The 57,468-nt window shown below is 70.2% G+C and carries 52 protein-coding genes and 1 tRNA gene (2 of these 53 running past the window's edge); 24 read left to right on the top strand and 29 right to left on the bottom strand.

Annotation, left to right across the window (positions count from 1 at the left end):
• The 3 genes from AB0B28_RS07215 to AB0B28_RS07225 form a co-directional block, all read right to left on the bottom strand.
• Positions 1–542 carry the 5' portion of a glutaminyl-peptide cyclotransferase gene (locus tag AB0B28_RS07215; RefSeq protein ID WP_360117943.1) on the bottom strand. Its footprint begins 325 nt before the window's first position, so only the first 542 of its 867 coding nucleotides appear in the window; the start codon lies at positions 540–542; its stop codon lies beyond the left edge, outside the window.
• A gap of 145 nt (positions 543–687) precedes the next feature.
• On the bottom strand, positions 688–1,545 hold the full coding sequence (locus AB0B28_RS07220) for a putative RNA methyltransferase (protein WP_360117946.1): 858 nt from the start codon (positions 1,543–1,545) through the stop codon (positions 688–690).
• Positions 1,542–2,144, bottom strand: a complete 603-nt coding sequence (locus tag AB0B28_RS07225) for a TetR/AcrR family transcriptional regulator (protein ID WP_360117949.1) — start codon at positions 2,142–2,144, stop codon at positions 1,542–1,544. Before AB0B28_RS07225 ends, AB0B28_RS07220 begins: the two co-directional genes overlap by 4 nt.
• A gap of 119 nt (positions 2,145–2,263) precedes the next feature.
• Here AB0B28_RS07225 and AB0B28_RS07230 point away from each other — a divergent pair, with 119 nt between their 5' ends.
• Entirely contained in the window at positions 2,264–4,795 is a 2,532-nt protein-coding gene (locus AB0B28_RS07230) for a glycoside hydrolase family 3 C-terminal domain-containing protein (protein ID WP_360117952.1), read from the top strand.
• 120 nt (positions 4,796–4,915) lie between these two features.
• Here the strand turns inward: AB0B28_RS07230 and AB0B28_RS07235 are convergent, their stop codons facing one another.
• Positions 4,916–5,248 (bottom strand): hypothetical protein, encoded by a 333-nt coding sequence (locus tag AB0B28_RS07235; RefSeq protein ID WP_360117955.1) that lies wholly within the window; start codon positions 5,246–5,248, stop codon positions 4,916–4,918.
• Between the two features lie 250 nt (positions 5,249–5,498).
• Here AB0B28_RS07235 and AB0B28_RS07240 point away from each other — a divergent pair.
• A tRNA-Asn gene (locus AB0B28_RS07240) sits at positions 5,499–5,574 on the top strand.
• A gap of 72 nt (positions 5,575–5,646) precedes the next feature.
• Entirely contained in the window at positions 5,647–6,555 is a 909-nt protein-coding gene (locus tag AB0B28_RS07245; protein ID WP_360117958.1) for an oxidoreductase, read from the top strand.
• 250 nt (positions 6,556–6,805) lie between these two features.
• Here AB0B28_RS07245 and AB0B28_RS07250 read toward each other — a convergent pair whose 3' ends face one another.
• The 4 genes from AB0B28_RS07250 to AB0B28_RS07265 form a co-directional block, all read right to left on the bottom strand.
• Positions 6,806–8,155: a hypothetical protein gene (locus AB0B28_RS07250; protein WP_360117961.1), complete on the bottom strand. Its 1,350-nt coding sequence runs from the start codon at positions 8,153–8,155 to the stop codon at positions 6,806–6,808.
• Between the two features lie 68 nt (positions 8,156–8,223).
• Positions 8,224–9,210 (bottom strand): DUF2332 domain-containing protein, encoded by a 987-nt coding sequence (locus tag AB0B28_RS07255; protein ID WP_360117964.1) that lies wholly within the window; start codon positions 9,208–9,210, stop codon positions 8,224–8,226.
• A 150-nt stretch (positions 9,211–9,360) separates the two neighbouring features.
• Entirely contained in the window at positions 9,361–9,543 is a 183-nt protein-coding gene (locus AB0B28_RS07260) for a YbdD/YjiX family protein (protein WP_360117967.1), read from the bottom strand.
• On the bottom strand, positions 9,540–11,678 hold the full coding sequence (locus AB0B28_RS07265) for a carbon starvation CstA family protein (protein ID WP_360117970.1): 2,139 nt from the start codon (positions 11,676–11,678) through the stop codon (positions 9,540–9,542). The genes AB0B28_RS07260 and AB0B28_RS07265 overlap by 4 nt, the downstream gene beginning before the upstream one ends.
• 188 nt (positions 11,679–11,866) lie before the next feature.
• Here AB0B28_RS07265 and AB0B28_RS07270 point away from each other — a divergent pair, with 188 nt between their 5' ends.
• From AB0B28_RS07270 to AB0B28_RS07280, 3 genes are all read left to right on the top strand, one after another.
• A complete protein-coding gene (locus tag AB0B28_RS07270) occupies positions 11,867–13,444 on the top strand; it encodes an NAD(P)/FAD-dependent oxidoreductase (RefSeq protein WP_360117973.1) in 1,578 nt (525 codons plus the stop codon).
• Positions 13,445–13,514: 70 nt separating this feature from the next.
• Complete coding sequence (locus AB0B28_RS07275; protein WP_360117976.1) at positions 13,515–13,988, top strand: hypothetical protein; 474 nt, start codon at positions 13,515–13,517, stop codon at positions 13,986–13,988.
• Between the two features lie 72 nt (positions 13,989–14,060).
• Positions 14,061–14,315 (top strand): hypothetical protein, encoded by a 255-nt coding sequence (locus AB0B28_RS07280; protein WP_360117978.1) that lies wholly within the window; start codon positions 14,061–14,063, stop codon positions 14,313–14,315.
• A gap of 19 nt (positions 14,316–14,334) precedes the next feature.
• Here the strand turns inward: AB0B28_RS07280 and AB0B28_RS07285 are convergent, their stop codons facing one another.
• Positions 14,335–15,690, bottom strand: a complete 1,356-nt coding sequence (locus AB0B28_RS07285) for an NAD(P)/FAD-dependent oxidoreductase (protein WP_360117981.1) — start codon at positions 15,688–15,690, stop codon at positions 14,335–14,337.
• Positions 15,691–15,919: 229 nt separating this feature from the next.
• Between AB0B28_RS07285 and AB0B28_RS07290 the strand changes: the two genes are divergently transcribed.
• Genes AB0B28_RS07290 through AB0B28_RS07305 form a run of 4 tightly spaced genes read left to right on the top strand, consistent with a single transcriptional unit; the run spans position 15,920 to position 19,070 of the window.
• A complete protein-coding gene (locus AB0B28_RS07290) occupies positions 15,920–16,741 on the top strand; it encodes an ATP-binding cassette domain-containing protein (protein ID WP_360117984.1) in 822 nt (273 codons plus the stop codon).
• A 1-nt stretch (position 16,742) separates the two neighbouring features.
• Positions 16,743–17,420 (top strand): ABC transporter permease, encoded by a 678-nt coding sequence (locus AB0B28_RS07295; protein ID WP_360117987.1) that lies wholly within the window; start codon positions 16,743–16,745, stop codon positions 17,418–17,420.
• Positions 17,417–18,133, top strand: a complete 717-nt coding sequence (locus tag AB0B28_RS07300; protein WP_360117990.1) for an ABC transporter permease subunit — start codon at positions 17,417–17,419, stop codon at positions 18,131–18,133. The genes AB0B28_RS07295 and AB0B28_RS07300 overlap by 4 nt, the downstream gene beginning before the upstream one ends.
• Before the next feature lie 25 nt (positions 18,134–18,158).
• Positions 18,159–19,070 (top strand): ABC transporter substrate-binding protein, encoded by a 912-nt coding sequence (locus tag AB0B28_RS07305; RefSeq protein ID WP_360117993.1) that lies wholly within the window; start codon positions 18,159–18,161, stop codon positions 19,068–19,070.
• A gap of 44 nt (positions 19,071–19,114) precedes the next feature.
• On the opposite strand, the gene AB0B28_RS07310 is transcribed toward AB0B28_RS07305, so the two are convergent.
• On the bottom strand, positions 19,115–19,669 hold the full coding sequence (locus tag AB0B28_RS07310; protein WP_360117996.1) for an NADAR family protein: 555 nt from the start codon (positions 19,667–19,669) through the stop codon (positions 19,115–19,117).
• Between the two features lie 111 nt (positions 19,670–19,780).
• Between AB0B28_RS07310 and AB0B28_RS07315 the strand changes: the two genes are divergently transcribed.
• The 8 genes from AB0B28_RS07315 to htpX all read left to right on the top strand — a co-directional run bounded on the left by AB0B28_RS07315 (position 19,781) and on the right by htpX (position 29,461).
• Complete coding sequence (locus tag AB0B28_RS07315) at positions 19,781–21,457, top strand: DUF885 domain-containing protein (protein WP_360117999.1); 1,677 nt, start codon at positions 19,781–19,783, stop codon at positions 21,455–21,457.
• A 500-nt stretch (positions 21,458–21,957) separates the two neighbouring features.
• Positions 21,958–23,391, top strand: coding sequence for an aspartate aminotransferase family protein (locus tag AB0B28_RS07320; protein WP_360118315.1), 1,434 nt, complete (start codon positions 21,958–21,960; stop codon positions 23,389–23,391).
• On the top strand, positions 23,388–24,680 hold the full coding sequence (locus AB0B28_RS07325; RefSeq protein ID WP_360118002.1) for a SidA/IucD/PvdA family monooxygenase: 1,293 nt from the start codon (positions 23,388–23,390) through the stop codon (positions 24,678–24,680). Before AB0B28_RS07320 ends, AB0B28_RS07325 begins: the two co-directional genes overlap by 4 nt.
• Positions 24,677–25,270: a GNAT family N-acetyltransferase gene (locus AB0B28_RS07330; RefSeq protein ID WP_360118005.1), complete on the top strand. Its 594-nt coding sequence runs from the start codon at positions 24,677–24,679 to the stop codon at positions 25,268–25,270. The genes AB0B28_RS07325 and AB0B28_RS07330 overlap by 4 nt, the downstream gene beginning before the upstream one ends.
• Entirely contained in the window at positions 25,267–27,027 is a 1,761-nt protein-coding gene (locus AB0B28_RS07335; RefSeq protein ID WP_360118008.1) for an IucA/IucC family siderophore biosynthesis protein, read from the top strand. The genes AB0B28_RS07330 and AB0B28_RS07335 overlap by 4 nt, the downstream gene beginning before the upstream one ends.
• Positions 27,028–27,148: 121 nt before the next feature.
• Positions 27,149–27,916: an SDR family oxidoreductase gene (locus tag AB0B28_RS07340; RefSeq protein WP_360118011.1), complete on the top strand. Its 768-nt coding sequence runs from the start codon at positions 27,149–27,151 to the stop codon at positions 27,914–27,916.
• A gap of 23 nt (positions 27,917–27,939) precedes the next feature.
• Positions 27,940–28,488, top strand: coding sequence for a proton-conducting transporter membrane subunit (locus AB0B28_RS07345; RefSeq protein WP_360118318.1), 549 nt, complete (start codon positions 27,940–27,942; stop codon positions 28,486–28,488).
• A 67-nt stretch (positions 28,489–28,555) separates the two neighbouring features.
• Positions 28,556–29,461, top strand: a complete 906-nt coding sequence (gene htpX / locus AB0B28_RS07350) for a zinc metalloprotease HtpX (protein WP_360118014.1) — start codon at positions 28,556–28,558, stop codon at positions 29,459–29,461.
• 14 nt (positions 29,462–29,475) lie between these two features.
• Here htpX and AB0B28_RS07355 read toward each other — a convergent pair whose 3' ends face one another.
• From AB0B28_RS07355 to AB0B28_RS07410, 12 genes are all read right to left on the bottom strand, one after another.
• The gene (locus AB0B28_RS07355) at positions 29,476–29,790 is read right to left on the bottom strand and encodes a DUF2516 family protein (RefSeq protein WP_360118017.1); all 315 of its coding nucleotides are present in this window, start codon (positions 29,788–29,790) and stop codon (positions 29,476–29,478) included.
• A gap of 44 nt (positions 29,791–29,834) precedes the next feature.
• A complete protein-coding gene (locus AB0B28_RS07360; protein ID WP_081687713.1) occupies positions 29,835–29,936 on the bottom strand; it encodes an AURKAIP1/COX24 domain-containing protein in 102 nt (33 codons plus the stop codon).
• A gap of 143 nt (positions 29,937–30,079) precedes the next feature.
• Positions 30,080–30,283: a helix-turn-helix domain-containing protein gene (locus AB0B28_RS07365; RefSeq protein WP_360118020.1), complete on the bottom strand. Its 204-nt coding sequence runs from the start codon at positions 30,281–30,283 to the stop codon at positions 30,080–30,082.
• 198 nt (positions 30,284–30,481) lie between these two features.
• Complete coding sequence (locus AB0B28_RS07370; RefSeq protein ID WP_360118023.1) at positions 30,482–32,173, bottom strand: hypothetical protein; 1,692 nt, start codon at positions 32,171–32,173, stop codon at positions 30,482–30,484.
• A gap of 160 nt (positions 32,174–32,333) precedes the next feature.
• The gene (locus tag AB0B28_RS07375; protein ID WP_360118026.1) at positions 32,334–33,254 is read right to left on the bottom strand and encodes a proline dehydrogenase family protein; all 921 of its coding nucleotides are present in this window, start codon (positions 33,252–33,254) and stop codon (positions 32,334–32,336) included.
• A 180-nt stretch (positions 33,255–33,434) separates the two neighbouring features.
• A complete protein-coding gene (locus tag AB0B28_RS07380) occupies positions 33,435–34,055 on the bottom strand; it encodes a hypothetical protein (protein WP_360118029.1) in 621 nt (206 codons plus the stop codon).
• Complete coding sequence (locus tag AB0B28_RS07385; protein WP_360118032.1) at positions 34,052–35,374, bottom strand: glycosyltransferase; 1,323 nt, start codon at positions 35,372–35,374, stop codon at positions 34,052–34,054. Before AB0B28_RS07385 ends, AB0B28_RS07380 begins: the two co-directional genes overlap by 4 nt.
• The gene (locus tag AB0B28_RS07390; RefSeq protein ID WP_360118035.1) at positions 35,371–35,883 is read right to left on the bottom strand and encodes a hypothetical protein; all 513 of its coding nucleotides are present in this window, start codon (positions 35,881–35,883) and stop codon (positions 35,371–35,373) included. Before AB0B28_RS07390 ends, AB0B28_RS07385 begins: the two co-directional genes overlap by 4 nt.
• The gene (locus AB0B28_RS07395) at positions 35,880–37,073 is read right to left on the bottom strand and encodes a glycosyltransferase family 4 protein (RefSeq protein WP_360118038.1); all 1,194 of its coding nucleotides are present in this window, start codon (positions 37,071–37,073) and stop codon (positions 35,880–35,882) included. Before AB0B28_RS07395 ends, AB0B28_RS07390 begins: the two co-directional genes overlap by 4 nt.
• Entirely contained in the window at positions 37,070–38,590 is a 1,521-nt protein-coding gene (locus AB0B28_RS07400) for a glycosyltransferase (protein ID WP_360118041.1), read from the bottom strand. The genes AB0B28_RS07395 and AB0B28_RS07400 overlap by 4 nt, the downstream gene beginning before the upstream one ends.
• Positions 38,591–38,805: 215 nt before the next feature.
• Positions 38,806–39,330 (bottom strand): hypothetical protein, encoded by a 525-nt coding sequence (locus AB0B28_RS07405; RefSeq protein ID WP_360118044.1) that lies wholly within the window; start codon positions 39,328–39,330, stop codon positions 38,806–38,808.
• Positions 39,327–40,541 (bottom strand): glycosyltransferase, encoded by a 1,215-nt coding sequence (locus AB0B28_RS07410; protein WP_360118047.1) that lies wholly within the window; start codon positions 40,539–40,541, stop codon positions 39,327–39,329. Before AB0B28_RS07410 ends, AB0B28_RS07405 begins: the two co-directional genes overlap by 4 nt.
• Positions 40,542–40,781: 240 nt before the next feature.
• Between AB0B28_RS07410 and AB0B28_RS07415 the strand changes: the two genes are divergently transcribed.
• The 5 genes from AB0B28_RS07415 to AB0B28_RS07435 all read left to right on the top strand — a co-directional run bounded on the left by AB0B28_RS07415 (position 40,782) and on the right by AB0B28_RS07435 (position 47,807).
• Positions 40,782–42,362, top strand: a complete 1,581-nt coding sequence (locus tag AB0B28_RS07415) for a glycosyltransferase family 4 protein (RefSeq protein WP_360118050.1) — start codon at positions 40,782–40,784, stop codon at positions 42,360–42,362.
• A gap of 100 nt (positions 42,363–42,462) precedes the next feature.
• Entirely contained in the window at positions 42,463–43,077 is a 615-nt protein-coding gene (locus AB0B28_RS07420; protein ID WP_360118053.1) for an acyltransferase, read from the top strand.
• Entirely contained in the window at positions 43,074–44,162 is a 1,089-nt protein-coding gene (gene wecB / locus AB0B28_RS07425) for a UDP-N-acetylglucosamine 2-epimerase (non-hydrolyzing) (protein ID WP_360118056.1), read from the top strand. The genes AB0B28_RS07420 and wecB overlap by 4 nt, the downstream gene beginning before the upstream one ends.
• 217 nt (positions 44,163–44,379) lie before the next feature.
• Positions 44,380–45,696 carry a glycosyltransferase gene (locus tag AB0B28_RS07430; RefSeq protein ID WP_360118321.1) on the top strand — a complete coding sequence of 439 codons (1,317 nt, stop codon included), beginning with the start codon at positions 44,380–44,382 and terminating at the stop codon, positions 45,694–45,696.
• Complete coding sequence (locus AB0B28_RS07435; protein WP_360118059.1) at positions 45,693–47,807, top strand: glycosyltransferase family 1 protein; 2,115 nt, start codon at positions 45,693–45,695, stop codon at positions 47,805–47,807. The genes AB0B28_RS07430 and AB0B28_RS07435 overlap by 4 nt, the downstream gene beginning before the upstream one ends.
• A 59-nt stretch (positions 47,808–47,866) precedes the next feature.
• On the opposite strand, the gene AB0B28_RS07440 is transcribed toward AB0B28_RS07435, so the two are convergent.
• From AB0B28_RS07440 to AB0B28_RS07470, 7 genes are all read right to left on the bottom strand, one after another.
• Positions 47,867–49,384: a glycosyltransferase family 4 protein gene (locus AB0B28_RS07440; RefSeq protein WP_360118062.1), complete on the bottom strand. Its 1,518-nt coding sequence runs from the start codon at positions 49,382–49,384 to the stop codon at positions 47,867–47,869.
• Between the two features lie 22 nt (positions 49,385–49,406).
• Entirely contained in the window at positions 49,407–50,690 is a 1,284-nt protein-coding gene (locus AB0B28_RS07445; RefSeq protein WP_360118065.1) for a nucleotide sugar dehydrogenase, read from the bottom strand.
• 8 nt (positions 50,691–50,698) lie between these two features.
• Complete coding sequence (locus AB0B28_RS07450; RefSeq protein ID WP_360118068.1) at positions 50,699–51,649, bottom strand: hypothetical protein; 951 nt, start codon at positions 51,647–51,649, stop codon at positions 50,699–50,701.
• Positions 51,649–52,656 (bottom strand): Gfo/Idh/MocA family oxidoreductase, encoded by a 1,008-nt coding sequence (locus AB0B28_RS07455; RefSeq protein ID WP_360118071.1) that lies wholly within the window; start codon positions 52,654–52,656, stop codon positions 51,649–51,651. Before AB0B28_RS07455 ends, AB0B28_RS07450 begins: the two co-directional genes overlap by 1 nt.
• 1 nt (position 52,657) lies before the next feature.
• Entirely contained in the window at positions 52,658–53,746 is a 1,089-nt protein-coding gene (locus tag AB0B28_RS07460) for a DegT/DnrJ/EryC1/StrS family aminotransferase (protein ID WP_360118074.1), read from the bottom strand.
• A 153-nt stretch (positions 53,747–53,899) separates the two neighbouring features.
• Positions 53,900–55,633 (bottom strand): stealth family protein, encoded by a 1,734-nt coding sequence (locus tag AB0B28_RS07465; protein ID WP_360118077.1) that lies wholly within the window; start codon positions 55,631–55,633, stop codon positions 53,900–53,902.
• A 169-nt stretch (positions 55,634–55,802) separates the two neighbouring features.
• Positions 55,803–56,603 carry a sugar phosphate isomerase/epimerase gene (locus AB0B28_RS07470; protein WP_360118080.1) on the bottom strand — a complete coding sequence of 267 codons (801 nt, stop codon included), beginning with the start codon at positions 56,601–56,603 and terminating at the stop codon, positions 55,803–55,805.
• Between the two features lie 131 nt (positions 56,604–56,734).
• Between AB0B28_RS07470 and AB0B28_RS07475 the strand changes: the two genes are divergently transcribed.
• Positions 56,735–57,468, top strand: the 5' portion of a protein-coding gene (locus AB0B28_RS07475; RefSeq protein ID WP_360118083.1) for a hypothetical protein. It continues 109 nt past the right edge of the window; 734 of the gene's 843 nt are visible here — the first part of the coding sequence; it begins with the start codon at positions 56,735–56,737; its stop codon lies beyond the right edge, outside the window.

A 57,468-nucleotide genomic window follows, 5' to 3' on the forward strand; every position in this document is an offset into this window, starting at 1 on the left:
GTGGACGAGCCGTCGCTCATGATCAATTGGGTGCCAGCCTCGGCGACCTTGGGAGCCGTAAATTGGTCCAGCGAGCAGATGCCCCAGCCTTCGCCTTCGTAGGCGACGGTCTCGACCACGTCGAGGGTGACCGGGTCCCTTCGCAGGGCCGCGCCCTCCTGCCAGGTGATCTGCCACAGGTCGGTGTCGGTGAGGGTGAGGCCCTCGGCGAACAGGTCCGCGGGGAGGTCCTGGGACGCGAGCACTTCGCCGGTGCCGGGGTCGACGATGCGCGCGTCCGATTCGCCGTAGAGTCCGGCGCTCTCGTAGAACACGGTGCCGAACTCGGGGTGCTCGGCGACTTCGAGGCCTTGGGTGAAGGAGCCCGGGTCATGGTCGAAGGTGTCGAGGACCTCGACGCGGAGCTGTTCGACCTCGGCGTCTTCGGGGACGGTCACGCGCTCTTCGGCCGCGGCGTCGCCGGTGCCGCACGCGCTCAGCGCGAACAGCCCGGCCGCGCCGAAGGCGAGGCCGCGGCGCGTCGCGCGCTTCTCATCGAACACTGATCTCATCTCCAGCCGGTTCAGGGGTGATTCCTCGTACCGTACTGGTCATGACAAAGGAGGACAAGTGCTCGAAGAAAGGCACTCGTCGCCCCGGAGCACCAGGCCGTAAAGGCGTCGCGGAGCGTCGGTCCGCAGGCCGCTCTCAGCGTTTCGCGCGCCAGCGGGTCACGGTGGCCGCCACGGTCACTCGGACGGTCTCCGGGAGCGCCGCCACGGCCGCGTCCAGGGCGGCGCCGTCGTGGTGGCGGGCGCTGGGGCCCATGCCGACGAGCAGGCGCACCTGCTCGTGGCCCAGTTCGACGGCATAACCGATCTCGTCGGCCGGCTCGGCTTCGAACACCGAACCGAGCTGGTCGGCGGTCCGCTGCGATTTCTCGGGGTCGACGCTCAGCAAGTCCAAGGCGTCGACGAGTTCGCGCAGGTGGTCCTGGCGGGGGGTCAGGACCACCAGCACGCCTTCGGGGTGAAGGATGCGCGCGATCTCGTCGGCGTTGCGGGGAGCGAAGACGTTGAGGACCGCGGCGGCGGCGCCTGCGCGTACCGGCATCCGGTTCCACGCGTCGGCGAGCACCGCGGCGAGTCCCCCTTGAGTTCCGGGGGCTCGCCGCGGTCCCGTCTCGCGCTTGGCGCAGCGGCGCAGCGCGTACTTCGAGGTGTCGAGGCCGATGCCTTCACGGCCGTCTGCCAGAGCGGCGGCGAGGTAATGGCCGGTGCCGCAACCGGGTTCGACCACGACGCCGGGCGCGTCGGTCCGGGCGGCCGCGGCCACGGCGTCGATGAGCGGGTCGTAGACGCCCGAGGACAGGAAGTCCTCGCGGGCGGCGACCTGGTCGGCGGTGTCGCCGGTGGTGGCGTTCGAGCCGGGGGCCAGCAGCGGCGCGTAGCCCTGCTTGGCGAGGTCGAACGAATGCCCTTCGGGGCAGGAGAGGCGGCGGTCGGCCTGGTCGAGGGCCTGGCCGCAGTTGGGGCAGGCGAGCGCGGCGAGCGCGGGGAGGGTCATCGGCCCGTCTCGGCTTCGGGGTCGAGGAGGCGCACGAAGGCGCGGAAGGCGGCGGGCATGTCGAAGTTCTCCGGTTCGTGGAGCCATTGGAATTGGAGCCCGTCCATGATCGCGACCAAGAGCGGCGCGACCTCCTCCGGGGTGAGCCCGGACGGGAGGCGGTCACCCCATTCGTGGCGCAGCGTCGCGGCGATCGCCTCCCGCACGCGGCGGTAGCGCTGTTTGAAGTAGTCCGAGGCGGGGTGGTCCTCGGTGACCGATTCGCCCAGGAGCGCCGAGAAGGTGCGGACGATGGCCTCGCGGTGGGCATTGGCCTCGACCACGCCCGCGGTGGCCGACATCGTCATCGGCTCGGCGATGATGTCCCGTCCGCCGGTGTCCCAGCGTTCGCGCAGTTGCAGCACCCCGATGAGCAGGTCTTCCTTGCGGGGGAAGTAGTGCAGGAGGCCCTGCTGGGTCAGGCCGGCCTTCTCGGCGACGACGGCGAGGCTCGCGCCGCGGTAGCCGCGCTCGCCGATGACCTCGATGGCGGCACGCACGATCTCCTCGCGGCGGGCCTGACCTCGGGCGTTGTGCCGGGTCCCGGGCTGGGTGGACATGGGCCGCCTCTCGGTCGCGGGTCGGTGCCTCAGCATAGAGAATCACGATTCGGTATCAGGGCCTACCGCTTACTCGGGAATGGTGCTTGACTCCCTTCACGAGAGAACGGAGCGAGCCTGTGAGCGAATGGACCGTCCCGGCCGACCGGCCGGAGTACGCGGCGGCCGTGGAGGCCGCCTTGGGGCGACTCGACCTTGACGCGAAGGCCGAACTGCTGGCCGGCAGGGACATGTGGCGCACCGTCGCGGTCCCTGAGGCGGGACTGCGGTCGATGACCGTGTCGGACGGGCCGATCGGGGTGCGGGGGCGCTTCTGGAGTGCCGCCGACCCGTCCCTGGCCCTGCCGAGCCCGACCGCGCAGGCCGCGTCGTGGGACCCGGACCTGGTGCGCCGCATCGGGAACCTGCTGGCGGCCGAGTGCCGCCGCAAGGACGTGGACGTGCTGCTGGCGCCCACGATCAACCTGCACCGCTCGCCGCTGGGCGGGCGGCACTTCGAGGCGTTCAGCGAGGACCCGTACCTGACCGGGCGCATCGGGCAGGCGTACGTGGCCGGGGTGCAGGAGTGCGGCGTGGGCACCACGATGAAGCACTACGTGGCGAACGACGCCGAGACCGACCGGTTCACCGTCGACAACGTCATCGACGAGCGCACGCTGCGCGAGATGTACCTGCGGCCCTTCGAGATGATCACCGAAGCGGTGCGGCCGTGGGGGGTCATGACCGCGTACAACTCGGTCAACGGGACCACGATGACCGCGCACCGGGGCCTCATGTCGGTCCTGCGCGACGAGTTCGGGTTCGAGGGGTTCAACATCTCCGACTGGGGCGCGGCGCGGCACACGGTCGAGGACGTCGAGGCCGGGCTCGACCTGGCGATGCCGGGGCCGCTGACGGTCTACGGCGAGGCGCTGGCGACCGCGGTGCGCGAGGGGCGGGCCTCGGAGGCGGACGTGGACGCGGCGGTGCGCAGGCTGCTCCTGCTCGCGGCCCGGGTCGGGGCGCTGGAAGGCGTGGAGCCGGTGGTCGTTGCGGCGCAAGGGGACGAGGACCCACGGGCGCTGCTGCGGGAGATCGCGCGCCGCTCGTTCGTGCTCGCCAAGAACGACGCGCCCGCCGCTTCGGAGGAGGTACCGCTCGCGGTCAACGCGCTCTCCGGCGTCCCGGTCCTGCCGTTGCAGGCCGACGGGATCGCCCGGCTCGCGCCCGCCGGGACGCCGGTCCTGCCGCTGCGCCCCGACGCGAAGGTCGCGCTCATCGGCCCGGCCGCGGCCGAGGCCCGGGTGCTCGGCGGCGGGTCGGCCACGGTGTTCCCCGAGCACGTGGTCTCGCCGCTCGAAGGGCTGCGCGAGGCGCTCGGCGAGGGGGTCGTGTACGCGCAGGGGGTGGACCTGTTCGAGCGGATCCTCGCGGCCCGGGGCGGCTTCGACCTGACCGTCCGGCCCGTACACGTCGACGGCACCGAGCTCGCGCCCGAGCCGCTCGCCGGGGGCGACGTCAAGTGGATGGGGTACGTGCCGGGGATCGAGGACACCGCCGACTTCGACCGCGCGATCCTGGAGGGCGAGTTCACGGTCACCGAGACCGGGGAGCACGTGTTCGGGACCAGGGGCAACGGCAGCCACCGGCTCGTGATCGGCGGCGAAGTGGTCTTCGAGGGCGACCAGCCGTACTCGGGCGAGGACCCGTTCGAGGCGTTCTTCGGGGCCGGGGTCGAGCAGGCCACGCTGTTCCTCGAAGCGGGGCAGGTGATCCCGGTGCGGCTGGAATTCACGCCGTTCGCGTTCCCGCCCGGGTTCCCGCCCTCGGTCCTGTTCGGGCTCATGCACACCGGGCCGCGCCCCGACGAGGACCGGCTCATCGCCGAAGCGGTCGAGGCCGCCCGCGACGCCGAAGTGGCGGTCGTGGTGGTCTCCACGACCGACCTCACCGAGTCGGAAGGCTTCGACCGGCCCGACCTGCGGCTTCCCGGCCGCCAGGACGAACTGGTCGCGGCCGTCGCGGCGGCGAATCCGAACACGGTCGTGGTGGTCAACACCGGTTCCCCGGTCGAGATGCCGTGGGCCGACGAGGTCGCCGCGATCCTGCTCACGTGGTTCCCGGGGCAAGAGGGCGGCGGCGCTCTCGCGGAGGTGCTCCTCGGGGCCGAACCGGGCGGGCGGCTCACCACGACCTGGCCGAAGACCCTGGAAGACGCCCCGGTGAGCGACGTCGTCCCGGACGCGGACGGGAAACTGCACTACGACGAGGGGATCTTCATCGGCTACCGGGCCTGGGAGCGGCGCGGCACGGTCGAGCCGGCGTTCTGGTTCGGGCACGGGCTCTCGTACACCGAGTGGTCGTACGAGTCGATCGAGGCCGAGGCGGGCGCGGTCCGCGTCAGGGTCCGCAACACCGGGGAGCGGGCGGGGCGCGAGGTGGTCCAGGTGTACTTGGCCGCCGATGCGGACGGTGTCGAGAAGCACCGCCTGGCGGGCTTCGCGGCGATCGGCGCCGAGCCCGGTGAGACGGTCGAGGTGCTGGTGCCGCTGGAGGAGCGCTCGTTCCAGGTCTGGGCCGACGGGTGGCAGACGGTCAAGGGCACATGGACGGCGAAAGCGGGCCGGAACGTGGGCGACCTGCCGCTGAGCGCGGAACTCGACCGGTCGTAGCGGCGCGGCTCGACCGACGTCAGGGAGGCGCTCGGAGCTCGACTGGCCTAATGGAGTCGCGCGCAAGCCGCTGGACACGCCGACGGCGGACCGGTCTTCCGGCCCGCCGTCGGCGTCTGCTCAGAACCCGGGGGCGTCCTCGCGGATCGCACGGTCGCTGCGCGCGGGGGTGGTGACCCCGGCGGAGTCCCAAGGCTCGGCCTTGGGGGGCTCGTCGGCACTCGTGGTGAAGTTCTCGATGATGTCGCCGAACTTGGTGCCCTTGATCTTGTCCTGCGCCGCGTTCGCGGCCTTGCCCGCCTGTGAGCGAACTGACGACGCCACCGACTGCACGGTGTCGTTGCCGGTCACCCGGCGGGTGTAGTCGACGATCTGGTCGTACCGCTCCCGGCCGGCCTTCGCTCCCAGGATGTACCCGACCGCGAACCCGGCTACGAGATACCACTTCCGCATACTTGCCTCCCCCGGCCGACCCGCGGGCCGAATGCCTCGGTTGTCACTGTGCTCTCAAGATCACTGTGCGTTGCCGCACACAGCGGCCATTCTGCCTCATGAACGGATGCCCCGCTGCACCAAGACGCAAACCCGCCGCACCCGCCTCTCCTCCGCGCTCCACCTCACCCCCACCCCGCTGGCGCCCCCACCCGCCAGTCCTGTACTGTCATACCCGGTTCGCACGGCGAAACGCCAGCCCCGAACCCCTTCCCCAATAGCTCAATTGGCAGAGCAGCCGACTGTTAATCGGCAGGTTCTTGGTTCGAGTCCAAGTTGGGGAGCCACACCAGAAAGGCCGGTCCGGGACCGGCCTTTCTGCGTTTCCGCGACCAGGCGAGAACAGGAGCGCTTCGGCTGTGACTACGGGTTTCGATCATGCCGCTTCGGCCGGGACTTGGACACTCGGGGATCGGGTCGTCAACCGGATCGGATTCGGGGCGATGCGGTTGCCGCAGACCGGGGAGGCGTTCGCTGCCGGGGCCCGGCCACGGGGTCGGGAACAGGCCGTCGCCGTGTTGCGGCGCGCGGTCGCGTTGGGGGTCAACCACATCGACACCGCCGCGTTCTACTTCTCCAGTACGCGATCGGCGAACGAGCTCATCAACCACGCGTTGCAGCCCTACCCCGAAGACCTGGTGATCGCGACCAAGGTGGGGCCCGCGCGCGACACGTCCGGCGCGTGGATGCCGATGGCCGAGCCGGGGCAGCTGCGCGGGCAGGTCGAGGAGAACCTGCGCCAACTCGGGCTCGACCAGCTCGACCTGGTGAACCTGCGGGTCGGCGGGCCGGGGTCGATCGCCGAGCACTTCGGGGCGCTGGCCGAGCTGCGCGACGCGGGTCTGATCCGCAACCTCGGGCTCTCGAACGTGCGACCCGAGCACTTCGACGAGGCCGCGGCCATCGCACCGGTCGTATGCGTGCAGAACTCGTACGGGCTGGGCTACCGCGCCAAGCAGGACGAGTTCGTGGCCTCATGCCGGGATCGGGGCATCGCGTTCGTCCCGTTCTTCGCCATCGCCGGCGCCGGCCGCGAAGCAGGGGCGAGCGGCGCCCAGCCCGACGCGGTCACCGCGATCGCCCACGCACACGGCGTGAGCACCGCCCAAGTCCGCCTCGCCTGGGCCCTGCAACGCTGGCCCCACCTCCTGGCAATCCCCGGCACCGGCGACCCCGACCACCTAGTCGACAACATCAGCGCCGGAACCCTCCACCTCAGCCCCGAGGAAATGCAAACCCTCAACAACCTCCACCAGACCTCGCCCTAGTCAACTGGCAAGACGAAGAGGCAGGGAGTAGACACAGAAAAGCCGATCGTTGCCGACCGGCTTCTTGTCGTACGGCGTTGCTGGTTTCCGAGCGGTATACACCCCGAGCGCGGCGATCCCTGGCGAGACGAGTTCAGCACCGCAGAGGTGTCGCTCCTCCCTGTAGCCCAGCTGCTCACACGCAATGTGCCGGGCTTGCCGTTCCACGACCGCTTCGACCTTCTCCAGGTCCTATGGCGCCCGTACACGGCTAGCGGCCAGCGATACCGTGAGACTGGAGCAGGTCGGTCACCTGTCTCCTGGAGTCAAGGCCGATGGGCATCAGCGCGAGCGCGGCCATGCCGAGGAGCAGGAATCGAACCGAGTTGAGCTGGCCTTCTTCCAGCGGCAGGAGCGGGAAGTAGGGTAGCGCCAGAGCCAGGGCCACGTACGACAGCGGGCCAGCCAAACGGCCCAGAAGTCCACGGATCTTCGATGAGGCGGAGACGGGGGCGGGTTTCGGAAGTTCTTCCCAGCGTTCTTCGCTGACAGCGACCATGGTGTGTCCGAGGTCCCGCACCAGCTCGTTGAAATCGTTGCGATCACGCATGTCCGCGATGCGCTGGACGGAATTCTTCATGTATTCGGCGGCGGACCTGTAGCGATTTGCCGTGACAACGCGATCGATCCGCCGCAGCTGCACCGGCCCATACGCGCGCCTCGCTCGGCGAAGGAGCAGCGCATGCGTCCTAGAAGCAGTCCGGAGCAGGCGCATTCGAGCCGATCGCTGCGTGCAGGAGTTGCGTACGTACCAGCAGGTTGCGAGCATCCAATACAAGTCCCAGATGATGATGTCTGACGCAGGTTTCACCGACAGCAGCCGCCCGTTGGGCGGAAGGTCGAGTACGAACTCGAACACGTACATAACCACCGCGATCAGCAAGATCATCCCGATCATAATGGCCGCTGCAACCAATGACGCTTGTATTATATCCCCGCGATAAGATGAGTCCCCGAACGACATAACAATAGACATGAAGAAAATATAGAAAACTGACACAAGGATCAATTGTCGCAACGCAACAGAATCGAATGGCCTGAGCATAAATGGTATTGTGGCAGCGGTCATGAATCCGAACTGACCGAAGAATACCGCCAGAAGATCATGCCCAGAAAGATACTCGAATCGTGAAATAAAATTCGAGACGATATAAATAGGGGCAATTAGAATAAGGAGGAATATGGCAATCCCCAAACCTCGACCAATGAAGGTAAGCCACCTCTTCTCAGTAACAGCGATCCAAATGGCACACTGCCGAACGACCGGCTCCAGTTTCTTGCGGTTCGATGCAGTCAAGGTCCACTCGGCCACTGCATTGAAGGAATATGGGACACGCTCAGACTTGGCACCGGCGTCCTCTGATTTCCCCTCGGCGGATCCCGCCTTAGCAGGAATTTTCCACTCCGCCCGTGCATATTGCAGTTTCCGACGAACCCACCGGTCAGCCGCAGCCCGCTTCGGATTGAAGTCGCCTCTGTCGGCAGGACCGAAGACGAAGTCCGTGATTCGTCTGAGCGCAGTGACTACCGTGCGCTTGATCTGGGGAAGGTTGAGGGGCATCCCTCAGTTATAGCGAGCGGCCGCTCTTCCCTTGGAGGGGTGTCGGTTACAGAGCAGGAGTGGATGGGTCAGGTTGGATTTCGGAGCGCCGTGTAGGTGCGGCCGTGGGGGTGGGTTTGGGCTTTTGGGGTGCCGTTCACGGTGAGGGTGAAGGAGCCGGCTTCGGTTTGGTGCGGCGCTGTGGTTTCGGGGAAGACGCCGGGGCTTTCGTTGCTGATCCAGGTGCAGTCGAGGGAGGTGACGGTGTCGCGGAACTGGGTGCGGGCGTCCTTCGGGAGGTAGGCGAGGACTGCCGAGTGGAAGACCACGAGGTGGGCGTCCGGTGGGGCCGAGGCGGCGAGGGTTGGGAGGGCTTCGTTCAGGTCGGCGGTCACCAGGTGCGGTGGATCTTCGGCGGCGATCGCGGCGGCCTCGGCGATTCGGGTGCGGCGGTCGTGGTGTTCGGGCCAGACGAGGGTTTCGAGCCACGAGCGCGTGTCGGGGTCGGTGGCGTCGAGGGGGTTGCGGTCGATGCCGGCGCGCCACACCACGTTCGGGAGGCTGGTCGGGGCGGGCGAGCCGCGCAGTTCGCATTCGAGAAGCACCGGGCTTGGGCCGGTCTCCGGGTCGAGGGTGACGGTGCCCGAAGGGGTCTGGTAGGCGTAGCTGTAGCGGTCCGGGTAGAGGCACAGGCCCGCCGAGGCGCCGACCTCCAGGAGCGCGATCGGGCCTTCGATCTCGGCCAGCGCCGGGAGCAGCGTCGCGCAGCGGGCCGCTTCGTTCGTCTGCGTGAACCGTTCCATCGCAACGGGAACCACGCTGTCCCAGTGCGCGAGGATCCACTCGCGCCACTGCCCGTAGTCGTCGACGGGGGCGCCGAGGTGGCGGGACGCGGCGAAGACGAGGTTCGGTTGGCGTTTCTGGTCGGGCAGTCCGGCGATGTGGTCGCAGACCTCGCCGTCCTCGGACACGCCGGACGCCAGGGCCTCGTACAGCGGCGAGACGCCGCGTGCCTCGACCGCGGCGAACCGGGCGTAGAGCTCGGCGACCGGGGCGGTTCGGTATTCGTGAAGCATGCGCGCGATCCTAGTCCGGGCCGGGCCCCGGGCCGGAGAACCGGCCCGGGGCTCGCATTCGTGAATGCCGCGCTCCCGGGCCGGGGGTCCGGCTCGAGGACACTTTCGTCAAGCCCGCGCGCTCCCGGGCCGGGGTTCCGGCCCGGGATTTCAGCAGCAGCGTGAGGTCGGGTGGGTGTCGGCCCTGTCGGTTCGGCGGTGTTCGAAGTCGCGGCGGGACAGGGGATCTGCGCCCGGGTGGGTTCGGGCGTGGCGGGCGAGGTAGCGGTCGTACGCGGATTCGCCGGTGAGTTCCCGCAGGTACCAGCGAATCCGCGCATAGAGTCGGGTCATTCGCGGTCCGCCTCGGTGTCGGGGCCGCCCGAGCGGCGGCCGGTGGTGACCAGGAGGCGCGACTCGACGTAGGGGGCCTCGGTCGAGGGCAGCGGTTCGGGAGCGCGGATGGCGCGCCAGCAGACCAAGGCCGCGTTGAGGATCACGATCACGACCAGGAGCGCGAAGAACGCCGCGAGCACACCGTCCACCGTGGAGTTGACCACCACGGTCTGCATCTGGTCGAGGTCCTTCGCCGGGGCGATGACCTCGCCCCGGTCGAGCGCTTCGGCGTAGCGTTCGCGCTGCGCGAAGAAGCCGATGCGCGGGTCCTCGGAGAAGACCTTCTGCCAGCTCGCGGTCAGCGTCACGACCGCGGTCCACGCGAGCGGGACGGCGGTGACCCAGGCCCATTTCAGGCGCCCGCTCTTGACCAGCACCGTGGTGGCCACGGTCAGCGCGATCGCGGCGAGCAGCTGGTTCGCGATGCCGAAGAGCGGGAACAGCTGGTTGATCCCGCCGAGCGGGTCGTTCACGCCCGCGTAGAGGAAGTAGCCCCACGCGGCGACCACGATCGCGCTGGTGGCCCAGATGCCGGGCTTCCAGCCGACGCGGCCGAGCGGCTTCCACACGTTGCCGAGGGTGTCCTGGAGCATGAAGCGGCCCACGCGAGTGCCCGCGTCCACTGTGGTCAGGATGAACAGGGCCTCGAACATGATCGCGAAGTGGTACCAGAAGGCCTTGAGCGCATCGCCTCCGAAGACCGAGGACAAGATTTCGGACATGCCCACCGCGAGCGTCGGCGCGCCGCCGGTGCGGGCCACCAGGGACTCCTCGCCGACCGCGTCGGCCGCGGCTTGCAGGTCCTGCGGACTGATCGTGAACCCGAGGTTCGCGACCGCGCTCGACGCGGACTCCACTGTGGTGCCCAGGACGCCCGCCGGGGCGTTCATCGCGTAGTAGAGGCCGGGGTCGAGGATGCACGCGGCGATCAGGGCCATGATGGCCACGAACGACTCCATCAGCATGGCGCCGTATCCGATCATGCGGACCTGCGACTCCTTCTGGATCATCTTCGGAGTGGTGCCCGAGGCGATGAGCGCGTGGAATCCCGACAGGGCGCCGCACGCGATCGTGATGAACACGAACGGGAACAGCTTCCCGGAGAAGACCGGTCCCAGGCCGCTGGAGGCGAAGTCGGTGATCGCCTCGGTCTGGAGCGTGGGCGAGACGATGATGACCCCGATCGCGAGCAGCGCGATCGTCCCGATCTTCATGAACGTGGAGAGGTAGTCCCGCGGCGCGAGCAGCATCCACACCGGCAGCACCGCGGCCACGAAACCGTAGATCACCAGGCAGAACACGAGCGTCTGGGGGCTGAGCGTGAACGTGTCGGCCCACGAGGAGGCCTGGACCCAGCCGCCGGCCACGATCGCGAACAGCAGCAGCGCGACCCCGATGAGGCTCGTCTCGATCACTCGGCCGGGCCGCAGTGTCCGCAGGTAGAAGCCCATGAACAGCGCGATCGGGATGGTCATCGCGATCGAGAACGTGCCCCAGGGCGATTCGGCCAGCGCGTTGACCACCACGAGCGCGAGCACCGCGAGCAGGATGATCATGATGGTGAAGACGCCGATGAGCGCGGCCGCGCCGCCGACCGGGCCGATCTCGTCGCGGGCGAGTTGGCCCAGGCTCCTTCCGTTGCGGCGCATGGAGATGAACAGCACGACCATGTCCTGGACGGCCCCGGCGAAGATGACGCCGATGATGATCCACATCGTGCCGGGCAGGTAGCCCATCTGTGCCGCGAGCACGGGGCCGACCAGCGGTCCGGCGCCTGCGATGGCCGCGAAGTGGTGGCCCAAGAGGACGCGGCGGTCGGTGGGCTGGAAGTCCACGCCGTCGTCGAGGCGTTCGGCGGGCGTGGCCCGCGTGTCGTCGACTTTGAGGACTTTGCGGGCGATGAACTGGGCGTAGAAGCGGTAGCCGATGGCGTAGGAGCCGAGGGCGGCGACGACGAGCCAGATCGCGGAGATCTCCTCGCCGCGCGCGAGGGCCACGATGCCCCAGGCCACGGCGCCTGCGATGGAGATCGCGGTCCAGACGAGGATCGAGCGCCAGCTGTGTTTGGGCCGGGCGAGGTCGGGGGTGGTCATGCGCTCCTCCGGGGCGGGTGAAGGGACCTCTTCACGCGGTCGGGGGGCCGCGTTGTAGGTAGGTAGATATGGCAATGTCTGGGTCGGTAATGGTTTACCAGTATTTGATCCGAATATCCAGTGCCTGCGTGAGGTTTCGCGGGCCGCGCCGAGGTTCCGCTGCTCGGGGGCTCGTGTTAGGAAGGGGCATGTCTGAGCACAGTTCCCGAGACGTCGTCATCGTCGGCGGCGGTCACAACGGTCTGGTCGCGGCGGCGTACCTCGCGCGCGCCGGGAAGCGCGTCCTGGTCCTTGAGCGGTTGGGGCGCACCGGAGGCGCGGCGATCTCGGCCCCGGCGTTCCCGGGGATGGACGCGCGGCTGTCGCGGTATTCGTACCTGGTGAGCCTGTTGCCGCGCAAGATCATCGAGGACCTGGGGCTGCGGTTCCGGGTGGCCAAGCGCAGCGTTTCCTCATACACGCCGACCGAGCGCGGGGGCCGGGCCACCGGGCTCCTGGTCACCAGAGACCAAGGGAGGACGCGGGAGTCGTTCGCGCACCTCACCGGGTCGGACGCGGAGTTCGAGGCCTGGCGGCGGTTCTACGGCGCGGCCGCTCATGTGGCCGAGCGGGTGTTCCCCACGCTCACCGAGCCGCTGCCTTCGGAGGGCGAGCTGCGCGAGCGGGTCGGGGGCGAGGCGTGGTCGATGTTCTTCGAGCGGCCGCTCGGGGCCACGATCGAGGAGGCCTTCGCCGACGACCTCGTGCGCGGGGTGGTGCTCACCGACGCGCTGATCGGGACGTTCGCTTCGGCCTGGGACGAGGACCTGCGGCAGAACTGCACGTTCCTCTACCACGTGATCGGCGGCGGGACCGGGGACTGGGACGTGCCGGTGGGCGGCATGGGCGCTTTGACCGACGAGCTGGCGGCCGCGGCGCGCAAGGCCGGCGCGGAGATCCTCACGGGCCATGAGGTCACTCGGATCGCGACCGACGGGTCCCGCGCGGAGGTGACCTACGCGTCCGGGGGCGGTTCGGGAACGGTCGAGGCCGCTCACGTGCTGGTCAACGCCTCACCGGAGGCGCTGGCGGACCTGCTCGGCCAGGAGCGGCGAGCAGCGGCCGAAGGCGCGCAGTTGAAGGTCAACATGCTGCTCCGGCGGCTGCCGAGGTTGCGGGACGCCGAGGTCGATCCGCGGGAGGCGTTCGCGGGGACGTTCCACGTGTCGGAGACGTTCGAGCAGCTCGAATCCGCTTACGCAGAAGCGAAAGCGGGGGCGCTGCCTTCGCGCCCGCCCTCGGAGATCTACTGCCACACGCTCTCCGATTCGTCCATTCTGGGCGATGACCTCGTGCGGGAGGGATACCAGACGCTGACGCTGTTCGGCCTGCACGCGCCCGCGCGGCTGTTCGAGGGCGGCGAGGACGCGAACCGCGAAGCGCGGGAACGGCTCTTGAAGGACACGATCGCGCAACTCGACTCCTATCTGGACGAACCGCTCGCGGACTGCCTTGCCACCGACGGGAACGGGAACCCGTGCATCGAGGCGAAGACCCCAGTCGACCTCGAAGCCGACCTCAGGCTCCCGGGCGGGAACATCTTCCACCGGGACCTGGCCTGGCCGTTCCGCACCGAGGAAGCCCCGGGCCGGTGGGGCGTCGAGACCGCGCACGTGAACGTGCTGCTGTGCGGCGCGGGGGCCGCGCGAGGCGGCGGAGTGAGCGGCATCCCGGGCCACAACGCGGCGATGGCGGTGCTCGAAGCGGGAACGTCCCGCAGGACCTAGGCGGCCGGGCAGATCACCCCAGGTGAGCGCACGGCCGGGAACGCTTGCCGCGCTTCACTACGATCCGGGCATGACTTCGCTCCAACGCCCCGCACGGATCATCCTCGCGGCCGCGGGCATGGCCGCCGCCGTCGCGCTCACCGCCTGCACCGACGCCGCCCCCGAGGACGAGACCCCCACCTCGGCAGCCGAGAGCACCTCGGCCGCCGAATCCACGCCCGAGGAGGAGACCACCCCTGAGGGCGTGGGCGACCTGGCCGGGGTGTGGCGGCTGGACGCCGAGCCGCCCGCGTCCGCGACGCTCACCGTCGAGGCCTCCGGCTACGCGAAGTACACCAGCGAGGGCACCGTGGTGAACTACTGGGAGGGCACCGCCGTGCCCGCGTCGGACTCGGCGTTCACGATCGACTTCACCCCCGACGAGGGCTCGAAGGAGGACGTCGGCGACCAGGACGTGAGCTTCTCCGCGGAGCTGACCCTCGACGGGGACACGCTCACCTTCTCCTCGGACGGCTACGACTCGACGTTCACGCGCGAGGAATGACAGCACTGTCATTAACGCGTGGACCACTCAAGTTCGGGCCTCGACGTGCGCGATCCGTATTACGCTGAGCCGATGGACGACTTCGACAACGAGATCGAGAAAGCCGTCAACCGGGCCGGCAAAGCCTCGGGGTGGATGTTCGCGCTGGCCGGCCTGACGGTGGTCCTGGCCCTGATCGGGGACATCTGGGGCGACGGCGGCTTCATCTTCGTCGCGATTCCCGGCGCCGGACTGCTGGCCGGAGTGGGCGTGCTGATCAACCTGATCGGGATGCAGCTCATGGAGACCTGGCGGCAGGGCCGCCGAGCCGAGGCCGACGAGTCGTGACCGGCCCCAGCCCACTCGCTCAGGGCAGGCGGGTCAAGGCGTCCTCGACCGCGCGGTGGAAGGTCGGGTAGGCGTAGATCATGCGGCGCAGCCGCTCGATCGGCGTGCGTTCGCTGACGGCGAGCGTGAGCATCGAGAGGACCTCACCGCCGGTCGGGCCCGCGGAGGTCGCGCCCACGAGGATGCCGCGCCCCGAGTCGGCCACGAGCTTGACGAAGCCCTCGTTGCCGACCTTGTGGATCCAACCCCTCGACGAACTCGGGATCTCCGAGACCGCGGTGGCGACATCGAGGCCCTGGTCGCGGGCCTGGCGCTCGGTCAAGCCGACCGCGCCGACCTCGGGATCGGTGAACGTGACACGCGGGACGGCGTGGTACTCGGCGCCGGGGCCGCCACGGCCCAGGACGTGAGCCGAGACGATGCTCGCCTGGTACATCGACATGTGCGTGAACGCGCCCTTGCCGGTGATGTCGCCGATCGCGTAGAGACCGTCGGCCACTCGCAGATGCGCGTCGGTCTCCAGGGCGCGCCCCGAAACGTCGACGCCGACCGATTCGAGCCCGAGGTCTTTGAAGTTCGGGCGCCGACCGGTGGCCACGAGGAGCCGTTCGGCTTCCAGCGCAAGGCCTCCGGCGGTGACGGTGAACTTCTCGCCGTCGTGCGCGACGCGGTCGACGGACGCTCCGGTGTGGACCTGGAGTCCTTCGGCGGCGAGCACGTCGGCCACGAGGCGGCTCGACTCGGGCTCTTCGAGACTCATGAGCCGGTCGGCGGCCTCGACCACGGTCACCTGAGAACCGAAGCGCGAGAACGCCTGTGCGAGTTCGAGGCCGATCGCGCCGCCGCCGAGCACGATGAGCGAGGCGGGGGCCTCGGTGGCGGCCACGGCTTCACGGTTGGTCCAGAAAGGAGTGTCGGCGAGGCCCTCGATCGGTGGCACCGCCGGTTCGGTTCCGGTGTTGAGGATCACGGCCTTCGATGCGGTGAACTCGCGGCCTTCGACGCGGACGGTCCCGGGTGCGGTGAGGACCCCGCGTCCGCGCACGAGGCGGCCCCCGGCCTGCTCGAAGCGGTCGGCCGCGACCTGGTCGTCCCAGTCGTCGGTGGCCTCGTCGCGGATGCGCCGGGCCACGGTCGCGAAATCGGGCGTGACCTCGGTGGTGCCGCCGAGAGCGGGGACGCGGCGGGCCTCGGCCAGCGCGTCCGCGGCGCGGACGGCCATCTTGGAGGGAATGCAGCCGTAGTAAGGGCATTCGCCGCCCACGAGGCGGCTCTCGACGCCGATCACGTCGAGTCCGGCCCGGGCCAGTTCGCCCGCGGCGGCCTCGCCTCCGGGGCCCATGCCCACCACCACGACGTCCACTTGCTCGGCCATGTCCGCTCCTCTCGCCCTGGTTTCGCCGTGAACGATACCGGGATCGCCCCTTCGGCGCGGCGAGTCGCACGCGAGCGGTTTTCGGTGTATTGGAGATCGTTTGCGGCGGGTGTGAATCGGGTAAGGTCACGGAGGCGCGCGAACCCGATCGCGAGCGCCCCCGGTCGGTCAGGACGAGGTGCGGACGGCGGCCCGGGTACCGGACTTTCCGTGCGCCCGGAGGAATCCGATGATCGAGTTCCGCGACGTCACCAAGCGCTTCGGCGACGGCACGACCGCCGTCGACGGGTTCGACCTGGTGATCCCTTCGCGACGGACCACTGTGTTCGTGGGCTCGTCCGGTTGCGGCAAGACCACGTTGCTGCGCATGATCAACCGCATGGTCGAGCCGACCTCGGGCACGGTCGAGATCGACGGCGAGGACGTGGCCTCGCGGGCCGCGGTGGAGCTGCGGCGCAGCATCGGCTACGTCATGCAGAACGCCGGGCTCCTCCCCCACTTCACGGTCGCCGAGAACATCGCGACCGTGCCGCGCCTCAATGGACGCAGCCGCCGCGAGGCGAAGGCCCGCGCGCTCGAACTCATGGAGGTGGTGGGCCTCGAAGTCTCGATGGCCGACCGCTATCCCAGCCAGCTCTCGGGCGGCCAGCAGCAGCGCGTGGGCGTGGCCCGCGGGCTCGCGGCCGACCCGAACATCCTGCTCATGGACGAGCCGTTCGGCGCGGTCGATCCGATCGTGCGGGCCGAGTTGCAGCAGGAGCTCATCCGGCTGCAACGCGAGCTCGACAAGACGATCGTGTTCGTCACGCACGACGTGGACGAGGCGTTCCTCTTGGGCGACCAGGTCGCGATCCTCGCGGCGGGGGCCCAGCGGCTCCAGGTGGGCAGCCCCAGCGAGATCATCGAGAACCCGGCCGACGAGTTCGTGGCCGCGTTCATCGGGGCCGAGAAGGGCAAGCGGGCGCTGCGGGTCAAGCAGACCGCGCACGGGCCGGTGCTGGTGGACGCCGAGGGCCGCACCCAGGGCGTGCTCGTCGAGGACGGGGCCTGACATGACCTGGGTGACCGACAACCTCGACCTGATCGGGACGCTCACGCTCGACCACCTGCGGCAGAGCGTGATCGCGATCCTGGCCGGGTTCGTGCTGTCGCTGCCGCTGGGGTGGGTCGCGTGGCGCTACCGGCTCCTGCGCGGGTGGGTCATCACGCTGACAGGGCTGCTGTACACGATCCCGTCGCTGGCGCTGCTCATGATCCTCCCGGTGATCGCCGGGTATCCGGCCACGAGCGAGACGAACCTGGTGATCGCGTTGACGATCTACGCGATCGCGATCATGGTCCGGGCCGTGACCGACGGGCTCGACTCGGTCGACCCGGCGGTGCGCCGGGCCGCCACCGCGGTCGGCTACGGCGACCGCAGGCGGTTCTGGGCCGTGGACCTGCCGCTGGCCGGGCCGGTGATCCTCGCCGGGCTGCGCGTCACGGCCGTCAGCACGATCTCCCTTGCGACCGTGGGGATCCTGGTGGGCGTCACCAATCTGGGGTACCTGTTCACCAACGGGCTCCAGCGGCGGATCGTGGCCGAGGTGTTCGCCGGGATCGTGGCCGTGGCCCTCATCGCCTTGGTGATCGACCTGCTGCTCATGATCGCCGGGCGGCTGCTGATGCCGTGGGCGCGCAGCAAGGTCTCGGCCCGCCGGGCCGCGGCCCCCACGGAGGCCGCCTCGTGAACCTCCTGGGCGACGCCTTCGCGTGGATCACCGCGTCCGAGCAGTGGACCGGCCCGAACGCGCTGCACATATTGCTGTGGCAGCAGTTGTACTTCACCGCGGTCGCGGTGGGGATCGCCGCGCTCATCGCGGTCCCGGCCGGGTGGGCCATCGGGCACACCGGGAAGGGCCGCGAGATCGCCGTGGCGGTGGCGGGCGCGGCCCGCGCGCTGCCCTCGTTCGGGCTGCTCGTGCTGCTGGTGCTGCTGTTCGGGGTGCTGCACAAGCCCGAGGCCGCGATCGTGACGTTCGTGATCTTGGCGATCCCCTCGCTCCTGGCGGGCGCCTACGCGGGGTTCGAGGCGGTCGACCGGCGCGTGATCGACGCGGCGCGGTCGATGGGCATGACCGAGTGGCAGATCCTGTGGCGCGTCGAGGTCCCGTTGGGGCTGCCGCTGCTGGTCGGGGGCCTGCGCTCGGCGGTCCTCCAGGTCGTGGCCACGGTGACGATCGCCGCGTACGTCAACCTCGGCGGGCTGGGCCTGCCGATCATCACCGGCCTGAGCCTGCGCCGCTACGAGGTCGTCCTCGGCGGCGCGATCCTGGTGGCCCTCCTCGCGCTCGTCCTCGACGGCCTGCTCGCTCTGGCGCAGCAGGCGGTCGTGCAGCGCGGCGTGCGGGCCAGCCGCGGCGAACACGTCACGGCCGCAAAGGAAACCGAACCCGCCGCCTGAACCACCCACGAAGAGAGGAACACCCATGTCCACAGCGCGAGGCAAGCGCACCGGCATCGCCGCGACGGCGATCCTCACCGCCGCGATCGCGATGGCCGGCTGCTCTTCCGACGACCCGCTCGGCGAGGAGCGCTCGTCGGACGCCGCCGACGGCGCGATCGTCGTCGGCTCCCAGGCGTACTACTCCAACGAGATCATCGCCGAGATCTACGCCCAGGCCCTGGAAGCGGCCGACTTCGAGGTCGACCGCCAGTTCACCATCGGCCAGCGGGACGCCTACATGCCCGAGCTCGAGAGCGGGGCGATCACCCTGTTCCCCGAGTACACCGGGAACCTGCTCCAGTTCTTCGACGCCGAGGCCGAGGCCCGCTCGCCCGAGGACGTGTACGCCGCGCTCCAGGAGGCCCTGCCCGAGGGCCTGACCGTGCTCGACCAGTCGAGCGCGACCGACCAGGACTCGTACACGGTGACGCGCGCGTTCGCCGACGACGAGGGTCTGACCTCGATCGCCGACCTCGCGAACGCGAGCGTCCCGATCACCTTGGGCGGCCCGCCGGAACTGTCCGAACGGCCTTACGGCCCCACCGGGCTCGAATCGACGTACGGCGTCGAGGTCGAGTTCTCGGCCACCGGTGACACCACCGTGGAGGACCTGCTGGCCGGCACGGTGAACGTCGCGAACGTCTACACCGCCGACCCCCGCATCCAGACCGACGACCTCGTGGTCCTCGAAGACCCCGAGTCGCTGTTCCTGGCCTCCAACGTGGTGCCGCTGGTCGATGAAGAGGTGGCCGACGACGTCGCCGCGGTGATCAACGCGGTCAGCGCCGCCCTGACCCCCGAGGGCCTGGTGGCCCTCAACGTCCTGAGTACCGAAGAAGAGCAGTCGACCCCGGACATCGCCGCGAAATGGCTGTCCGACAACGGCCTGGTCTAGACAAAGAACGCGAAAGGCCGGTCTCGCGACCGGCCTTTCGCGTCTCAGGGGGCGAGTCGCTCCCGGGCCTCCATCAGGGCGAACCCGAGGAGGTTGAGGCCCTTCCAGGTGCGGGCCGAGGCCGCGTCGGGATTCGACTTCCCGAGGCCGATGCCCCAGATCCGGTCGCGGGGGCTGGCCTCGACGAGGACCTTGCCGCCGGTCGCGAGCAGGAACCGCAAGAGCGCCGGGTCCTGGCCGAACTTGAGCACGTTCCCCCGCACCACGATCGCGAACCGCTCGGCCTCCCACCGGCCCTGGTCGAAGTCGCGGACCTGCCGCCCGAGCCGCTTGGCCGCGGCGGGGTCGGCGGCGGCGAGGATGCGGTCAGCGGTAGCGGTGTCGCCGAACAGCCAGGCCTTGTGCGCCATCATGTAGTGCTCCGCCGAGGCGAACTCGTGCCGGTCGTCGGTGAAGCGCCCGGACCACCACTGGCTGAGGCAGCCGCGCCCGACGCTGCCGTCGGATTGGGGGCGGTGGCCCCAGAAGTAGAGGTACTCGACGGGACCGGCGGATTCGGCGGCGACGGCCTCGGCGACCGAGCGAGGGGATGCGTGCATGGGCCGACTCTGTCATGGGCGCCATCGGTTCGCAACGGGGTTCGCGACGGGCACTTGCCGGGCGGCTAGGAAGGGGTTTAGGGTCGGGGCAGTTCGTTGGGAAGGGAACACATGAGCGATCCGCGACTCGCTGCACTGGCGCAGCGGCACTTCGACCTGCACTTGGCCGACAATCCGACTTCGGCGAGTTTCTACGGGCTCCCCGGGTACGACGACCGGCTGCCCGATCCGAGCCGCGAAGGGGACCGGGTGCGCCTGGAGCACTTCGCCGAGGTGCGGGAGGGCCTGGAGGCGATCGAGCCGTCCGGGCTCGAAGGGCAGGACCGGATCACCTACTCGATGCTCGCGCGCCTCGTGGCCGACCAGTCCGCGGTGATCGAGTCGCGCGTCTCGGAGGCCTCGCTGAGCAACACCATCTCCGGGCCGGTGACCTCGATCCTGTCCTCGCTGCCGCGCCTGAACCTCAACTCCGGCAAGCGCAGCGAGGACTACCTCGTGCGCCTCGGCGCGCTCGACGGGTACTTCGACGCCCTTTTGGAGCGCTACCGCCAGGCCGGAGCCGAAGGGCGCCACCAGACCCGGCGCGGCGTCCAAGGCGTGATCGACCAGATCGACGACTACCTCGCCACCGACATCGAACACGACGTGCTCGCCGCCCCCGAACCCTCCGAAGTGGACGTCGAAGCGTGGAAGGCGAAGGCCCGCGGGGTAGTGAGTGGACAGGTCCGGCCCGCGCTCGCGCGCTGGCGCGAGGTACTGGAGACCGAACTGCTCCCGGCGGCCCGCGACGACGAGCACGTCGGGATCTGCCACGTCCCCGGCGGCGAGGAGGCCTACCGGGCCGCTTCGAGGCAGTTCACCACCACCGACCTGAGCCCCGGAGAGGTCCACGAACTCGGCCTCGCCGACATCGAGCGCCTCCGCGGCGAGTTCGCCGAGATCGGGGCGAGGGCCTTGGGCGCGAAGGACGCGGCCGAAGTGATCGAACGGCTCCGCAGCGACCTCTCGCTGCGGTACGACACCGCCGAGGAGATCCTCACCGACGTCACCGAAGCGCTCGCCCGCGCCGAAGCCGCGCTCCCGGCCGCGTTCCTCGACTACGACATCGCGCCCTGCTCGATCGAGGTCATCCCCGAGGCCGCCGCCAAGAGCTCGACCCTCGCGTACTACTCCGTGCCCGCCGCCGACGGGTCGCGGCCGGGCACCCACTGGGTCAACACGTATGCGCCGCAGAGCCGTTCGCGATACGAGTACGAGGCACTGGCGTTCCACGAGAGCGTCCCGGGCCACCACTTGCAGTTCGCGCTGGGCCAGACCCTGGCCGACCTGCCGCAGTTCAGGCGGTTCTCGTACGTCACGGCCTTCGGCGAGGGCTGGGGCCTGTACACCGAGCGGTTGTGCGACGAGATCGGGCTCTACAGCGGCGATCTCGCGCGGCTGGGAATGGTCTCGTTCGACGCCTGGCGGGCCTGCCGCCTCGTGGTCGACTCGGGGATGCACGCCTTCGGGTGGTCGCGGGACCGCGCGATCGCGTTCATGCTGGAGAACACCGCGCTCGCTGAGGTCAACATCGTCAACGAGGTCGACCGGTACATCGCGTGGCCGGGCCAGGCGCTCGCGTACATGGTGGGCCGCAAGCACATCGACGGCCTGCGGGCCCGCGCCGAAGCAGCGCTCGGGGCCGGGTTCGACCTGCGGCACTTCCACGACCGCATCCTCTCCAGCGGCTCGATCCCGCTCGCCACGATGACCGAGGTCGTCGAAGGCTGGATCGCCGAGGCGAAGTAACCCGTTCGAGGGAACGGCGGCGGGCGAGATGCCCGCCGCCGTTCCTTTTGCGCCGCAATGCAGCACGTGCACTGGGTGAGGCTTCGCACACGTTCCGCCGCCGTGTTGTCGGATTGGCGACAGACACCGGCGCCGCGGTGCTGCACGATATGGACGCGGCGGTGGCTCCCCCCGGGCGCCGCCGCAACTTCGACTTTCCCGCGCCGATGCGAGCGCGGACGACGGGCCGCAGCGAGCCCTCTGATAGTCCCTTATGGAGGGACGATGCGCGAATTCGCCTGCATTCCATGGCAAAAGCCGATCAAGGGATGCGGGGGCCGGAAACCGTGGAGAACATCACCATTCGGGACGAGCCCTTCTGCCATTCGATGACTTAGGTTAGGCTAACCTACACGTTCGCCGCCTCGGGCGGCCGTCCCTCCGCGAAAGGACCCTCCGTGCTGACCAGCGCCGACATCCGTCCCGCTTCCGCGCCGCCCACGCAACCCGCGCCGAGCGCCCTGCTCGGCCGCGACACGGCCGCCGCCTATCGCGGCCTCATCGCCGACGTCGCGGGCCGCCTCTCCGAGCGGTTCGCCGCCGTCGAGCGGCCCTGGACCGGCCCGGCCCCCGCCGACCTGGCACCGGCCGTGGCCGCGGTCGACCTCGACCGTCCACTGCGGTCGTTCGAAGCCGCGTTCGACGAGGTCGGCGAGCTGTACTTGGACGACGCGGTGTGGTTCCACCACCCGCGCTACCTCGCGCACCTCAACTGCCCGGTGGCGCTGCCCGCGGTGGCGGCCGAGGCCGTGCTGGCCGCGGTGAACACCTCGGTGGACACGTGGGACCAGAGTGCGGGCGGGACGCTCATCGAGCGCCGCCTCGTGGAGTGGACGGCCGAGCGGATCGGGCTCGGCCCGGACGCCGACGGGGTGTTCACCTCCGGTGGCACGCAGTCGAACCTGCAAGCGCTGCTCTTGGCCCGCGACGAGGCCGTGGAGCGGGCGCTGCTCAAGCACGAGGGGGACGTGCCGCTTCGCGGGGTCGAGGTGCTCCCCCGCCTGCGGGTGTTCGCCTCGCCGCACAGCCACTTCAGCGTCGTCAAGGCCGCGCGGCTGCTCGGCCTCGGCGAGGACGCGGTGATCACCGTGCCCGCCGACGACTGGTTCCGGATGCACCCGGCCGCGCTCGACGCGGCCCTGGAGACCTGCCGCGAGCAGGGGCTCATCCCGGCGGCGGTGGTGGCCACGGCCGGGACCACCGACTTCGGGTCGGTCGACCCACTGGGGCCGATCGGCGAGATCGCCGCCGCGCACGGGGTCTGGCTCCACGTGGACGCCGCGTACGGGTGCGGGCTGCTCGTCTCGGCCGAGCACCGGGGCCTGCTCAAGGGCATCGAGCGGGCCGACTCGGTCACGGTGGACTACCACAAGGCGTTCTTCCAGCCGGTGAGCTCCTCGGCGCTGCTGGTGCGCGACCGGGCCGCGCTGCGGCACGTGACGCACCACGCCGACTACCTCAACCCGGCCGAGGGGGCCGTGCCGAACCAGGTCGACAAGAGCCTCCAGACCACGCGGCGCTTCGACGCATTGAAGCTGTGGCTCACGTTGCGCACCTTGGGTCCTGACGCGATCGGGTCGATGTTCGACCGGGTGTGCGATCTGGCCGACCGGGCCTGGGACTGGATCGCCTCGGACCCGCGGTTCGAGGTCGCCGCGCCGCCTTCGCAACTGTCCACCGTGCTGTTCCGGCTCGCCGGGGCCGACGACGAGGGGCACCGCAAGGCCCGCGAGGCGCTCGCCGCCTCCGGGGAGGGCATGGTGGCGGCCACCAGGGTCGAGGGCCGGATCGCCCTGAAGCTCACGCTGCTCAACCCCGAGACCGCGCTCGGCGACATCGTGCGGGTGCTCGAAGCGCTCGCGCGCCACGGCAAGACCGCCAGGGAGGAATCGTGACCGTGCCGCTGAAGGACGTACACGACTTCATCGGGATCGGCCTGGGGCCGTTCAACCTCGGGCTCGCGGCGCTCACCGCGCCGGTCGAGGATCTCGACGGGATCTTCCTGGAGCGCAAGGCGAACGTGGATTGGCACCCGGGGATGCTCATCGAGGGCACCACGATGCAGGTGCCGTTCATGGCCGACCTGGCCACGCTCGCCGATCCGACCTCGGAGTTCACGTTCCTGAACTACCTCAAGGACCAGGGGCGGATCTACCCGTTCTACATCCGCGAGTCGTTCTTCCAACTGCGCGCCGAGTTCCAGGACTACCTGCGCTGGGCCGCGGCCCGGCTGCCGGGCCTGCACTTCGAGCGCACGGTGACCAGTGTGGACTTCCAGGACGGGGTGTACGCGGTCACCTCCGATGGGCCGGAAGGGACTCGGGTCGACCGGGCCCGGCGGATCGTGCTCGGCACCGGGACCCCGCCGTGGGTGCCGCCCGCGTGCCGGGACCTCGACGCCGAGACGGTCTGCCACGCGTCGTCCTATCTGGAGCACCGCGAGCGGTTGCGGCAGTGCGACTCGATCACGGTCGTCGGCAGCGGCCAGAGCGCCGCCGAGATCTACCGGGACCTGCTCGGCGGCATCGGCGAAGGATACGAGCTGCACTGGGTGACGCGCTCGCCGCGGTTCTTCCCGCTCGAATACACGAAGCTGACCTTGGAGATGACCAGCCCGGAGTACGTGGACTACTTCCACGGCCTGCCCGCGCCCAAGCGCGACGAGCTCAACGCCGCACACAAGAGCCTGTACAAGGGCATCAACGCCGAGCTCATCAACGAGATCTACGACCTCTTGTACGAACTGCGGTTCACTTCGGGAGAAGTGAAGACGCGGCTGCTCACCAACACCACTGTGGAGAAAGCGGCCACGGACGGCACGTCGATCCGGTTGGGGCTGAGGCAGCACGAGCAGGACCGGGACTTCGAGCTGCGCACCGAAGGGCTCGTGCTGGCCACCGGGTACGGCTACCGGGTGCCGGACTTCCTTGAGCCCGTGAGGGACCGACTCAGGCTCGACGCGACCGGCCGCCTCCAAGCCCGGCGCGACTACAGTGTCGACACCGCTGGCGGGGCCGAGATTTTCGTGCAGAACGCCGAACTCGCCACGCACGGCTTCACCGCCCCCGACCTCGGCATGGCCGCCCACCGCAACTCCTGGATCATCCGGTCGATGACCGGCCGGGAGGTCTACCCCGTGGAAACCCGCATCGGCAACCAGGAGTTCGGAGCACCACTGGCATGAGCACCGCGATCATGAAGGCCCCCAAGTCCTTCTACCACCTGCACGAGAGCCTCGGCGACTTCGGGCTGCGCCCGGTCGACCCGCCCACCGACTCGCCGCTGCTGCACGAGTGGGTCACCCACCCCAAGGCCCGCTACTGGATGATGCAGGACGCCTCGGTGGCCGACGTGCTCGCCGAGCACGAGGCCATCGAGATGAACCCGCACCACTTCGCGTACATGGGGCTCTACCACTACCGGGCCCGGTTCCTCGTCGAGGTCTACGACCCGGCGCACTCCGAACTGGCCGGCGTCTACGCCCCGGCCGCGGGCGACGTGGGCATGCACGTGCTCACCGCCCCCTCCGACACGCCGATCGCCGGTTTCACCAGGGGCGTCATGACCGCCGTGATGCACCTGCTGTTCGACGGGTTCGGCGCCAAACGGGTCGTGGTCGAGCCCGACGAGAGCAACGAGGCGATCCTGCGCCTCAACGAGTACGTGGGGTTCCGGCCCGAGAAGGCCGTGCGCCTCAAGGACAAGCGGGCGACGCTGAGCTTCTGCACCCGCATCGACTTCGAGCGGTCCGCCGCGAAAGGGGTGCCCGCGTGAGCGCCATCGACCATCTGACCCCCGGCCTGTGGGAACGGGCCGCGAGGAACCTGCTGGCCAAGGCCATCGGCGAGTTCGCGCACGAGCGGCTGCTCGTCCCGGTCAAGCAGGGCGACTCGTATACGTTGCGCGCCAAGGGCGAACGGTACCGGTTCGCCGCGCGGCGCTACCGCCTCGACCACTGGCTGGTCGACCCGGCCTCGATCGAGCGCACCGGTGAGGACGGCGAGGCGCTGGCGATCGACGCGGCCGCGTTCTTCCTGGCCTTCCGCGGCGAACTGGGCCTGAGCGAGACGGTGCTGCCGGTGTACCTCGAAGAGGTCGCCGCCACGGTCAACCGCGGGGCCTACCAGCTCGGCGAACCCCAGCCGACCGCCGCCGAGCTCGTCGACGCGGGCTTCCAGGCCATCGAGGCCGCGATGACCGCCGGGCACCCGTGCTTCGTGGCCGGGTCGGGGCGCCTGGGCTTCACCGCCGAGGACCACCGGGCCTACGCGCCCGAAGCGGGCGCGGGCGTGCGCCTGATGTGGCTGGCGGCCAAGCGGGAGCACGCGATGTTCGCCTCCTCCCCCGAACTCGACTTCGACTGGCTCCTGGACTCGCAGTTGGACCCCGACTCGCGCGAGTACTTCAAGTCGATCCTCACCGACCGGGGCCTGACGTACGAGGACGTGTACCTTATCCCGGTGCACCCGTGGCAGTGGCGCAACAAGATCGCCGTCACGTTCGCGCCCGAGATCGCGGCCGGGCGGCTCGTGCCGCTGGGCGAGGGCCACCACGAGTTCCAGGCGCAGCAGTCGATCCGCACGTTCTACAACCGCTCGAACCCGGCCGCGGACTACGTCAAGACCGCTTTGTCGGTGCTCAACATGGGCTTCATGCGCGGACTGTCCACTGAGTACATGGAGGTCACGCCCGCGATCAGCGACTGGGTGGCCGACCTCGTCCACGGCGACCCCACGCTCAAGCGGCACGGCGTCACGGTCCTGCGCGAGCGGGCCGCGGTGGGCTACCGGCACCCGTCGTACACGACCGGCGCGCCGAAGGGCTCCCCGTACCGCAAGATGCTCGCCGCGCTGTGGCGCGAGAGCCCCGACCCGAAGCTCGGCCCCGGCGAGAAGGCCGCCACGATGGCCTCGCTGCTCCACGTCGACGCCGAAGGGCGCGCGTTCGCCTCCGCGCTGATCAGGCGCTCGAAGCTCGATCCGGAGGTGTGGCTGCGAAGGTACCTCGACGCGTACCTGGTGCCGCTGGCGCACTGCCTGTACCGCTACGGGCTCGCGTTCATGCCCCACGGCGAGAACGTGATCCTGGTCCTCAAGGACGGCGCGGTCGAGCGGGTGTTCCTCAAGGACATCGGCGAGGAGTGCGGCCTCTTGGACACCTCCCTGGAGGTCCCTGAGGCGGTGCGGCGCATCCAGGGGGCCGTGCCCGACGAGGTGCGGGCGCTGGCGATCCAGGTCGACGTCGTGGACTGCTTCCTGCGGTTCCTGGCCGGGATCCTGGACGCCGAGGGCACGCTCGCCGAGGACGCGTTCTGGCGGGTCACGGCCGAGGCGCTCAAGGACTACCAGGCGGCGCACCCCGAGCTCGCCGGCGAGTTCGCGCGGTTCCCGCTGTTCGAGGACACGTTCGCGCTCTCGTGCCTGAACCGGTTGCAGCTCAAGAACAACCAGCAGATGGTCGACATCGAGAACCAGGAGGAGAGCCTCATCTACTCCGGGCACCTGGACAACCCGCTGGCGCTCTGGCGGTAGTGCGGTGACCGGCGGGGTTCGCGAACCTCGCCGAAGGCGGGGCGGGGCGGTCGGCACGGACCGCCCCGCTCGCGTCCGGCTGTCGGGACCGGACGTGACACGGCAGGCCATTATGAACGGCATGCATCTGAATAGCCCAGTCCTCGTCACCGGTGCCAGCCACGGGCTCGGTCACGCCACCGCCTCCCTCCTCGCGGCCGACGGCCATCCGCTGGCGCTGTGCGCGCGCAATGCGGCCCCGCTCGGGGAGTTCGCCGAGCAGCTGCGCAAGGCGCACGACATACCGGTGGTCTCGCGGGCCCTGGACGCGGGCGACCCGGAGATGCTCACCGAGTTCGTGCTGGACTCGGGGCGGCGGCTCGGCGACCTGGGCGGGATCGTGGCGAACGTGGGCGGCTCGCGCGGGCGCAGCCTCCACGACACGTTCCCCGACGACTGGGCTTACACGATGGGCGTCAACGTCGTCAGCGCGATGACCGCGCTCAAGGCGGCCCTGCCGCAGCTCAAGCGCACGAGCGGGGCCGCGGTGCTGGTCTCCTCGATCTCGGGGTCGAAGCCCTCCCCCGGCCTGGCGTACGGGTCGACCAAGGCCGCACTCAACCACGCGGCCACCATCCTGGGCCGCGAGCTGGGCCCGATGGGCGTGCGCGTCAACGCGGTCGCGCCGGGCTCGATGCTCATCCCCGACCGCAACTGGGACCGGCTGCGAGTGGCCGACCCCGGCCGCTACGAGGCGTTCCTCGAAGAGTTCCCCGGCCGCGAGCTCCTGGATCCCAACGACGTGGCCGAGGTGATCGCGTTCCTGCTCTCCCCCAACGCGAAGGCGATCAACGGAGCGGTGATCCCGGTGGACGGAGGCCAGAACGCCCCGAGCGCCTACGGCTACTGATCATATAGGATATATGATATAGGATCAGCGCGGGCGACGCGGGCGACGCGGGCGACGCGGGCGACGCGGGCGACGCGGGCGACGCGGGCGACGCGGGCGACGCGGGCGACGCGGGCGACGCGGGCGACGAAGATTCGCACAGCAGTGGCGCGGACTCGCGTAGCCTCGCCGCGGGGAGCGGCGGCGGAGCCGCGAGCGATGCCGCCGGGCCTGGCGGGCATGTCTCTGACCTTGCCGGACTCTGGCGGGGGGCTCCGCTTCCCTCGTTCGTCTTTCTGTTCTGCGTCGTCGGGCTCGCCGGGCTTCCTCCGGCGCTCGCCGGGACCTTTGCCAAGGTCGCCGTGCTCGAAGTGCTCGCGTCCTCTGCCGTGTGGCTTGCCGTGATCGTCGCCGCCGGGGCCGTCCTCGGGCTCGCCTATTACCTTCCGCTCGCCCGGACCCTCCTCGTCGGCCGCCCCGCGCCGCTGCCCAAGCGCCGCTTCACCCTCGCGCTCGTCGCCGTCGCCCTCGCCGTCGTGGCCGTCTCGGTCGCTCCGCAGCTGGTGTTGGAGTTCACCCCCGTTTCACGGTGAATCCCCAGCTCCTCCCGAAATACTGTCGGTAGCGAAGGCGTTGCCGCCTTCAAAGGGGAGGAACACCATGAAGCACCACAACGGCCTCAAGACCGCGGTGCTGCTCGGCGCGATGTCCGCGCTGGTGATCGCCATCGGCTACCTGCTCGGCGGTTCCACCGGCATCGTCATCGCCGCCGTCATCGCCGTAGGCATCAACGCCTATTCCTACTTCAACTCCGACAAGATCGCGCTCCGCGCCATGCACGCCCGGCCCGTCACCGAGGCCGAGGCCCCGCAGCTCTACGCGATGGTCCGTGAGCTCGCCCAGCGCGCCGGGCAGCCCATGCCGCGCCTCTACGTCTCCCCCACCGCGCAGCCGAACGCGTTCGCCACCGGCCGCAACCCCCAGAACGCCGCCGTCGCCGTCACCGAAGGCATCCTGCGGCTGCTCACGCCCGCCGAGCTGCGGGCCGTGATCGGGCACGAGCTGTCGCACGTGTACAACCGCGACATCCTCATCGCCTCGGTCGCCGGGGCCCTGGCCAGCATCATCACCATGATCGCGAACCTCGCGATCTTCCTGCCGATCGGCGGCGACCGCGACCGGCCCAATCCGCTCGTGCTGCTGTTGACGATGATCCTGGGGCCGCTCGCGGCCGGGCTCATCCAGATGGCCGTGTCGCGTTCGCGCGAATACGAGGCCGACGCGTCCGGCGCGCGGCTCACCGGCGACCCGCTCGCGCTCGCGAGCGCCCTGGAGAAGATCTCCGCCGGGGTCGACCGGCTCCCGGCCCGCGCCGACAGCGCCGTGGCCGAGCAGTCGCACCTGATGATCGAGTCGCCGCTGCGCGGCGGCGGGCTCGCGCGGATGTTCTCGACGCACCCGCCCACGGCCGACCGAGTCAAGCGGCTGCGCGACATGGCACGCGGGGTCACCCGGTTACGGGCACACGGAAAGCCGCGTCGGCGGTGCCGACGCGGCTTTGCGTAGGTTCAGAGGCGGCGCTAGTACGCGCCGCCGACGTCCTTGAGTCCGGCCCGGACGTCGAGGAGGTACACCAGGGCGGCGACGAGGGCGATCAGACCGAAGAGGCCGAGTCCGCCCCACCCGCCGAACAGCAGGGAGAGGACGAAACTGCCCACGAGGATGCCGAGCCAGGTGCCCTTGGAGAGGGTGCCCACAACGGAGAACCCCTCGGGCTTCTGCAACGCGCAGTGAATGGTCGCGATCAAGGACAGGAGCGCGGCCCCATAGGCGACGACCAGCCAGACGATGCCCTTCACCTGGAAGGCGAACGGGATTGCTTCGAACTCCGTCATGTGGCCCAGCCTACCCGCAGGTGCTCAAGAGCCGGTCGCCTCGGTTACTTGCCGAGCTTGCGACGCTGAACGCGGGTCTTGCGGAGCAGCTTGCGGTGCTTCTTCTTCGCCATGCGCTTGCGCCGCTTCTTGATGACCGAGCCCATAGAGCTTCCTCACAGATGTTCACTAGACAATACGTTGAGCCCGACCAGCCTAGCTCGACCTCCCGACGGCCCCCTCGCCGGGCGAGATCGACCGCAGGCCCCGTCACAGCTCGCGCGTGGCGGGACCTGTCGGGCCGAGCGGGTCACTCGTCGGTCTGGAGGGCCTCGGAGAGATAGGACTTGACGGCGCTCTCGGGGACGCGGAAGGAGCGCCCCACCCGCACCGCCGCGATCTCACCGTTGTGGACGAGCCGGTACACCGTCATCTTCGAGACGCGCATCAACTCGGCCACTTCCGTCACCGTCAAGAACTTGACCTCGTCGAGGAGGTCCCCGGGATTGCTCATGTGTCTCACCGTTCTGTCGAGGGCTGTTGCGAGCACTTATGCAAGGACGTGGGGTTGTGTGATGTGTTAGAGGTGCGGTGGACGAGAATCACCATATGAACCGAAACAAGTCGGTCGTCACTGAGCGTGACGTTGATGTCAATAGATTGGGATGTTGCTCATGTTACGGCAGTCCCGGCCACCCGGCAACACCCGATCTCACACGGTCTGGGCAATGAAGGCCGTAATCTCCTCCATCAACTCCGCATAGCTCTTCCCGTAGACCTCGACCGACACGTCCGCCGGCACCGCGCCCTCACGCACGGTCATCCCGAAGAACTCGGCGAACGCCTCGACGCCGTACTCCTCGACCAGGTAGTGGACGCCGTAGAACCCGCAGCCGTACTTGCCCGAGCCCGCGAGCGTGTCGTCGTCCTCGTCGGGGGGCAGGATGTCGGTCGCGCAGCCGCCTTGGGCGAGGTAGTCGCGCACGTCCCAGGCCCGGTCGTAGTCCTCGAGCGGGCGGTCGCTCTGGTCGATGTACTCGGCGACACCCTCGACCATCCACCACGTGTCGTCGGCGTAGCGCTCGGACGGGGCGGCCCACAGCGTGACCGCGTGCCCAAGTTCGTGCCGGATCACACTGGTCAGGCCCTCGCCCCAACCCGTGCGGTCCACGCCCATGACCGTGGCATACGTGGAAGGCTGCCGCTGCCCGTCGACCGTGCCGTTGAGCGGCAGGGCGAACCCGAGCACGTCCTCGGAGTCCCAGAAACCGCCGAACCAGGTCTCGAACTCCTCGTCGGAGGCGATGTAGACGACATAGCGGTCGGGTTTCTCCCAGTAGGCCCACTCATCGGCGTTGACCGCGGCCTCCTCAGAGACCTGGAGTGCCATGTCGAGCTGGTCGGCCATCGAGGCCGGAACCGCGGTGACGGTGCGTTCGCCCACGGCCGCGACGAGATCGGTGACCTCCCACGGGTGCGGGCCCTCGCCGTACTCGGAGTCGGAGACCTCGATCATGACCATGCCCTCGTCCCCGGCCCGCCAGCGCGTGTCGAAGACGATGTCGGCGGCCTTGCAGGTGTCGGCGGGTTCGACGAAGCAGTAGGAGAGCAGGATCGAGATGTCGTAGAGCGGGACCGCGCCCGAGGCGTCCTCGATGGGGCCGGAGGCGATCTGGTAGTCGAACCGGGAGACCTGCATCTGGGTCAGGGACTCGTACCGGCTGGTCATCTTCTCGTGCAGGGTGGGGTCGTAGGCGGCGAGCCAGCCTTCGAGGCTGTGGTTGAGCAGGGACTCGGACTGGGCCTCGAGGACCAATTGGGACTGCTCTTTGAGGTAGGCGAGGATCTCCGGCTGGGTGGCGTTGGGGCCGGGGCTGGGGACGGTGCCTTCGCCGGGTTGGACCGCGAGGCCTTCGATGGAGCCGGTCTCGGCTCCGGGCAGGGCCGGGCGCCAGCCGGAGACCAGGCCGCCGGTGAGGACCGAGGCGGCCAGGAGCAGGACCACCACGAGGACGGTGGTGGCGCGTGAGCGTTTGCGGTCGGGGCGGGGCATGTGGACGTGGTCGCCGGGCCAGGGGGGCATGGAGCTGACCGGGATCGGTCCGGGCGGGACCTGGCCGGGGGGCATGTGACCGGGGTACTGGGGCGCGTGGCCGGGGGGCATCTGCGGGGGCGGGGCCATGTCGACCGGGAGGGCCGAGGGCGGGGCCGTGGGCTCGGGGATCGGCTGGGCCGGGACGGGGTGCCCGAGTGCCGCGTCGCCCGCCTGGGGCAGCACCGGTCCGTGCGCCGGGGGTGAGGGCGCGGGCCTCTGGCCGGGCACGAGGGGGCCCTGCGGGGCGGGTCGCGCCTCGCCGTCCGGTCGGCGGGAGTCCGGGGTGTAGTCCTCGGGGGCTTGAGTCACGTTCGCAACTGTAGTCGCCGATCGCTACCGGTGCGAGGTCCGCGGGGGCGCCTCACGTGGGCGTCCAGATGCGGCGCAGGGCCTCTGACGTGGGCCAGGGTGCGAAGACGGGCCGTGTCCGAGTCGCCTCGGTCACGACCCGTCGACGGGCATCCTCTATCTAGGATTTGGTCCACAGTGAGCGGGCGAACACGGCGAGGTTGGCGGGGCGTTCGGCCATGCGGCGCATGAGGTAGCCGTACCACTGGTCGCCGTAGGGGACGTAGACGCGCATGCGGTAGCCCTCGCCGGCGAGGCGGAGCTGCTCGGCGGGGCGGATGCCGTAGAGCATCTGGAACTCGAAGGAGTCCTTGTCGCGGTCGTACCAGCGGGCGCGGTCGATGCCGATCTCGATCAGGCGCGGGTCGTGCGTGGCGAGCATCGGGTAGCCCTCGCCGGCCATGAGCGCGTTGATGCAGCGCACATAGGAGCGGTCGACGTCGAGACTGCGCTGGTAGGCGACCGACTCGGGCTCCTTGTAGGCGCCCTTGCACAGGCGGATGCGGGAATCGGCCACGGCGTGGGCCTTGCAGTCGTCCTCGGTGCGGCGCAGGTAGGACTGGAGGACGGCGCTGGTGTGCGCGAAGTCGGCGCGCAGGCGCTGGACGATCTCCAGGGTGGAGTCGGTGACCGTGTGGTCTTCCATGTCGACGGTGACGGTGGTCCCGGCGTCGGCGGCGGCGATGCAGATGTCGCGGGCGCGGTCGTAGGCCAGTTCGGCGTCGATGCGCTGGCCGAGCGCGGAGAGTTTGACGCTGACCTCGGCGGACTTGGAGAGCCCTTCGCCCTTGAGGGCGGCGAGGAGGTCGAGGTACTCGTCCCTGGTGGCGTCGGCCTGCTCGACGACGACGGTGTCCTCGCCGAGGTAGTCGAGCGTGGTGAGCAGTCCCTGTGCGGCCAGGGTGCGGGTGGTCGCCACCGCCTCGGCCGTGGTCTCGCCCGCGACGTAGCGGCGGACGAGCGACCGGGTCACCGGCGCGGTGCCGACGAGGCGCTCGATCTTCGAAGACCGGGCGGCGGCGAGGATGACAGAACGCAGCATGGTTGCAGCGTATCTTCCCGCGGTTCGGGATCAGGTCACAGTGCCATAACACGTGCGACGCGACATTGGATTGCGCGAGTGAAAAGCGGAGGGATCGTCTTCTTCCAAGGTTCGGGCAGGCTCCGGCCGCTGGTTTCCCTGCGCGAGGGTGGCTTTTGCCGGATTTGTCGGATGAGATGGTCAGAGCGTGGCGTAGGCCTCGCGGTCGAGCGCCCTGTCGCCGCTCCAGGGCGGGTTCGGGGCCAGGACGGGCCTGTCGTCGTAGCGGTGCCGGTCGACCTTGCGGGTGACCTCCAGGTCGGGGTAGCGCTTGACGATGCTCCAGCCCAGCGGGATCGTGGACTCGTCGACGCAGATCACGCGGCTGACCCCGTCGAGGTCGAGGCGGTCGAGCCGCCGGACGGCGAGCGGGCGCACGGCCTGGTGGCGCAGCGGCCGGTAAATCCGCCAGAACACGTGCTTGCGGAGCTTCCCGGCGATCTTGCGGTGGGCCCGGCGCGCGAAGTGCGCGCCTGGGACGCGGCCGTCGAGGCGACGCAGGACCGCGGCGGGCCCGCGTTCGATGATCGTGGTGTAGAGCCAGATGAGCGGGAGGCGGTTCTCGGCGCGGCCGATCGAGTAGACGCGCGCGCCCGGGTGGAGCTTGAGGGCGTTGCGCCAGCCTTGGCCGTCGGCGACCAGGATGTCGACTTGGACGCCGCGCTCGGTCACATATGCGGTGTAGGTGTTGGCGCGTTTGACGCCGGAGTTGCGGAACAGGAGGAGGACGACGCGTTCTTGGAGCGGTTGGGTGATGGTCATCGGGCGCTCCTGGTGGCGAGGGCGCGGGCGCGCTGTTCGAAGGCTTCGAGGGCCTGGTACCTGGTGAAGGAGGCGGCGTAGCGACGGGCCTGGTCGGCCAGGTCGGGATCGCCCTTGCGGGCGGCGTCGCCCGCCTCGGCGAACGCGGCGGCCACGTCGGCCGCTTCGAGGCTCGCCGGGACGAACCACAGCGGGTAGTCCCGCAGCAGTTCCTCTGCGGCACTGCCGCGTTCGTGGACCGAGACGATGGGCCTGCCGGTGGCCATGTACTCGAAGATCTTCCCCGAAGTGACGTACTTCGAGCCGCCCGCGAGGAACACGAGCACGTCGCTGTCGGCGTAGGCCTTGCCGATCTCGGCCTTGGAGACCGGGCCGCGGAAGCGCACGCCCTCGGGCTCGGTGTCGAACCCGAACTGGCTGCGGATGCGCGTCTCAGAGCCGGAGAAGAACCCGATGTGGCCGTAGAGGTCGAGCGTGGAGCCGGTGTGGCTGCTCTCTGAGTTCATCAGGTCGAACCCGGCGAACAGGGCCTCGACCGGCTGCACGGCGGTCAAGGTGCCCACATAAGCGAACGACAGCGGCCGGTCCTCGTCGGTCGAGGGCGGGGGCACCTCGGGGAGGACGTCGGGGTCCCAGCCGTTGAGGAGCACGTGCATCCGCTCGGCGACGCCGGGGTAGCGCTCGGCGTGCCAGTCGCGCAGGGCACCGTTGACGTACAGGGCCTCGGCGGCGTGCTCCAGGATCCGCCGCTCCCACTTCCAGGCCGGATGACCTTTGGGGAACGCGTCGGTGTTGGTGAACAGGTCGAGGGTCCACGCGTCGCGGTTGTCCACGATGTACGGCAGGCCGGTGCGCCTCCCGAGCTCGTAGGCCGCGCCGAAGGCCGCGAACGGGTTCCCCGTGGCGATGACGAGGTCGAAGGGCCGCTCGGCGTGGAGCCGCAGCCCCTCGGCGACGGCGCTGCGGCCCCAGGAGGCGTACGGGTCGGGAAAGGAGAACCGCTGCTTGAACTCGTGCCAGCGCTTGGCCAGGAACGGGAAGTTCCCGCGGAAGGAGCCGTAGGCGCGGATGTCGAGTTCCCATGCGTAGTAGTCCATCTCGGGGAGGACGACGTCGATGCGGGGGTCGACGGTCGCGGCGAGGCCCTCGTCGGTGGAGCCCACGACGTCGAGGAGGAACCGCTGCGGGGCGCGCATCACGGTCACGTCCCAACCGGACTCGGCGAAGTAGTTGGCCGTGGCCCGGGCCCGGTACACGCCCGAGGCGCGCGAGGGCGGGAAGTAGAAGGCCAGGTACAGGACCCGGGGTCGGGCGGTCATGCGGCCGCTCCTCGTTCATAGGCGTAGGCGGTGACGGTCTCGGGGCGGTGGTCGAGGAGCTCGGGGACGAAGTGGACGCCCAGTTCGATGGCCGCGCCCTCGCCGAGGACGAGCAGGTCGGGCGCGAACTCGCGCACGGTGTCGCCGATGCGCGCGAGGCGGTGGGCCTCGCGCATCGCGGCCGTGCGCCGCGACAGGTCCCGGTCGAGCGGCTTGACGACCGAGCGGCGCCAGCGGCGGGCGAGCGGTTCGGCCGGGCGGCCGAGGCGTCGCAGCACGCCGAGCGGTATTCGGCGGCGGCACAGCGAGATGAGGAGCGGTTCGGCGGCGTTCATGGAGAAGGTGTCGAGCCAGACGGTCTCGATTCGCGGGTCGAGGTCGCGGCCCTCCCATTTGGGGCCGCCTTCGGCCAGCAGCAGCACGCGGTGCCCGTCCTCGGCGGCGAGGCGGGTCTCCGCGGCCGCGGCGCCGGGGCGGCTCGCGAGCGGTGCGAGGTAGAGGAGCTTCACCGTTCGCCTCCGAACCAGATCCGGTGGTGGCGGTCGGCCACCGCCGCGTAGGAGTACTTGGCGCTCAGGTGGGCCCGGGCCCGGTCGAGGTCGGTCTTGTGCGGGTGGCGCTCGCGGAGCGCGAGGTAGGCGTCGACCAGGGCCGCGGGGTCGTCGACGACGTCGAAGAGGGCACCGGCGTCGTCTTCGACACCGTCGAGGACCTGGTCGGAACCGCCCGAGCGGGTCGCGAGCACCGGGGTTCCCGCGGCGAGGGCCTCGACCACGACCACGCCGAAGGTCTCGTGGCGGCTTGCGTGGACGAACAGGTCGTGCTCGGCCATGAGGGCGGGGATGCGGTCCGGTTCGACGGCGCCGAGGAACTCGACGGCGCCCGCGAGGCCGAGTTCGGCGGTGAGGGCTTCGAGCTCGGGACGCAGCTCGCCGTCGCCGGCGAGGGTGAGCGTCAGCTCGGGGTCCTCGGCGCGGCAGTCGGCGAAGGCCCGCAGCAGGTAGTCGATACGCTTGCGCTCGTTGAACGCGGCGACCGACAGCCAGCGGCGCAGCTCGGCGGGCGGCTCGGGGCGGCGCGAAGTGAAGTCGACGGGGTTGGCGAGGTAGCCGATCTTGGCCGCGTGGTGCGGGAAGGCCTCGCCGAGCAGCGCGAAGAGCGGTTCGCCGACGACGAAGCAGCCGTCGAGGCGGTCGAGGATCTCGTCGTAGAGGTCGCGGCTGCCGGTGTCGGCGAGGACCTCGGCGAGGAAGGACGAGTGCTCGGTGGCGTAGACCTTCGCGTCGGGGCGGGCGTTCTCCAGCGCCGCGTAGCCGCCGAGCATGGGCACGTGGGCATGGACGACCGGTGCCGCGAGCGGCTCGCCGGCGAGCGCGCCTCGAAGTGTCCAGGCGTGCCTGCGGGCGTGGACGGCGTGGTCGCGGACCCGTTCGACCGCGGCGGCGATGCGGTGCAGCACCGCGCCTCCGGCCGTGGGGACCGGCCGGACCGAGCGGGGCAGGAGTCGCTCCTGGAGCGCCTCGACGGCGGCGAGGCGCTCGCGGTCGCGGGTGACGGGCCAGCCGTTGAGGTGGTAGACGTCGAGGCGGTCGGTGCCGGGGGCGGTGGCCTCGACCATGGCGCGCACGAACGAGCCTCGGAAGGGAAGGTGCGGGTCCGGATACCAGGGGGTGACGACCGCGACGCGGCGGGCGGTCACGTCGCCGCCCCGGCCGGGCCGATGAGGCCCTCGTAGACGCCGGTGAGGCGTTCGGCCTGGGCCTGCCAGGTCCATTCCTTCAGCGGGACGCGCGTGTCGTAGGCCTCGCGGTACTTCTCGGGGTCGGACAGGACCTGCTTGACCGCCCGCAGGAAGTCCTCGGTGTCCTCGGCGCGGAAGACCTCGCCTTGGCCGGTGCGGCGCACCATCTCGCTCATGGTCTTCACGTCGCTCACCACCAGCGGCAGTCGCGCGTGGGAGTACTCGAAGAACTTGGTGATCAGGGAGATCTCGTGGTTCTCCCAGTGGTGGATGGGGATCACGCCCGCGTCGGCGGCCGAGAGGAACGCCACCACCTCGCGGTGGTCCACATAGGGCAGGACGTGGACGCGGTCGGCCAGGCCGAGTTCGGCGGCGCGGGCCTGGAGGCGGCGCACATAGCGCCAGTGCGGTTTGGAGACCACGAACGCGGCGTGCGCGTCCGGCAGCGAAGGCAGGGCCTCGACCATGATGTGCATGCCGCGCTGCTCCAGCGGCGCACCGCTGTAGACCAGCAAGGACGCCTCGGGGCCGATCCCGCAGCGTTCGCGCAGGCCCGGCTGCGGCGCGGGAACCGGGATCTCGGGCAGGTCGGGGACGTTCATGACCACCGCGGGAGGTGCGGCCAGGCCGTGCCGGTCCTTCAGCAGCGTCGCGACGGTGTCGGAGACGGTGACGACCGCGTCGGCGTGGGGCGCGTGCTCTCGCTCGTGCGCGAGCTGCGCCTCCTTCCACCACGGATGGCTCTTCCACGGCTTCATGCCCGGCAGGTACTCGTGGGCGTCCCACACGAGCTTCACGTCGCGGCCCTTGGCCTTGGCGCGCAGTTTCGCGCGGGCGGCGACGCCGAGCATCTGGAAGTCGTTGGCGTGGATCAGGTCCGGGGCCAGTTCGTCGACCACCGGGCCGAACGCGAGTTCGAGGTCCCACAGGGCCGGGTCGAGACGGCGCCAGGCCCGGTCGCCGAGCGCGACGCGCCAGAACCGGTAGGCGGCCTTGTCGATCGGCGCCGACGCGGCCGCGCGCCGCTCGCGCACGAGGCGGCTGGCCCTGGTGCGCGACCGGATCCACAGGCTCGCCGCGTCGACCGCGACGCGCTTGGCGCCCAGCGCGAGCTTCGGCAGCGCCGCCGCGGCGCCGCGCCCGGCGAGCCGCTGCTCGGCGAAGTCCAGGTCCGCGCGCCAGGCCTTGACCTGCTTGCGGCGGTAGGACTCCAAGGGGCCGGGCGGGTAGGCGAGCGGGCTGCGGAGCCAGGCCCTGCGCACCTCGTGGAGGCGCTGCTCGAACGTGCGGCTCGTGGGCACCAGCCGCACCCGGGCCCCGCCGAGCTCCCACTCCGAAGCGCGGGAATCGGTGCGGCCCAACAGGACGACCTCCCAGCCGGCCGCGGCGGCCGACTCGGCCTCCTTCTGCACGCGCGAATCGCCCACGACGCCGTTCTGGACCAGCATCACGATGCGCCCGGGGTGGTTGCCCATGATTCCTCCGAATGCTCCGGCCTTTCGACCGTTCTTCAACGCCAGATCGTACGAGACGTGCTCATTCACTTTTCGTTTTCCCAACGTTCGCCGATTCGTGGGAAAGTCGATCTCGAATGTTCACGTATGCCGATGGCATTCGGGCGATGCCATTGTTCACCATTCGCTCCGGAGTATCGAGTGACATCTTATTCACTCCGAAGACGACCGGGAAATCAATGGTCGGCCCCGATCGGGATTCCCGCATACGCGTACGACACCGTGGCCGACCGCGATTCGAGCCACGGCAGGAAGCCTTCGGCGAGCGCCACGGCCTCGACGTTGAGCAGGACCACGTGGTCGGGTTCCCAGGCGCGGACCCGCTCGGCCACCGCGTGCGCGTACCGGTCGCGTTCGAGGCGCCTGGACTGGCGCTCGAGACGGTTCGACAGCGGCTTGGAGACGCGGTCGGCGTACAAGGCGCGGGCTTTGCCCACGGGACGGCGCAGCGGACCCCGCTGGAGGCGCCGCATGCCGGCCATCGGGTATTTGACCAGCCAGAGCCTGGCGAGGCGGCCTTTGCGGACACGCGCGGTGTCGTCGTGGCGCAGCTCGATGCCGCGCGCGAAATCGGGGTCGAGCCGGGCGTTCGGTGCGGCCACGAACGCGATCACCCGGTGGCCGTCGGCGGCGGCCCGGTTGGCCTCCTCGATCACCGCGGCGCGGCTGTACCCGCCGGGGGCGATGACGGCGATCCTCACTGCGGGGCTCCTTCGCTGGGGCCGAACCAGATCCGTTCGTGGTGGTCGGCGACGGCTTCTCTGGAGTACCTGCGGCGCAGGTGCTCGCGGGCGCGATCGAGGTCGAGACCGGCCTCGACGCGACGGGTGAGCTCGCGGTAGGCCTTGACCAGGGCCGCCGGCGACTCGTCGACGTCGTACATGGCCCCGGCGTCGGCTTCGATGCCTTCGAGCAGCTCCTCGGGGCCGCCACAGCGCGAGACCAGGGCCGGGACGCCCGCGGCGAGCGCCTCGACCACGACCACGCCGAAGGTCTCGTGGCGGCTGGCGTGGACGAACAGGTCGTGCCCGGCCAGGACGGCGGGGATGTCGGCGGGGTCGACCGCGCCGCGCCACACGACCGCGTCGTCCAGACCCAGCTCGGTGGCGAGGGCGCGCAGTTCGGGCTCCTGGTTGCCGCGGCCGACGATCGTCAGGCGCAGGTCGGGGTCGTCGGCGCGGCATTCGGCGAAGGCCCGCAGCAGGTAGTCGATGCGTTTGCGCGGGGTCAGGGCCCCGATGGTGATCCAGCGGCGGATCCGGCGCGGAGGCTCACGGCGGGCGGCGCCGAAGTCGATGGGGTTGGCGACGATCTCGAGTTTGGCCCTGTGGTGCGGATAGACCGCCCCGAGCTGGTCGACGAGGTTCCGGCCGACGGCGAAGAACCGGGTGGCGCGGTCGATGACCTCGTCGTAGAGGTCGCGGGCCCCGGGTTCGGCGAGGACCTGGTCGAGGAAAGACGCGTGCTCGGTGACGTAGACCTTCGCGTCGGGGCGTGCGTTCTCCAAGGCCGCGTAGGCGCCGCGAATGCCCACGTGGGCGTGGACCACGGGCGCGGGGATCGGCTCGCCGCGCAGGCTGGCGGTCAGCCACTCGGCGTGGGCCCGGGCCTGGGTCTCCCAGTCGCTCCCGTTCGGCAGCAGCGCCGGAACGTAGTGGACCGTGGCCCCGGCCACGCCGCGGACGGCGGTGCGGGCCAGCGGTTGCAGGCGGCGCTGCGAACGCCGGGCGACCTCGGCGCGTTCGAGGTCCTTGGGCAGTCCCCACAGGTCGCAGTGGTAAACCGTGACGCTGTCGCAGCGAGGGGCCACGGCCTTGACGAGCTCTTGGACGAACGCGCCGCCGAACGGCACCCTCGGCGTGGGGTACCAGGGGGTGATGATGGCGACGCTTCGTTCACCGGTCACGGTCACTGGCGGCGGTCCTTTCGACCGCGTTCGGAGGTCGGCGGCGGCATTGGGAATCGGAGTCACGAATGGCTCCCCGGACGGACGCCGGGAAAGCGGATCGGTCCATACGCTAGCGTGGGATCGGCGTTCACCGTAGCCCGGCGAGCGCGACTAAGAATGGATATCAGCAGCGGTTCGCGAACAATTCCCCAAACGTTCACCGAATGAATACCCGCACCATTCCCATCCCGAGGAGACAAAGGCGTGAGTGACCCGAAACCGCGGATCGTCATGTTGGTCCACAACAGCGTCAAAGGCGATTCGCGGGTGCAGAAACAGGCCCGTTCGATCGCCGGACTGGGCTGGGACGTGACCCTCGTCGGGACCTCCCCGGACCGCCGGACGTACGAAGGGACCATCGGGGACGCCGCCGTGATCCTCATCCCGCTCCCGGTGGGCATCCACCAACGCCCGCACGAGTTCCGGCGCGGCACCTTCCGCGACCCCCTCGCCTACCCGCCCGGGCCGACCGCGAACTGGAAGCGCCAGCACCTGGACGCGCGGCGAGCCGACCTCGGCGCCGCCAAGGCCGAGGCCGCGATCACGGCCGAAGGCCGCGGCCTCCGGTGGGCCGCGCTCCAGGCCCGCCGGGTCGGGTTCAAGCTCGAGTCGAAGTGGACCGGCCTGCGACTGCGTCGCTCGGAGGCCCTGCAACGCGAGCGGACCCGGATGTCGTCCCCGATCGACCGGTTCACCACCGCCTTCTGGAAGAGGGCGATGGGCGACCGGGCCTGGCGGCGGCTCGACCCCGACCTGTGGCGATACGAACTCGCGTTCGGAAACACGATCGACCGGCTCGAACCGGACCTGATCCACGCCAACGACTTCGCGGTCCTCGGCGTCGGAGCCCGGGCGGCGCTGCGAGCGCGGGCCGCCGGGCGCGACGTCAAACTCGTCTGGGACGCCCACGAATACCTGCCGGGCATCAGGCCCTGGCGCGACCACCCGCGGTGGCACCCGGCGCAGATCGCGCACGAACGCGAATACGCGCCCTACGCCGACGCGGTGGTGACCGTCTCCGAGGCCCTCGGCGAACTGCTGCGACGGGACTTCGCCCTCGCGGAGCCGCCCGCGGTGGTCCTCAACGCGCCCTCCGGCGCGCGGGGCCCGGTCGCCGCCGATGGGCAACTGGTGGTCCGTTCGCGCAAGACCGGCGAACGTCTCTGGGCCCCTGAGGAATCCGACGAGCCTGCGGCGGTGCCGAGCCTGCGCGGGCGCTGCGGGATCGGTCCCGAGGTGCCGCTCATGGTCTACAGCGGCGGCGACAGCCCGCAGCGCGGCCTCGACTCGATGATCCGGGCGCTTCGGTCGCTGCCGGGGGTCCACGCGGCGTTCGTGCTGCCCGACGGCAGCCGCTACGCGCCCGGCCTGCGGGAGCTCGCGCTCGAGCTGGGCGTGGACGAACGGGTGCATTTCGCGCCGTACGTGGAGTACTACCAGGTGGCCGAGCACCTCGCCGAAGCCGATCTGGGGGTGATCCCGATCCACCACTGGCCCAACCACGAGATCGCGTTGATCACCAAGTTCTTCGAGTACTCGCACGCGCGGCTGCCGATCGCCGTCAGCGACGTCAAGGCCATGTCCGAGGCGGTCCTGGCCACCGGCCAGGGCGAGGTCTTCCGCGCCGACGACCCGGCCGACCTGGCCCGCGCGGTCGAAGCGATCCTGGCCGACCCCGAGCGGTACCGCAAGGCCTACGAGGGCCCGGCCGACCTCGACGCGTGGACGTGGGAGCGCCAGGCCGAGATCCTCGACGGCGTGTACCGGCGGGTCCTCGGGCGCTGACGCCGGGCTCCGGCGCGACCGTCCCGGGAGGGGCCGTCCGTATAATCGGCCCGACCGAACCGATCGGCGGCGCTCGCCGTCCGTCCACCGAAAGCAGCTGATGGCTCACAGGGTCCAGGAAACCGCTCAAGTCCACGAGACCGCACAGGTCGGCGACGGCAGCTCCGTGTGGGAGCTCGCCCAGATCCGCGAGCACGCCGTACTCGGCGAGGGCTGCGTGATCGGGCGCGGCGCGTACATCGGCACCGGGGTCCGGATCGGCGACAACGTCAAGATCCAGAACTACGCGCTCGTCTACGAGCCCGCGCGGCTGGCCGACGGCGTGTTCGTGGGCCCGGCCGCGGTGTTCACCAACGACCACAACCCGCGCGCGGTCGCCGCCGACGGGTCGCTCAAGCAAGCCTCCGACTGGGAGGCCGTCGGCGTCGACGTGGCCGAAGGGGCCTCGATCGGGGCGCGCGCGGTGTGCGTCGCGCCGGTGCGCATCGGCCGCTGGTCGATGGTCGCGGCCGGGGCCGTGGTCACCAAGGACGTGCCCGACTTCGCGCTGGTCATGGGCGTCCCGGCCCGCCGGGCCGGCTGGGTCGGCCGCTCGGGCGAGCGCCTGGAGGACCTCGGCGAGGGCCGCTGGGAGGACCCGCGGACCGGCGACCGGTACCGCGAGGCCGACGGCGTGCTCGCCGAAGACGCAACAGAGGAAAAGGTGGAACAGTGAAGGTCGTCAGCATCGTCGGGGCCAGGCCCCAGCTCGTCAAGCTCGGCGCGGTCGCGCAGGCCTTCGCGGGCACCGAGCACCACCACGTGGTCGTCCACACCGGACAGCACTACGACCCCGAGCTGTCGGACGTGTTCTTCACCGAGTTCGGGATCCCGCAACCGGACTTCCACCTCGGCATCGGCTCGGGCAGCCACGGCGCCCAGACCGGCGCGATGCTCGCCGCGATCGACCCGATCCTCGACGCCGAGCAGCCCGACTGGGTGCTCGTCTACGGCGACACCAACTCCACGATCGCCGGGGCGCTCTCGGCGGTCAAGCAGCACCTGAAGGTCGCGCACCTCGAAGCCGGACTGCGCTCGTTCAACCGGCGCATGCCCGAGGAGCACAACCGGGTGCTCACCGACCACTGCGCCGACCTGCTGCTGGCCCCCACCGACGAGGCCCTGCGGCACCTGGCGAACGAGGGCCTGGCCGACCGGGCCGTGAACGTCGGCGACGTCATGGTCGACGTGTGCTTCGCCACCCGCGACCGCATCCTGGCCGCCGACCGGCCCCTCGCGGGCCTGCCCGAGGGCATCGCCGCGGACGAGCCGTTCCTCGTCGCGACCCTCCACAGGGCCGAGAACACCGACGACCCCGAGCGGCTCGCGACCCTGCTCACGGCCCTGGCCGACCTGCCGGTCCCGGTCGCGCTGCTCGCCCACCCGCGCCTGAAGGCCAAAGCCGACCAGTTCGGACTCAAACTCGACACCGGCGCGATCGCCGTCGGCGCGCCGCTGCCCTACGCCGACCTCGTCGCCGCGGTCCTCGCCTCCACCGGCGTGGTCACCGACTCCGGCGGCCTCCAGAAGGAGGCCTACCTCCTCGGGCGCCCCTGCACCACCCTGCGCACCGAGACCGAATGGGTCGAGACCCTCGAAGACGACTGGAACGTGCTGGTCCCCGACCCGTCGGCGCTCGGCCCCGACGCCTGGCGGACCCTCGCCTCCCGCCCCGCGCCCCAGGCCCCGACCAGGACCCCGTACGGCAACGGCCGGGCCGGCGCCGAAGTGGTGAAAGTCCTGGAAGAACGACTCGCCTAAGCCGCCGGCCGCGCGGCGTCCCCGCAGCGGCCGGCGCACTGCGAGTTCACCCCACATTCTTGATGCAGACAGCTCAGGGCCCTTCCGCTGCATGCTAACGTCCACTATCATGTCAGCCTTCTCTCCTTCCAGGGCCCCTCAGCCCGACCGTGCGCCCGGAAGCGACGCACCCTCGAGCGCCGACCCCGGACCGGGGCACGACGGGCGGCGTCCCCATCTGATCTATCTCGCGATCGGGTTCCCTCCGGCCGCGAAGAGCTGCGCCTACCGGATGCGGGAGACTGCCAACCAGTTCATCGCCCAAGGCTGGGACGTCACGGTCGTCACCATCGAAGACGAGTCCTGGGAACTGGAATCGGGCATCGACCTCACCCTGTCCGACCAGGTCGACCCCCGTGTCGCGGTCCTCAAACTCCCGCTCCGGCGCGAAGACCTGGAAACCGACATCCGCCGCTACAGCGAAGAGCGCGCCGTCTCCCCCGGGCGCTGGGCGAAGAAGCTGCGCGAACGCCAGCAGGAGACGTTCCCCGAAGCGACCTTCGGCGACTGGCGCGGCCCCCTTGAAGACGCGGTGCTGGGCCTGCACAAGGAGCGCCCCGCCGACCTGCTCCTGGCCACCTGTGTCCCGTACGTGAACCTCGCCGCCGCCTGGAGACTCTGGGAGGAGGCGCGGGTCCCGTACGCCGTGGACTTCCGCGACGGCTGGTCGATCGACGTGGTCGACGGCCACGAGGCGTTCAGACCCGAGTCCGAGGAGGGGCGCTGGGAGACCCGCGTGCTCGGTTCGGCGATCTCCCTGTGGGTGGTCAACGACCCCATCGCCGAGCACTACCGCGCCCGTTACCCGGTGCTCGCCGACCGCGTGCACGTGGTGCGCAACGGTTACGACGCCGACAGCTCGCCGGGCCGGTCGCGTCGTCCCGACCCCGACTCGGGCCTGGTCTTCGGATACCTGGGCACGGTCAACTTCTCCCCCGAGCACCTCAAGGCGGTCCTCGAGGGCTGGCGCATCGCGCGCACGCGCGAGCCGCTGCTGGCCAACGCCCGGTTCGAGGTGCGCGGGCACAACGGCCACGGCGCCCGCCGCGGCGCCAACCTCCAAGCCGACCTGCTGCGAGACGCCGAACCGGACGGCGTGACCTACGGCGGCCCGGTCGCCAAGGCAGAGGTCGCCGACGCCTACGCCCGCTGGGACGCGATGGTGCTCATCCTCATCGGCGGCCGCTACGTGACCTCCGGCAAGGTCTACGAGTACATGGCCACCGGACTGCCGATCGTGTCCGCGCACGCGATCGCCCACGACGCCTCGAACGTCCTCAAAGGCCACCCGCTGTGGACCGGGGCGCGAGGCCTCGACGCGAAGGCGATCGCCGACGCGTTCGTCGACGCCGCGCACCTGGCCGTGGAATCCACCGACGCGCAGCACGCGGCGGCGATGGCGCACGCCGACCGGTTCACGCGCGAGATCATCATGTCCGAGGCCGTGAAGAACCTGGTCGACCAGTTTCAGGTGGAGAAAGGCCGCGCTCAGTGATCAACGTACTGTTCGTCAGCAGCAACACGCTCCCGGTCAGCGCGATCGCCGAGACCGCGCAGCGGCTCGACGCCGAGGGCGCCCGCGTCTTCTACGGCGCCTGCACCGCCGAACCCAAGTTGAAAGCGGCGCTGGACGGCGTCGAACTGGCCCAGATCCACGCCCTGCCCCGTGCCAACCTGCGCCGCGCGGTCGACCTGCCGTTCGGCGAGCGAGTCTGGACGCGGTGCCGCAAGGACCTGTGGCTGCACGCCCGCGCCCGTGAGGCGCACGTGCTCGTCGCCGTCGACGAAGGGGCCGTCTACACCGTCTGGCAGCTCGCCCAGCGCAACCGGAAGGCCAAGGCCGTCAACGGCTTCGCCCCCGCCGTCAGCGCCGTGCGCGAGCTCAACGGACAGGACGCGGTCCACACCCCCGGATACTCGCTGCTCCCGCCGTCGCTCATGGCCCGCGAATTCGGCCGGGCGGTCAAGCGCCTGCCCGACGCCACGGCGCGCGCCCTCACCGCTCGACCCATCATGCGTCGCGACCTCGGCGCCAAACTCTGGCGCCTGCCGCTGCGCGCCCCGGGCGTGCCCGCCGGACTCCGCGTCGCGACGGGCCGACGCGTGGCCGAGGCCATGAAATGGGCCAACAAGCACACCGGCGCGGCGTACGCCCTGGCGTTGACCGCCTCCAAGATCAGCGATTCGAAGACCAAGGCCGAGCTGCTCTACGACGCCGCGTCCCTCGAGTACGGGCGGGGCATCGTCTCGCGGCACACCGACAAGGCCGTGCAGGCGCTGCTCGCCCATGCGGACGAACTTCAGGCCGAAGAGGACTATCTCAACGCCGCCGGCACGTTGCAGCGCGCCATGTCGCTGAGCTTCCACCGGGTCGCCCACATCGACGGACTGTCCTCACCGCTGGCCGACGCCCCGATGAAGTTCATCAAGCCGTACCACGCCTCCAAGGCGATGCAGACGGTCATGACGCCGCGCGGGCGCCTGCGGCCCGCCGCGCCGCGACCGACCGATCGGCCGCTGCGGCTGCTGATCACCACCAGCGCCAACGCCAACTTCCTGCACGAGATCCTCGACCGCTACCGAGACCACCCGGACGTCGAGGTCCGCTTCCTGGACATGGTGACGCAGGCGGGGCTCAAGCGGGTCTCGTGGGCGGACCGGCCGATCATGCAGGAGCGGATGGGCGGCGACGACGAATACGCCGACCAGGTCGAGGGCCTCATGCGGCCGTACCTCGACTGGGCCGACACCGTGTTCGTCGACTGGTGCGTGGGCCCGCCGGCGATGATCACCACGGTCGATCCCGGTGACACCCGGATCATCGTCAGGCTGCACAGCTATGAGGCCTTCACCCGCTGGCCGCACCTGGTCGACTGGTCCCGGGTCGACGACCTCGTCTTCGTCGCCGAGCACCTGAGGGGTCTGACCACCGAGCTCGTGCCCGCGCTGCGCGGGCCGAAGGCACCGCGCACACCCGTGGTGTTCAACGCCACGGAGCTCAGTTCGTTCCCTCGCGAGAAGCAGGCGGACGCCCGCTTCAACCTCGGTCTCGTAGGTGTCGGCCAAGTCGTCAAGGACCCGCTGTGGGCCGTGGAGGTGCTGCGCCTGCTGCGCGAGGAGGACGAGCGCTACCGGCTCCTGATGATCGGCGGCGACATGGACCGCGATTTCAGCCGTGCCACCAAGAAGTACCGGAACAAGATGGAGAAGGAACTCGAGCCGCTGGTCGAGGCCGGGGCAGTGCTCAGGCTCGGTGCGACCGACGACGTGGCGGGCAAGCTCACCGACGTCGGGTTCATCCTCAGCACCTCGGTCCGTGAAAGCGCCCACCTGGGGCTCATGGAGGGCACGGCCAGCGGTGCCGTCCCGGTGGTGCGCGACTGGCCCTATTTCGCGGGCAGCACCTACGGCGGTGCCCGCACGGTGTTCCCGGACGGCTGGGTGGTGGACACGCCGAAGGCGGCCGCCGAACGCATTCTGCGCATCAACATCACCGAGGAGAACTGGCGCGACTGCGCCAAACTCGCCGCCGAGCACGCCCTGTCCACCTGGGACTGGTCCAAGGTCGGCAAGGACTTCGACGAGTTGATCTTCGGCGAACGGTAGTCGACGCGAAGGGCCTCCCCGGCCGGTGGCCGGGGAGGCCCTTCGCTCATCGTTGTTCGCTAGGCCCCACTGGGTTTCGGAGCCGGGCCGATGAGCCGTTCGTAGATCCGGACGTACTCGAGCGCCTGATGCTCCCAGGAGTACTCCTCCAGCAGCGCCGGGTCCTTGTAGGCGCGGCGGTAGCCGTCCTCGTCGGCGAGGATCCGCTCGACGGCGTCCGCGAGGCTCCGGGCGTCACCGGAGGTGAAGACCTCGCCGTTGCCCAGGCGCCGCACCTCGGCCGAGAGCGTCTTCACCGTGGTGACGACCAGCGGCAGGCGGGCGTGGCAGTACTCGAAGAACTTGTTCGGCAAGGCGATCTCGTGGTTGACCGAGCCGGTCGGCATCGGGTGGATGCCCATGTCGGCGGTCGAGATGAACCGAGGCAGGTCCTCATAGTCGACATAGCCTCGAAAGTGGAGCCGGTCGCTGATGCCGTATTCCTCGCCGAGCGATTCGAGGCGCTTGACGTACGGGTTGGTGGTGTGGCGGCTGACCATGAACGCGACATGGAGTCCGGGCACGAGGCGGGCGGCCTCGATGAGGACCTCGATCTGCCGTTCCGGTGAGGCCCAACCGATGTAGACGGCAAGCGGAGTATGGGCGTCGAGCCCCAGGTCCGAACGGAGGTCGCCCGGGTCGGGCCGCGGCGCGGGGTGCGCGAGCGGAGCGTTGTGCACCACCGAGGGTTCGCGGTCGAGCCCGTGGCGTTCCTTGAGCAGCTGCGCGAGCGGTCGCGAGACGGTGACCACCGCATCCGCGCCGGGCAGGTACTGCCGCTCCCAACGCGATTGCGCTTCGAGCTTGTTCGGCGCCAGGCCTTCGTGACCGGGAACGAACTCGTGCGCGTCGTAGACGACCTTCACGTCCTTGCCCTTGCGGCGCAGATGCTCGGCGGCGCGCACGCACACCCCGATCGAGTAGGCGTCGTGGGCGTGGAGCAGGTCGGGTTCGAGCGCGATGATCTCGGGACGGAAGGCGAGCTCGAAGCGCTGCATGCTGACGTCGAGCCGCCTCCAGGCGCGGTCGCCGAGGAGCGCGCCCCACCAGCGCCGCTCGATCCGCTCCAGACGTCCTTCGCGTTTGAGGTACTTCTCGCGGTTCTTGGTCTGGCGGACGCGGCGCCCGACCCAGGCCCGCTCGACCTTTCGGCCCAGGCGGTGCGCGATCAGCGGCAGACGCACACCGCCTTGGACGGCGCCACCGCCACGGAGCGCTTCGAGTTCGAGCCGGGCGGCCTTGAGATGCCGCTCGCGCCGCTTCGCGCGTTCGAGATCGCCGTAGGCGAACGGATAGCGCAGGGCGGCGGCGTTGCGACGCAGCGACCTGGGCGGATCCATCTTCGGCAGCGGGATCTTGCGGATGAGCGCGCCGTCTTGCTCGTACGGCTCCTGCTTACCGGTGACCGAGACGCCGATCAGGTGCGTCTCCCACCCGGCGGCGGCGATGGACGCCGCCGCCTTCTGCACTCGCGAGTCTCCGTCGATGCGGTTGGGGACCACCATGACCACGCGAGCGGGGCCCTGTGCGGGTTCCATATGCATTCCCTACCTTCGGGGCTCAGCTGCCGAGCACGATGTGCTCGCGGCCCTCCCAGACGGCGGGGTCGGTGATGCGACGGCCGTCGAGCAGCACCCTGACCTCGGGAAGATCCGCAGGGGACAGCGTACGGTACTCGTCGTGGTCGGCCTGGACGACGACGGCGGTCACGGCCTCGCCGCGGTGCGCCGGCAGTCCCTCGGCCTCGAGCTCGTCGACCGTGTACATCGGGTCGGAGACGTAGGGCACGGCCCCCTTGGCGCGAAGGGACTCCACCAGCGGGAACACCCCGGAGAACGCGGTCTCCTTGACGGCCCCGCGGTAGGCGGCCCCGAGCACCAGGACATGCGCGCCCGCGAGGTCGCCGTACGCGGCGGCCAGCACATCGACGGCGTAGGCGGGCATGGCGGCGTTCGCCTCGCGGGCGGCGCGGACCACGGAGGCCTCCGGGTCGTTCCACAGGTACATCTGCGGGTAGATCGGGATGCAGTGGCCGCCGACGGCGATGCCGGGCCGGTGGATGTGGCTGTAGGGCTGGGAGTTGCAGGCCTCGATGACCTTCATGACGTCCAGGCCCTGCTTGTCCGCGAACCGGGCGAACTGGTTGGCGAGGCCGATGTTGACGTCGCGGTAGGTGGTCTCGGCGAGCTTGGCCATCTCGGAGGCCTCAGAGGAGCCGAGATCCCACACGCCGTTGGGGCGCGGCAGGTCCTCGCGCTCGTCGAAGTCGAGCACGGCCTCGTAGAACGCGACGCCGGCCGCCGCCGAAGCCTCGTTGACGCCCCCCACGAGTTTCGGGTAGCGGCGCAGGTCGGAGAAGACGCGACCGGTCAGCACCCGCTCGGGGCTGAACACGAGGTGGAAGTCGCTGCCCGCGGCCAGGCCGGAGCCGGCTTCGAGCATGGGGCCGAACCGGTCCCGGGTGGTGCCCACCGGGAGCGTGGTCTCGTAGGAGACGAGCGTGCCCGGCTTCAGTCCGGCGGCGACGGCCTTGGTGGCCGCGTCCATCCATCCGAAGTCCGGCACCCCCTGGGCATCGACGAACAGCGGCACCACGATGACCACTGCGTCCGATTCGGCCACGGCGGCCGCGGTGTCGGTGGTGGCCTTCAGGTTCCCTGAGGTCACCGTCTCCTTCAGCAGTTCCGCCAGGCGGTGCTCGCCCGGGAACGGCTCGAGTCCGTCGTTGACCGACTGCACGGTGCGGGGGTTGACGTCCGCTCCGACGACTTGGTGCCCCTTGGTGGCGAACTGGACCGCCAGCGGCAGCCCGATCTTGCCCATGGCGACGACACAGATCCGCATTTCACGCTTCACTTTCTGAAGTCCAGCATTCGAAGGCGGGACAGTCCCCGCCAGGTGGCCCGCTCGTCGACCCTGACGGTCAGGCTCCGCTTCGCTCCCCACTCGACCGCCAGGCCGACCGGCATGCCGTGTCGCTGGAAGTAGCCGCGCGGAGCCTTGAGCGGCAGATCATAGGTGAAACCCCGGAGGGTCAGATGGGCGCGCAGTGACCAGCGGCCCGCGCCGTGCCCGATCAACTCCGCGGTGGGCACGCGGGCGGTCACCACGGCGAGCGCCCCTTCGGCGCGGACCGCGACCTCCGCCTCCACGTCGAGACCCGGATGCTCGGCGGCGTCCACGCAGGTGCGCTTGCGCGGAGCCTCGCCCTTCTCGAGACGGTCCGCGCCGACCCGCACCGACTCGGCCCCGCAACCTTCGACGGGCACGAAGAACGAGTACTCGAGGTGGTAGTCGGCGCGTTTGACGCCGGTCCACACCAGGTAGCGCGGCCGGACGCCTCGGGCGAGCCGTACGGTGACCCGCTCGGTCGCCGCCTCGAACCACTCGTCGGCCAGCCCGTGCGGCTCCTCGCGGAACCCCGGGTAGCGGGCGAACAGGCGTCCGCCCTCGAGCAGGAACCCGGGTGCGGGCTGGGCGATCGCCGCTTCCAGGAGTGCGTGGTCGCGGTACTGCGCCAAGGAGATTCGGACCCGCTTCTCCGTGGGGAGCCGCAAGCGGAGCTCCTCGGTGAGGTGGGCGTCGGCGAGCTCGGCGATCGCGGTCCAGCATTTCACGCGTTCGCCGGGGTCGAGGGTGAGGGCGAAGGGTTGCAGGGCCTGGGCGACCTCGTTCGTGAAGGCCTGGTAGACCTCCTCGTCCCGGTCCGGCCCCTCCGCCGAGGCGATGATCCGCTCGGCGGCCGCGACTCGCTCGGCAGGCTCGAGAACGTGCTCGGGCGCCGCGGCAGGGGTGGCGTTCATCATCTGGTCCCGGCGCCGTCCAAGGCCACGGTCAGACCGGTCGCGGCCGAGCGCAGCATCATCTCGGAGACCTCGACGGTCGCCGCCCCTCGGCGCAGGTCCACGATGTCGTTCGGTTTGCCGAGCACCGCGTCGCGGAAGTGCTCGTGCTCGACCAGGAGCGGCTCCCGCTTGCGGATCGCGTACCGGATCATGTCGCCTTCGGAGACGCCGCGGAAGTTGCTGATCGCCTCCCACTCGGTGTCCACCACGCCGTTGGCGTAGAAGGTGAGGTCGGCGGTGAGCGTGTCGGCGACGAAGCATCCGCGATCGCCGGTCACCACGGTGGTCCGCTCCTTGAACGGGCTCAGCCAGTTCACGGAGTGGTTGGCGATCGCGCCGCCCGAGAGCTGCCCGACGGCCGCGATCATGTCCTCGTGCTCACGGCCCGAGCGCGACACGGTCTGGGCGCTGATCGTCCGGTAGGACTGGCCGGTGACGAAGCCGGTCAGGTCGATGTCGTGGGTCGCGAGGTCCTTGACGACCCCGACGTCCGCGATGCGGCCCGGGAAGGGCCCTTGGCGGCGGGTGACGACCTGGAGGATCTCCCCCAGCTCACCGGCTTCGAGACGCTCGCGCAAGGAGGCCACCGCGGGGTTGAACCGCTCGATGTGCCCGACGCCGGCCACCAGGCCGCGGTCCTCGAACGCGGCCGCGAGCCTCACCGAGGCCTCGGTGGTGTGCGCCAGCGGCTTCTCGATCAGCGCGTGCACGCCCGCGTCGGCCAGCGCCAAGCCCACCTGCTCGTGGTAGGCGGTCGGACAGGCGACCACCGCGTAGTCGATACCGAGCCCGATGAGCTCCTCGGCCTGGGCCACCAGGCCCACGCCGGTCGGCAGGGAGGCGGCGTCGGCGAGCGGGTCGGCGACGGCCACCAGTTCGACGCCTTCGAGGGCATGAAGGACCCGGGCGTGGTTGCGGCCCATGGCGCCCAGGCCGATCAGTCCGGCACGCAGCTGTTCAGTCACGCTAGAGCTCCAATGCGTTCACCGCGGCGATGACGCGGTCGATGTCGGCGTCGGTCAGCGACGGGTGGACGGGGAGGGAGAGGACCTCGGCGGCGGCGCGGTCGGTCTCGGGCAGCTCGACGTCCATGTGCGCGTATGGGATGAGTTTGTGGATCGGGGTCGGGTAGTACACGGCCGAGCCGACCCCGGCCTCCTTGAGCTGGGCCAGGGCGCCGTCGCGGTCGCCTTCGACGCGCACGGTGTACTGGTGGTAGATGTGGCGCGCGCCCGCGGCGACCGGCGGGGTGGTCACGGTCTTGATCTCGGCGTCGAAGCGCGCGGCGTTGGCGCGGCGCTGCTCGGTCCACTCGTGGAGGCGGCCGAGCTGGACGCGGCCGATCGCGGCGGCCACGTCGGTCATGCGCATGTTCGCGCCCACGATCTCGTTCGCGTAGCGCTGCTCCATGCCTTGGTTGCGCAGCAGGCGCAGGGTGCGCGCGAACGCGGCGTCGTCGGTGGAGACCATGCCGCCTTCGAGGGAGTGCATGTTCTTGGTCGGATAGAAGCTGAACGTGCCGCCGATGCCGAAGGAGCCGACGGGCTTGCCGTCGATCTGCGCGCCGTGGGCCTGGCAGGCGTCCTCCAGGATCGCCAGCGAGTGGCGCTGGGCGATCGCGGTCAGGCGCGTCATGTCGGCGGGGTGGCCGTACAGGTGGACCGGCATGATCGCGACGGTCTTGGGGCCGATCAGGGACTCCACCGAGGCCGGGTCGATGTTGAACGAGTCGGGCTCGATGTCGGCGAAGACCGGTTCGGCGCCCACGAGGCGGACCGCGTTGGCGCTCGCGGCGAACGAGAACGAGGGGACGATGACCTCGTCGCCGGGGCCGACGCCCATGGCCATGAGCGAGAGCTGGAGCGCGGAGGTGCCGGAGTTGACCGCGACGCAGTGCGCGGTGCCGGAGACCTTGGTGAACTCGTCTTCGAACGCGGCGACCTCGGGGCCCTGCACGACCATGCCGCTGCGCAGTACTCGCACCGCGGCTTCGATCTCGGCTTCGCCGATATGCGGTCGCGCCGGGGGAATGAACTCCCTCTGCTCTTCTGACATTCGTCCCCCCAGGGGTGTGATCCACGGGCTTTCATCGGTTGATGCGCCGTCGATGATACAGACGCAACATTCGGTTAATTTATGCAGAACCTGAGGAAGACCCAAGGTTCTGCGGATGCGACCAGGGGGTGGATTGGGCGGCATCTTCGCTGTTCAGCGTCGCTCGTAGGGCGACGGGAACGGAAAGTAGCGGTCGAGGAATTCGCGCAGCATGGCGTCGACGGCCGCTTCTCGCCCTGGGGGCGTGTCGACGTCGTTGACGCAGATGAACTCGGCGTCGCGGCGCCGTTCGAGGGCCTGGAGTCTCGCGGGCGCGTCGGCGGCGGCCACGTCGACGTACATGAGCTTGGAGGTGCCGGGAACGCCGCGGCCGGTGAGCACCGAGTAGTGGTGGAGCAAACCGGCGAATTCGATGTCGGCGGGGTCTCGGAAGCGGGAGCGGGAGGTGGCGGCGAGCGCCTCGGGGTAGCGCTCGGCGAGCTCGACGGCGACCTGGCGCAGCTGCGGGTGCGGGACGTGCTTGAACTTGCTGGTGGCGAATCGCCCGAAATCCGCTTCCAGCAGCCGCCGGGCGTTGCGCCCGGCGAGATTCGGGGCGGAATCCTGAGGTTTCGCGTCGCCGAGCCCGATCTGCATGGAGGAGAAGGGGACTCGTGCGATCCCGTTGGCGTGGAAGAACTGCTCGGGACGACTCGGGGAGCCGAAGAACACGTCGTCGTTGAGGATCAGGTAGTGGTCGGCGAGGCCGGGGATGCGGTGCAGCTGCGTGGTGATCGCGTGGGAGTTGAAGACCGGGAGCGCGGACGGGTCGGCGAAGATCTCGGTGTGGTCGACCACACGGATGCCGGGCGCATCGGTGTCGAGCCACTTGGGCGTCTGCCCGGCGGTGACGATGTAGATGTTGCGGATGTACGGCGCGAAGGCGTGCAGCGAACGCAGCGAGTACTTGAGCTCGTCGCGGTCGGTGTAGCGGGACGCTCCGGCGAGGTGGCCGTGGCCTTCGGCGTCCGCACCGTCGTCGGCGAACTCGGCGCGTCGGGCGGCCCAGTCCGGGTCGGCGCCGTCGACCCACATGTAGACGGCGTCGACGGGGAAGTCGACGTCGTCGACGAGTTTGCGGGTGAACGGCTCGAAGGTGGGGTACTTGTGCTCGCCCACGGTGCGGGAGGCGACTTCACGGGCCTCGGGGGGCAGCACGTCCGCGACCCGGTTGGGACGGGGGGCGACCCAGGCGCCGGCGAACATGTCCTTGGGGATGAGCACCTTGACGCGTCCTACGCGTTCGAGGTAGTCGGGGTGGGCGGCGAAGTCCTCGCCATCGGACCAGAACTCGACGTCGCAGCCGAATTCGAGCCCTGTCAGCGGCTGCCCTTCAGGGCCGAGGAGGAAACGGCCGTACCGCAGCACCTGCGAGCTCTTGACGCTCGACGGCAGGGCTCCTTCGGCGTAGAGAGCAGGACCTTCGGTGATCGTTCCGGTGCGACCGGTGCGGCCCACGTAGAGCTCGGAGTCGCCGTGGAGACGGCGCACCGACTCCAGGAACGGCTTCTTGTCGGCCCGGCGCAAACCCACGACATGGCGTTCGGGGGCGGTGCCGGGGACGAGGAAGTACTCGATCCCGGCCGCCTCGGCGGCTTCGACGACGATCCGAAGGTTCGCCTCCGCCGCCTCCCGCGCGGTGAAGTGCGTGACGCACCGGCCGATGAAGACCTCGCCGTCCCGTTCGAACTGGCGCAGCTGAGGGTCTGACCCCAAGAGCGCGGCACGGCGCTCGACGGCGCGGTCGAAGCGGGCCCGATCAGCCCGCTTCGCCTTGAGCGAGGCGGGCACGAACCGCCCCGCGACTCGGCGTATCCGCGCGGCCGGGCTCCGCTGCTCCTTGGGCATCCGCATTCCTTCGCGCTGGGCCGCCGGGCGCCGTTCGGCGAACGGCGCGGCTCGGACGGCACTGATTGAACACTGCTGTAAAAGCACAGGTGCATTCCGATAATACAAACGCAACAGGAAGGGAACAGGTTGCTCCGCCGCGGTGGGAATCGGGTGCGGCCGGCTTCGTTCAGTCGCGCGCGCGCCCGCCGAGCGCGTCCCTGGCGAACTTGACCGATTCGTAGAGGTCCTCGGAACGACGCGTGCGGTTCCCGCTCTTGCGGGTGCTGACCTCGACGGTGATCGAACCGTCCCAGTCGGAGGAGCCGAGCGAGCCGAGGAGCTCGGCGCACGGCTGGGTGCCGCGTCCGGGCACCAGGTGCTGGTCGGCCCCGGGGTCCGTGCCGTCGCACAGGTGGATGTGCCGCAGGCCCTTGCCCATTCGCTCGGCCATGGCCAGCGCGTCGGCGCCCGAGGCCGCGCAGTGCGACAGGTCCAGGGTGTAGGCGTCGTAGCCGTGCCGGGTGGGGTCCCAGTGGGGCCGGTAGGGCACGAGGTTGCGCTTGCCGAGTTTGAGCGGGAACATGTTCTCGACCGCGATCGTGACGCTGGGGTAGCGGGCGGCGAGGCCGTCGAGGACGGTGGAGAACTTCGCGGCGTAGTCGCGCTGCCAGGAGAACGGCGGGTGGATGACCACCGTCGGGGAGTCGAGGTACTCGGCGGCCTGCACCGAGCGGCGCAGGCGCGTCCACGGGTCGGCGCTCCACACGCGCTGCGTGACCAGGAGGCACGGGGCGTGGACGGCGCCGATCTTGACGCCGTAGTGCTTGGCGAGGCTGGCCGCGGCCGAGGGGTCCTGGGAGACCCTGTCGGTGAAGACCATCAGCTCCACGCCGTCGTAGCCGAGTTCGGCGGCGAGTTCGAAGCCCACCGCGGTGGGCTCCGGGTACACGGAGGTGGTCGACAGCAGAACCGGGACGGACTGGGTCACGCAGACCAGGGTACGCCGTGCCTCCCGGCGTCCGTGTCCTTCGTCGGGGCCGGTCCGCCCCTTGGGGTCCCGACCTGGGGCCGGGCGCGCCGAGGCGGGGCGCGCGCGGGCGCGGCGGGTACCGTTGACGGATGACCGACGAGGTGGCGCAGGACTTCGACCGCGAATGGGTCGAGTTCCTCGATCCCGACGACCCCGAGACCCTGGTCCGGGCCGACCTGACGTGGCTCCTGTCGCGTTGGGGCTGCATCTTCGGCCGCCATCCCGCCGAGGGCGGCTGCCCCGGCATAGACTCCTCGCGCCCGGCCGACGGGTGCTGCCTGCACGGCGCGTTCTACACCGACGAGGACGACATCCGCCGCACCAAGGCCGTGGTCAAGAAGCTCACTCCCGAGACGTGGCAGCTCCACCGCAGGTGGAAGGACACCATCGTCGACGACACGCTGGAGAACGACGAGGGCGAGGAGGAGCCGGCGAAGAAGACCGCGGTCGTGGACGGCGCGTGCGTGTTCCACAACCGCGAGGGCTTCCCGACCGGTTCGGGGTGCGCGCTGCACCAGCAGGCGATGCGCGACGGCGTCCACCCGATGGAGTACAAGCCCGAGGTGTGCTGGCAGCTGCCGGTCAAGCGCGACTTCAAGACCGAGCACCGCGCCGACGGGACCGACCTGTCGGTCACGCTCATCACCGAATTCGACCGGGCCTCGTGGGGCCCGGGCGGGCACGACTTCGACTGGTGGTGCACCGCCTCGCCGAGGGCGCATACCGCGGTCGAGCCGGTCTACCGCTCCTACGAGGTCGAGCTCGCCGAGCTCTTGGGGCGTCCGGCCTACGACCGGCTCGCCGAGCTGTGCGCCCAGCGCGA

Origin of the sequence: Glycomyces sp. NPDC046736, from assembly GCF_040645615.1 — a bacterium.
Lineage (GTDB): Bacteria > Actinomycetota > Actinomycetes > Mycobacteriales > Micromonosporaceae > Glycomyces.

Bases quoted from the DNA above. Each gene is read 5' to 3' on its own strand.
- AB0B28_RS07375 (WP_360118026.1), bottom strand. From the start codon at position 33,254: ATGCTGCGTTCTGTCATCCTCGCCGCCGCCCGGTCTTCGAAGATCGAG.
- AB0B28_RS07400 (WP_360118041.1), bottom strand. From the start codon at position 38,590: ATGGGCAACCACCCCGGGCGCATCGTGATGCTGGTCCAGAACGGCGTC.
- AB0B28_RS07420 (WP_360118053.1), top strand. From the start codon at position 42,463: ATGGCTCACAGGGTCCAGGAAACCGCTCAAGTCCACGAGACCGCACAG.
- AB0B28_RS07310 (WP_360117996.1), bottom strand. From the start codon at position 19,669: ATGCACGCATCCCCTCGCTCGGTCGCCGAGGCCGTCGCCGCCGAATCC.
- AB0B28_RS07220 (WP_360117946.1), bottom strand. From the start codon at position 1,545: ATGACCCTCCCCGCGCTCGCCGCGCTCGCCTGCCCCAACTGCGGCCAG.
- AB0B28_RS07445 (WP_360118065.1), bottom strand. From the start codon at position 50,690: ATGCGGATCTGTGTCGTCGCCATGGGCAAGATCGGGCTGCCGCTGGCG.
- AB0B28_RS07255 (WP_360117964.1), bottom strand. From the start codon at position 9,210: ATGCTTCACGAATACCGAACCGCCCCGGTCGCCGAGCTCTACGCCCGG.
- AB0B28_RS07365 (WP_360118020.1), bottom strand. From the start codon at position 30,283: ATGAGCAATCCCGGGGACCTCCTCGACGAGGTCAAGTTCTTGACGGTG.
- AB0B28_RS07275 (WP_360117976.1), top strand. From the start codon at position 13,515: ATGACTTCGCTCCAACGCCCCGCACGGATCATCCTCGCGGCCGCGGGC.
- AB0B28_RS07285 (WP_360117981.1), bottom strand. From the start codon at position 15,690: ATGGCCGAGCAAGTGGACGTCGTGGTGGTGGGCATGGGCCCCGGAGGC.
- AB0B28_RS07465 (WP_360118077.1), bottom strand. From the start codon at position 55,633: ATGCCCAAGGAGCAGCGGAGCCCGGCCGCGCGGATACGCCGAGTCGCG.
- AB0B28_RS07265 (WP_360117970.1), bottom strand. From the start codon at position 11,678: ATGACCACCCCCGACCTCGCCCGGCCCAAACACAGCTGGCGCTCGATC.
- AB0B28_RS07385 (WP_360118032.1), bottom strand. From the start codon at position 35,374: ATGACCGCCCGACCCCGGGTCCTGTACCTGGCCTTCTACTTCCCGCCC.
- AB0B28_RS07235 (WP_360117955.1), bottom strand. From the start codon at position 5,248: ATGCGGAAGTGGTATCTCGTAGCCGGGTTCGCGGTCGGGTACATCCTG.
- AB0B28_RS07440 (WP_360118062.1), bottom strand. From the start codon at position 49,384: ATGGAACCCGCACAGGGCCCCGCTCGCGTGGTCATGGTGGTCCCCAAC.
- AB0B28_RS07280 (WP_360117978.1), top strand. From the start codon at position 14,061: ATGGACGACTTCGACAACGAGATCGAGAAAGCCGTCAACCGGGCCGGC.
- htpX (WP_360118014.1), top strand. From the start codon at position 28,556: ATGAAGCACCACAACGGCCTCAAGACCGCGGTGCTGCTCGGCGCGATG.
- AB0B28_RS07225 (WP_360117949.1), bottom strand. From the start codon at position 2,144: ATGTCCACCCAGCCCGGGACCCGGCACAACGCCCGAGGTCAGGCCCGC.
- AB0B28_RS07250 (WP_360117961.1), bottom strand. From the start codon at position 8,155: ATGCCCCTCAACCTTCCCCAGATCAAGCGCACGGTAGTCACTGCGCTC.
- AB0B28_RS07260 (WP_360117967.1), bottom strand. From the start codon at position 9,543: ATGACCCGACTCTATGCGCGGATTCGCTGGTACCTGCGGGAACTCACC.
- AB0B28_RS07460 (WP_360118074.1), bottom strand. From the start codon at position 53,746: ATGTCAGAAGAGCAGAGGGAGTTCATTCCCCCGGCGCGACCGCATATC.
- AB0B28_RS07355 (WP_360118017.1), bottom strand. From the start codon at position 29,790: ATGACGGAGTTCGAAGCAATCCCGTTCGCCTTCCAGGTGAAGGGCATC.
- AB0B28_RS07360 (WP_081687713.1), bottom strand. From the start codon at position 29,936: ATGGGCTCGGTCATCAAGAAGCGGCGCAAGCGCATGGCGAAGAAGAAG.
- AB0B28_RS07290 (WP_360117984.1), top strand. From the start codon at position 15,920: ATGATCGAGTTCCGCGACGTCACCAAGCGCTTCGGCGACGGCACGACC.
- AB0B28_RS07305 (WP_360117993.1), top strand. From the start codon at position 18,159: ATGTCCACAGCGCGAGGCAAGCGCACCGGCATCGCCGCGACGGCGATC.
- AB0B28_RS07330 (WP_360118005.1), top strand. From the start codon at position 24,677: ATGAGCACCGCGATCATGAAGGCCCCCAAGTCCTTCTACCACCTGCAC.
- AB0B28_RS07450 (WP_360118068.1), bottom strand. From the start codon at position 51,649: ATGAACGCCACCCCTGCCGCGGCGCCCGAGCACGTTCTCGAGCCTGCC.
- AB0B28_RS07340 (WP_360118011.1), top strand. From the start codon at position 27,149: ATGCATCTGAATAGCCCAGTCCTCGTCACCGGTGCCAGCCACGGGCTC.
- AB0B28_RS07270 (WP_360117973.1), top strand. From the start codon at position 11,867: ATGTCTGAGCACAGTTCCCGAGACGTCGTCATCGTCGGCGGCGGTCAC.
- AB0B28_RS07380 (WP_360118029.1), bottom strand. From the start codon at position 34,055: ATGACCATCACCCAACCGCTCCAAGAACGCGTCGTCCTCCTCCTGTTC.
- AB0B28_RS07315 (WP_360117999.1), top strand. From the start codon at position 19,781: ATGAGCGATCCGCGACTCGCTGCACTGGCGCAGCGGCACTTCGACCTG.
- AB0B28_RS07295 (WP_360117987.1), top strand. From the start codon at position 16,743: ATGACCTGGGTGACCGACAACCTCGACCTGATCGGGACGCTCACGCTC.